The sequence below is a fragment of the Mycobacterium kyogaense genome (assembly GCF_003254575.1).
In the GTDB taxonomy this organism is placed as follows: Bacteria; Actinomycetota; Actinomycetes; order Mycobacteriales; family Mycobacteriaceae; genus Mycobacterium; species Mycobacterium kyogaense.
Window position 1 is genome coordinate 170,608 of sequence record NZ_QJUA01000001.1, and the last position, 57,463, is coordinate 228,070.

A 57,463-nucleotide genomic window follows, 5' to 3' on the forward strand; every position below is an offset into this window, starting at 1 on the left:
TTCAACAGAATCGCCGAGGAGTCGCTGGCCTGCATCTGCGATGGACATGACGGCCCCCGTGAGCAACGGTGACTCGCACGCAGGATTCCCGGGCAAGGTATTGATCGTTGACGATTGCGCGCTGTATCGCGAAGCGCTTGCTTCGGCGCTGATGTCGAATGGCATTGCGCGCGTCACCACCGCCTGGGACTTGCCCTCTCTGATGCATGCATTGGAATCCGCAGCCCCCCAGATGATTCTGCTCAACATGGCCACCGGCATGGGGCAGATGCTTCTGCGGGCAGTGTCACATGTGAACCCGGGCGTGCCCCTGGTCGCTGTCGCAACTCCCGAGGACGACGTGGAGGTGATCTCCGCGTGTGCCAAGGCAGGAGTGGCGGCCTACCACATGAAGATCGACTCGTTGGCCGACCTACTCGTGCTGATCCGGGTCGTCGCCCTGGGCAGGACCTGGTGTCCGCCACAAATCTCGGCAACGCTACTTCGACGGGTGTCCGCTGTCGCTGATTCGCGTCGAAGGACAACCAGGGATCCAGGACTCACTACACGCGAGATACAGGTCCTGCACATGCTGGAACTAGGCCGGTCGAACCAACAGATCGCTTTCGATCTGTCCATCGCGGTTCACACCGTGAAGAATCACGTGCACAGTCTGCTGACGAAGCTGGGGGTCAACACCCGCGCCGAGGCTGCTGCGGCATTCCACAAGCTGCGGGCGGACCACCGCGACTGACGGAGGTCTGGCTCCCGGTCTAGTCAAAGTTGGCTCCGATGACCCATGTACGGCGGTTCTGCCGACCCCGATAGTGATGGTGGCAGAGGAGTTAGCTCTGCATCGCGTCCTCAGTGAATTGGCGAACGAGTCACCATGTGCCTTCGACTTTCTCGCGGTCGCGGTGACAGTACAGGTTTCCGTGGGGGAGGACCTTTGAAGACACAACGGCGCTCGGACGTGACCGCGGGATGGCGCATCCATCTCGAGTCGGATCGCGGGATCCGACATGAATGAGCTCCCGCCCATCCGACCGCTGTTGTCGACCTGGCCGGGCGACGAGCTGGCGTCGTTCGACGGGGACCGTCGCAGAGCGGCCCATGATTGGGTTCCGGTCAATGGACGTCCATCGGACAGAGAAATGACACTGCAGCATTCGAACGTCGAGTTCCTCGATCGGATAGTGCGGACGGCCGACGGCGTCCAAGCTCGTCCCAACGTAGTGAGCGCACTCGGGTCACCTCATGACGTCCGGGTCCTGATCGTCGACGACTGCGCACTCCATCGCGAGTGTCTGGCCGGCGTTCTCGTCGCGCAGCCGGGCGTGGTGGCGGTCGGCGTGGCGTCCGATCTGAATTCGATGGTCGCGGAAGTGCAAGCGACACTCCCGCACGTCATTCTGTTGAACATGGCGACGCGCGATAGCGCGATGTTGCTGAGGCAGGCATCGACATCGAGCCCGAACGTGCGCGTAATTGTCGTCGGTGTGTCCGAGGAGGACGAATCGGGCATCGTCGCTTGCGCGGAGGCGGGTGCGGCGGGCTATCACCTGCGCGCAGAACCTCTCGACAACCTCCTTGTGTTGATACACCGAGTTGCTGCTGGCGAATCATTGTGTTCGCCAGCGGTATCGGGAATATTGCTCAGGCGGTTGTCAGCCCTGGCCTCACAGCGTCGGCATCCGACAACCAGGGAACTACCTCTGACTGCTCGGGAGATTCAGATCCTCAGGATGCTGGAGGCGGGACTTGCGAACCGTGACATCGCGGATCGGCTCTGTATAGCCGTCCATACTGTGAAGAATCACGTGCACAGCGTGCTGACCAAGCTCGGTGTCAGCAGTCGCGAAGAGGCTGCAGCGCTTGCGCGCAATATCGTTGCGGCCAGCAATGTCTCGCCGTACTAGATCCCGATTCAGTCCCGGATCCAGTCCGAAAATCGCTCTCATGGTCCATGTACGAACGGTATCGGGGTCGTCAATAGTGATGATGTGTTTGCGGGGGAATTCGAAAGTCGTTGCGACGCGGCGATGCAGATGGTGATTTGGCCGGCCCCGGGTGAGGCCATTGCGCTCCGGAACACAACACGTGGCGAAGTCAGTGACAGAAGTTCGGCTACCTCGATAGCGCTCGCGCAGAGGAACTTCGGATCTGTCTTCGATCACTGGGAGATCCATCGCGACGTGTCGACGCACGTTCGCCGGCTCAGGACGAGGAGATCGGTGATGCACGATATGGCCCGCAGTCTCGCCGATTCGGTGACAGTCAAATGAATCCACAGCTGCAACGAGCGATCGAGTCATCGGTCGAACGAAGCCTCGACATGTGGAAGGCGCTGTGTCACAGCGAGATGCCGACCGCACATGTCTCTGGGTGTGAAGCCGAGCACGTGGCAGACGTCATCGACGACTTCGTTGCCGCGGCGCGCGACTGGCCACACCGTCCAGCGCTGGTGCACAACGGGACATCCATCACCTACCGGGAGCTCGAAGATCGGGTTCGACTCGCGGCCCTACACGTTCACTCTGAGACGCCGCGGGTCACGAAAATGCCCGGACGCATCGGCGTGCTGGTATCACACGATCCCGCGGTGGCGCACCAGCTGTTGGGGGTGTTGCGGGCCCAAGCCACGTACTGCCCCATCGACGCCTCGCTACCGGCCGGGCGGGTGCAAGCGCTCACCACGGCCATGGGTGTCGACCGCCTGCTATCCGCACCGCAAGATCCCCGAGCAGACGTCGAGAACGGCCTCCCGGAGCTGCGCTGGCGTCCGAACGACGCCGCCTATGTTCTGTGCACCTCGGGCTCGACCGGCACGCCCAAACCCGTTGCGGTGTCGCGGTCTGCGCTGACCGTCACAGTGCGGGCACTGCGTTCGCTCTTCGCCCTCACTCCCGCGGACCGTGTGTTGCAGTTCGCCTCGCTCGGCTGGGACACCTGCCTGGAGGAGATCCTGCCCGCCCTGACTGCTGGGTCGGCACTGGTCTTCGACGACGCTGCTCACAGCGGTTCGTTCCCGGCCTTCGTGCGCATGCTCGCAGAGCAGGCGATCACCGTCGTGGATCTGCCCACGGCGTTCTGGCACGAACTCGTACTCTTCCTGCACGAGGAGCGGATCTCCTTCCCGGACAGCGTCCGGCTCGTGGTCATCGGCGGGGAGCGTGTCGATCCCACTCGTCTGGAGCAGTGGCGGGCTCTCGATCTCCACGACGTCTGCCTGCTCAACACCTACGGGTGCACTGAGACGACGATGATCACGCACGCCGCACAACTCAGCGGACCGGGAACTGGACCCCCGAACGGTGCGCACCAGGAGGCGCCGATCGGTCGGCCACTCCCTCACGTGCGCGACCATGTCACCCTTGACGGTGAGCTGCTGGTGTCCGGACCTGGCTTGGCCACCGGGTACCTCGACCTGCCCGAGTTGACTGCAACCTCGTTCACGGTCGCCGACCACGGGACGGGGCCGGCCCGCTGGTTCCACACCGGGGACCTCGTCCACCGAGCCGGCGGGACGCTGTATTCGCTTGGGCGAGTGGACGAACAGCTCAAAGTACTCGGTGTTCGGGTCCATCCAGCGGAGGTCGAGGCGCAGCTGAACGCCCATCCGGCGGTCACCGGCGCCGTCGTCGTCGGTGAGAGGCTCCTGGGACGAACGTCATTGACGGCGTACGTGGTCGCGAGCCGACCCACCACCACCGCCGAACTGAAGGCATTCCTGCGCGAGCGCCTACCCGGGCAGTTCGTGCCTACGCGCGTGAATTTCGTCGCGGCGCTGGCGTACACCGCCAACGGCAAGGTCGACCGTGCGGCAACACGCCAAGCCCACGTCAACGGAAACAACCAAGGAGCAAATCGGTGAGTCCCGAACATATCGTCGAGATCTTCCGGCGGGTCCTGAAAACCACCGAGGTGGACGAACACTCCGACTTCTTCGAGCTCGGGGGTGACTCGTTGCTGGCAACCAGGGTACTGAGCGCGATCGCTCGCGACTTCGGGATGGAACTCGTGTACGACGATCTCGTCGAGAACCCCACGGCTACTGATCTATTCGATCTCGTTGCGGTGGTGGCGCCATGATTGGGGCCAGCGCGCGTGTCGTCGTGGTCGGCGCCGGCCTCGCCGGCTTGATCGCGGCCCGCGACGTGGCCGCGTCAGGAGCCGAGGTCACCGTCCTGGAGGCCCGCGACCGGGTGGGTGGTCGCATGCGCGGTGTGCCGATGTCCTCGGGTGTCGTCGCCGACGGAGGCGCGGCCTACCTCGGACGACAGCACACCGAGCTGCTTCAGCTCGTCAACGATCACCGCCTCGACCTGGTGTCCACTGGCATGAGCGGTGAGAGCACCTTCCTGATCGACGATCAACGCACGACTACTGCGAGCAGGGTGCCGCCACTGGACGCCGTCGCGCTCGGTGACCTGTTCGACCGTCTCGAAGATCTGGTCGAGACAGTCCGGCCGAATGCGCCGTGGCTGACACCCGACGCCGAGCGCCTCGACTGGCTTTCTGCGCAACGGTGGCTCGAGGACGGGATCGCGCGTCCAGACGCACACACCTTCTTTCCACTTTTCCTCGGCGAGATGATGGCCGCCGATCCCGCGGCGATCTCCGTACTGCACATGGCTTTTTACCTTCGATCCGGCGGAGGGCTCCGATACCTCAACGCTTTCGAGGGTGGGGCGCAGCAGTGGCGGATCGACGGTGGTGCCCACCTTCTCGCAGAGGAGCTGGCGGAGCAACTCGGTGATCGGGTGCACATGGATCAACCTGTCGCGGCTATCGATCAGGACGATCACGGTGTGGTCGTGCGTTGCGTCACCGACACCGCCCACCGGCAGTCTGAGTTCCGGGCTGATCGCGTGATCGTCGCAGTACCGCCACTACTCGCTCAGCGCATCGACTTCCGTCCGGGTCTGGGCACACCCCGGGCTACCTCCGCCACGGGACGCGGCTGCGCGATCAAAGTTCACCTGGGCTACCGGTCGCCTATCTGGCGTGAGGGCGGGCTCTCCGGGTGGTCGATGAGCACCAGCGGGCCGCTGCTGTCGACGGTCGATGACTCGCCTTCCGATGAGTCCGCGGGTGTGCTGACGGGGTTTGTCACCGGAGCGGCAGCGTCTGCCTTCTCCGCGTTGTCGCCGGCCGGTCAGAAGGACGCGGTACTCGACCATGTCGCGCGACTCTTCCCGCAGCTTCCTCCACCGGACACCTGCTCGGTAACCGACTGGATCGCCGAAAAGTACAGCAAGGGCTGCTACGCCGCGTTGTTCGGGCCGGGCGACTGGCTTCGCCTGGGACCGACACTCACCGAGCCGCACGGACGGATCCATTGGGCAGGCACGGAGACCAGCCTGGAGTACTTCGGCTTGATGGAAGGCGCGATCAGGTCGGGTCGACGCGCCGCGGCCGAAGTGATCGATGCGGCAGATGCCACAACCGACTCATCGAAGGTGCTGGTCCGATGAGTACGGTCTTCGAGAGCGACGGGTCTGACTTCACCGCGGTCACCGAGCAGCCGTACATGTACGTGCGCAGGCTGCTGGTCGAGCCGGACTGGCGGCGATATCCAGGCTGGGCGAAGGTGTCCCCCTCCGATTGGCACGATCCGCAATGGCAGCGGGCGCACTCACTCAAGAACATCGGTCAACTTCGTGCCGTGATGGGCGATCTCCTCGATGAGGAGTTCTATGCCGACCTGGCTGCCGATCAGCAGCACCGAGCAACGATGTCGATGCTGTTGCCGCCGCAGATGCTCAACACCATGGCGCCGCAGTGGGATTCGGCACGTGACACGCTCACGAAGCTGTTCTATGCCGATCCGATTCGGCGCTACATGCTCCCTGTGCGCAGCGATCGTCACCCCGAATGGTGCTCGCACCCCTACGCCGAACGGGATTCGCTGCACGAGAGCGATATGTGGGTGGTGGAGGGCCTGACCCATCGGTACCCGACCAAGGTCCTTGCCGAATTGGTGTCGACGTGTCCGCAGTACTGCGGTCACTGCACACGGATGGATCTCATCGGCAACTCGACGCCGACTGTCACCAAGACGAGACTGACTCTCCAGCCGGCTGATCGGCAACGACAGATGCTCGATTATCTGCGCGCCACCCCGACGGTTCGCGACGTCGTGGTCTCCGGGGGTGACGTCGGCAATGTTCCCTGGCCGCGGTTGGAGTCGTTCATCTCGCAACTGCTGGAGATCGACACGATCCGCGACATCCGACTGGCCACCAAGGCGCTGGCTGCCTTGCCGCAGCACTGGCTGCAGACGAAGGTGCTCGACGGCGTCAACCGGGTGGCGCAACTCGCAGCCGGACGAGGTGTCAATCTGGCGTTGCACACGCACATCAACCATGTGCAATCGGTGACTCCACTCGTCGCCGCCGCGGCCCGCGCCCTACTCGACGCCGGGCTTCGAGATGTGCGAAACCAAGGTGTCCTGATGCGCGGCGTCAACGCCACAACTGAGGACCTTCTCGATCTGTGCTTTGCGCTGCAAGGTGAGGCGAACATCCTCCCTTACTACTTCTACATGTGCGACATGATCCCCAACGCCGAGCACTGGCGGACACCGCTGTGGCACGCACAGCAGCTGCAACTCTCGATCATGGGTTATCTACCCGGCTTCGCGACACCACGTGTGGTCTGCGATGTTCCCTTCGTCGGAAAACGCTGGGCACACCAGGTAGTTCGCTACGATCGCAACCTCGGAGTCTCCTACTGGAACAAGAACTACCGCACTGTTCTGGAGGGTGCGGACGACGACGCCCTGAACCGGTCGTACCCGTACTTCGATCCGATCGACACCCTGCCGGAACTCGGCAAAGCGTGGTGGCGCAAGAACGGCCACCGAACCTGCGAAACAACACTTCTCGCTGACGAGAGTGACTCTTCCGAGCCCGCCCCGATCGGCGGCACCGTATGTGAACCGTACGGTGCCGCCGTTGGGGTGAACAGGCAGCAAGCGTCGACTCTGCATCTGAACGTCCGCAGAGACGAGGAGGCGCTGGATATGCGAGACATGGCGACCACCCGAGGCGTCACAGAATGACTGCGCCGCCCCTCGTTCGCCGGTTCAGATCCACGATCCGTCTCCGGTCGGAGTCTGCCGACCGGGTGATGAAACAGGTCACTGAAGCCAAAGCGCGGGCGAGCCAATGGAAGAAGATGCGCCGACGGCACGTGATCGCGACGGACGCGGTTGCTGTGGTGGTGGCTGTGACGGTCGCTCAAGTCGCTCGGTTCGGTCTTCCGGAGTCGACCAGCCCCGGGACGGGTGATCACTGGCGATACGTGACCGCGTGCTCGATCATCCTGGCGGTCGTCTGGCTCGCCGCCCTGGGATTGCAGGAGTCATGGGATCTCTCGCTGACGGGAATCGGTTCGGAGGAGTATCGCCGGGTGGTCACCTCGACCGCGTGGGCTTTCGGCATCATCGCTGTCACGGATCTGCTCCTCCAGCTCGGATTGGTCCGCGGCTATCTGGCCATCGCACTACCGGTCGGTCTGGTGGGGCTACTTGCGGGAAGACACCTTCTGAGAAGGGATCTCGCCAGGAAGAGGTCGCGTGGTGCGTTCACGAGCCAGGTGGTCGTGCTGGGAAAGCCACGTTCGGTGATAGCACTGTGCAACACCTTCAATCGGTGCAGTCATGCCGGCTACCGTGTGGTCGGCGCCTGCTTGCCTGACTACCAGGGCAAGGTCGGTCTCGAGATCGACACCCGGACCGGGCCCGTGCCGGTGCTGGGTAATCAGCATTCCGTCGCGGAGGTGGTGAGCCTCACCAACGCGGATGCACTCGCCGTCACTTCTGCTGAGCACCTCGGCCACGAGCACATGCGAACCCTGACTTGGCAACTCGACTCGTTGGGAACTGACCTCATCGTCATGCCGGGCATGGTCGACATCGTCGGTCCCCGACTGAAGATCCGCCCGATTGACAACATGCCGCTCTTCCACGTGGCACGACCCCGCCACGACGGAGCGTTGCACTACCACAAGCGCTTCTTCGACCTGGTCGTGGGAACCATCGCGTTGGTCCTGCTCAGCCCCGTGATGTTGGTGGTTGCGGCGGCGATCAAGTGGCACGACGGCGGACCGGTGTTCTTCTGCCAAGATCGTGTCGGTTACAACGGAATTCAATTTCGTATCGTGAAGTTCAGAACGATGAAGCCGGAGTCCGAGGCTGAATTGGAGACGGAGCGGATCGTTTCTGGACAGTCGGATGGGATCTTCTTCAAGTCGGCCACGGACTCGCGCATCACACCGATCGGCCGGTGGCTCCGGAAGACCAGCATCGACGAGATCCCCCAGCTGTTCAACGTTCTCGCCGGTTCGATGAGCATCGTCGGTCCCCGACCGCTGGTTCCCGGCGAGGGGTCTTCTGTCGAGTACTTCATCGAGCGCAGGGGTCTCGTCAAACCAGGAATCACCGGTCTGTGGCAGGTGTCCGGGAGATCGGACGTATCCGCTGCCGAGCGCATTCGCTTGGACCACTTCTACGTCGACAATTGGTCCTACGTACAGGATTTGGTGATCGTCCTGCGGACGGTGCGGACAGTTCTCCAACGCCACGGAGCGTATTAGAGCCATGACACGGAACGGAACATTGATGAAGTCCTCGAGTGTGACGCACGCCGAGATGACCGACTCACATGCTGTCGGCGGAATGTCCGACTCGAGCGTGTCGGACTCTGTCGCACGATACGGTGCAGAATTCAGCGCGGACTCGTTGGCCGGCCTTCAGGTGTGCGTGGTCGCGTGCCATTTCCGCCCCGAATCGTCGGGTAGCGCACCCTACAACTCGTTGCTCGTCGACACCCTTGCCGATGCCGGCGCCGCTGTGAAGGTCGTCACCGGCGTTCCGCACTACCCCGAGTGGCGCGTGGTCGACCCCCAGTATCAGACCGGGCTGAGATGGCGTGAATCACCGGCCCGAGCGACGGGTGCCGGCTCGGTCGACATCGTGCGACTACGCCATGCGGTTCCGCGCAATCCCGGCCTCCTCGGGCGAATGCGCCTGGAACTGAGTTTCGCGGCGCTGAGCGCTCCTGCTGTCCTCGCGACACGTGCCGACATCGTGATCGCCGTGACGCCGTTGCTGGGCGCTGCGGTGGCCGGCATGGTGGGCCGGCGTCGACGTCCGTTCGGCGCCATCGTGCATGACCAGGTGGGCAAAGCCGCGGTTCAATCGGGAAGTACGGGTGGACGCGTCGCGAATCACATTGCAGCAGCTGAGTATTCCGTGCTGCGACGCGCCGACCGCGTCGGCGTCGTCACGGAGGGGTTCCGGCCGGCGCTGGTTGCGGGAGGAGTGGACGATCGACGGATCGTCGAGGTACCCCTGTTCTCTCATGTCACTCCTGCGAATCTCGCTCCAGCGGCGGCCAGACGCGCACTGGGCTGGCGCGACACCGGCCGTCTCACTGTTGTGCACACCGGGAACATGGGGATGAAACAAGGCCTGGATCATGCCTTGAAGGCTGCCCGAGTCGCTGCCGTGCGTTACCCGGGCGAATTCGAGTTCGTGTTCGTGGGGGACGGCAACACGAGGCAGGCGTTGGAACACCAGGCCCGCGGACTGGACGGGGTTCGGTTCGTCGATCCAGTCGCCGAGGCGATCTACCCACTCACCCTGGCTGCGGCAGACGTGCTACTCGTCCACGAACGCCCTGGGGTCAGGGAGATGTCGCTACCCAGCAAGCTCACCTCGTACACGACCGCATCGCGACCCATCCTTGCGGCGGTCGCCGAAAGCGGTATCACCGGATCGTTGTTGAGCTCACGCGACGCCGCATTGCTGGTGCCGAACGGCGATCCAGAAGCGCTCGTCAGCGGCCTGTGTGAAATCCGGTCCGACGATGCGCTGCGTGTCCGCCTCACCGAGAACGCAAGGCGGCTCGGGCAGGCGGAGTTCTCCGAACGTCGCGGCCGGCAGCACTTCGTGACGTTCGCCAAAGCGCTCGCCGACTCCTCGGGACGAAGGAAGGGACAAGAATGAAGAAGGCTGTCATCACCGGGATCACCGGCCAGGACGGGTCGTACCTCGCTGAGCTTCTCCTCGACAAGGGCTACGAGGTGCACGGCCTGATCCGTCGATCATCGACGTTCAACACCTCGCGCATCGACCATCTCTACGTGGATCCGCACGATCCGGATGCCCGGTTGCATCTGCACTACGGGGATCTCCGGGACGGAGCCCGTCTGGTGACGCTGCTGTCCCAGATCTCGCCCGACGAGGTGTACAACCTCGGCGCGCAATCGCATGTCCGGGTGAGCTTCGACGAGCCGGAACACACCGGCGACACGACAGGTATGGGGTCGATCCGGCTGTTGGAGGCGGTGCGGCTCTCAGGAGTGCAATGCCGGTTCTATCAGGCGTCGAGCTCGGAGATGTTCGGCGCGTCGCCGCCCCCTCAGAACGAAGAGACACTGTTCTATCCGCGGTCGCCCTACGGGGCCGCAAAGGTCTACTCCTACTGGGTCACCAAGAACTACCGCGAGGCCTACGGCATGTTCGCGGTGAACGGAATACTGTTCAACCACGAATCCCCGCGCCGCGGCGAAACGTTCGTGACCCGGAAGATCACCCGGGCGGTCGCGCGGATCAAAGCCGGGCTGCAGGACGACCTGTATCTGGGCAATCTCGACGCCGTCCGTGACTGGGGTTACGCACCCGAGTACGTGGACGGCATGTGGCGGATGTTGCAGGTCGACGAGCCGGATGACTACGTACTGGCGACAGGCCAGGGCCACACTGTCCGGGACTTCGTGAGCATCGCTTTCGAACGGGCGGGGCTCGATTGGCAGGACCACGTGAGGTTCGACTTGGGATATGTCCGTCCGACCGAGGTCGACGCGCTGATCGGTGATGCATCGAAGGCAGCGCGAGTGCTGGATTGGAAAGCCGAGGTACGAACTCCTGATCTTGCCGCGATCATGGTGGATGCCGATATCGAAGCTCTGCGCTGTGCGGGCACGCCATGGGTCGATACGCCCCAGTTGGCCGGCCGGGTATAGCGAACCGATCCCATGGCGACACGGACAGGTGACCCGGAGTGCATGCGAATACTCCACGCGGTCACATTGCTCACCCCGGACGGTGCGTACGGCGGACCCGTGCGGGTCTCGCTCAATCAGGCCTCGGCACTGCGCATCCGCGGTCACTCGGTGACACTCGCGGCGGCGGAGCGAGGGTTCGACGTGAGACCCACCTGGGCGGAGGGTAACCCACTTGTCGTCCGGCCCGCTGTGCGGTTGGTCCCTCGCGTCGGGTTCGCAGGTCTGTCTGCGCCCAGTCTCGTGACATGGTTCCTTCGGTCGCACAGCCAGTTCCACGCTGCACACGTCCATCTCGCGCGCGACCTCGTCCTGTTACCACTGGCAGTGGCCATGATGCGGATGCGATTGCCCTATGTGCTGCAGGCCCACGGCATGCTCCTGCCGGAAGCACATCCGCTCGCACCGATGATCGACCGCACGATCGTTCGGAAACTGTTGTGCCAGGCACACGAAGTCTTTTATCTGACGACGGATGAGCGTGACGCACTCGATGAGATCGCCGGCGGGAACGCTCGACTCACCCCGCTCCCGAACGGCGTACCGCTGTATCCGGCGGCGACACACTCGCGGCGGGTACCCGAGGTTCTCTACTTGGCACGGCTCCATCAGCGCAAGCGCCCCGTTGACTTCGTCGCGGCAGCAAAAGAGTTGAACGCGAGAGGGATAACCGCGGATTACACGCTCATCGGGCCGGACGAAGGCGAAGGCAGGAAGGTTCAGGAGCTTGCCGCCCAGGCGCCCAACATCAACTGGGCCGGCCCGGTAGAAAGTGGGGCGGGTCCGGCACGCATGCAGCAGGCATCCATATTCGTACTACCGTCGCTGAGCCCGGAGCCCTACCCGATGGCCGTGCTCGAAGCGATGTCTGTCGGCCTCCCCGTCGTCGTGACAGATCAGTGTGGGTTGGCGCCCATGGTCCGAAAATACGACTGCGGCATCGTCATCGAACCCGGACCGTCGAACATTGCCCGGGCCGTCGACCACCTACTCTCAGCGCCGGACATCGCACGGAGACTGGGTGAACGTGGGCGCAGCGCCGTCAAGCATGACCTCGGTATGTCGTATGTGGGCCAACGGTTGGAGATGAGCTACTCCGCCGCGGCACATTTCCGCAGGTGGCTGCCATGACATTGCGGCATTCCTCGTGGCGATCCGCGATCGTGACTGTGGCGCTGGCATTTCTACTCGTGGCGGCGACGGCCGGGGTAACCGTCGTTCTCACGAGCCGTGGTGGAGAGTCGCTATCCATCCCTGCTGATGGACCGCTGCGCATTTCGGTGATCGGTGATTCGTACAGCGCGGGCTCCGACAACGACGTGACATGGCCGTCGCTGGTTGCCGCCGCATCCCCGCTCAGCATCTCCAATGTTGCAGTGGCCAACTCCAGTTATGCCGGCCGTGCGGGGCAGAGCGGACACTTCGCCGACCAGGTCGACAAGGCCCTCGCCTCCAAGCCTGATGTGATCGTCGTCTTCGGTGGTGTCGGCGATGTGGCGCTTCCCGACCAACAGATCACTCAGTCGGCCGTCGATCTGTTCACCGAACTCAGCAGACGAGCCCCCGACGCCTCGCTCGTCGTGTTCGGTCCCATCTGGCATCAGCACCCGGTGCCTGGTGTCTTCATGACACTCGACTCGGATATCGCGAAAGCTGCCAACGGCACTCACACAACCTATGTGTCTCTGATCGAGGAGAAATGGCTTGCTGCCGACGGTTTGATGCGGCGGAATGTGGCACCGACCGACGAGGGTCAGTCCGTGCTGGCACAACGCTTGAGGCCACTTCTCCTGGCACAGATCCGCGGTGCCAGCAGGACGGTCGTCCCATGATCGCCGGATTCCACGGTTGCGTCGCGATGCCCCGTCGATCAACGATTCTTCTCGTCGTCCTCTCGATCGCGGCTGCCATAGCTGTCCCTCGTGTCATCCTGGACGGATCTGCAACGGGCTCAGACGGGCCACCACTGCAGACCATCGCTGCTCCACCCACCCTGCCGAGTCGGGTGGCACCCGCTGTCCTGTTCATCGGTGACTCGTACACCAAGGGTCCGACCACGCCGGATCTGAGCTACGGCTGCCTGACGGCGACGGCACTGGGGTGGGAATGCAACATCGCTGCGGAGGGCGGAACGGGCTACCTCAGCGGGGGCCCCGGACATCGTCTCGAGGTCACCCAACCCGACTTGCCGTCCACATCGTTCGTAGAGCGGTTACCGCGTCTGCGAGAGATGTATCGGGCGGACGTGGTGGTCCTCGACGGTGGCCGAAATGACATGCAGTTCGCGACCTCCGACGTCGATCCGATCTTCGCCTACACCGTGAAGCAGGTCGTCGAATCCTGGCCGAACAGCCACGTCATCGTGATCGGACCATGGTTCCTCAACGAGCCGGTGATCAGGCCGCCATCTCTGGCGGGGGAGACGATAGGCCACGAGTTCCGGTCGGTTCTTCGCTCCAACCCCGAGTTCGACGATGTCGAATTCATCGATCCTGGAGCGCTGGGCTGGTTCGTCGGTATCGACACATCGCCGTACGTGGGCGACGACGGGATTCACCCCACCTTCGCCGGAGTGAAGAAGATCGCTGAGCTGCTGACCAGAGCATTGAAGGCGCAGGGGGTCACGCATCCATCATGAACTCGACTCTGACTGATTACGTGTTCGTGCTCCGGTGCTGGTGGCGGATCCCCGTCGCGTTCACCCTGCTGTCGGTTCTCACAACAGCGTTGTTCTTCATCGCGAAGCCGCCCGAATATGCTGCCAAGGCAGTGCTTTTCGTGACGACCCCTCGGGACGACGAGCGGAGCTTCTACGAGGGGGACGACTATGCCAGGCAGCGAGCCGACACCTACTTCGCCCTGAGTAGGAGTCCGGAGATCGCCAAGAGGGTGATCGACGACCTCGGAATGGACATCGCCCCAGAGGAGATGATCGACCGCGCCAACCTCTCCCCGGTCCATGACACCGTGCTCTTGCAATTGACGACGACGGGTGACACCCCGCTGCAGGCCCAAGCGATAGGCAACGCTTACATCGAGGAGCTTCGCCGAAGTATCAACGCGCTGGAAACGGTGTCGGCGGGATTGGCTCCCCGGGTGGACTTGATTCCCGTGAGGGCGCCGTCCTCGGAGGGACGGGCCGGGATGTTGCCGCTCGGGCTGGTCCTCGGCATCGCAGCAGTCATCGGCCTGATCGCCGGTGCTTTCGTCGCCGTGGTCGTGGCCCTCCTCGACGGGCGGATTCGTCGCCCCGAGGATGCCGCGGAAGCCACAGAGACTCCTGTGCTGGCGACTGTCCGTTCGGTGCCGTGGCAGTCCCCGGAATCTCGACCGTGGGACGAAGAGTCCGGCCGGCAGCTTCGAGGCACCTTGGACCGGCTCGCGATCCTCGGATCAAAGGTCATCATGGTGGCCTCGGCCGAACGAGCCGCAGGAAAAACCGGCATCGCCCTGATCGCGGCACGAGCACTGGCCAGCAGAGGTTCCACCGTCGCCATCGTCGACTTCGATTCGCGAAGCTCTCAGTTGGCCCGGGCTCTCGGGCTGGACGACGCGCAGACCGTCAGCGGGCTCGTCCACGGCGGTGCGTCGCAGCACCAGTCGCGGATCGCTGTGCAGACGATGGCTTTCGCGCAGTGGCGCGGAATCACCGTCATCCCGTTCGGTCCGAACGAGGGAGACCCGGGAGCGACAGCTGATCACCCGGGCACGGCGCGAATGTTCGACGAACTCCGCAGCAGATACGACTGGGTCATCGTGGACACCCCCGCGGTGATCGAGTTCAGCGATGCAGTGCGATTAGTTCGACACGCCGATGCCGTCGTGCTTGTCGCCAGGGCGCGACAGACCACATTCGATGCGTTGCGTTCGGCATGCCAACAGTTGACGCTCGCGGCCGGACAGGTGCTCGGGGTGGTGTTCGTCGTCCAGAGCGCTCCCGCGCAGCGACGAGGTCGTCTGGGCCGCAGCGAAAGTCCCGTCGACGACGCCGCCGGATCGTCCGGCCGGCAGGCATTCCCAACTTCGATTCCAACGAGGAGACCGTGATGGACTTCCAGACCGTCGTCAGCGCGATACGGCGTAGGTGGTGGGTACTCGCGATCACCGCGCTCATCGGAATCTTCGTCGGGAACCTGTGGAGCAGTCACGAGGTTCGTGAATACACCGCGACGACAAGACTGTTCGTCGCGGCCACCGGCGGGGGCAACAGCTCATCTGAGGCCTACTCCGGCGGCCAGTTCTCAGAGCAGCGCGTTCAGTCATACGCACAGATGATCTCTGGTCAGCAATTGACCAGGCGCGTCATCGACAGATTGCATCTGCAGTTGTCGGCCGATGAGCTGTCGTCGAGGGTGAACGCTGCCATCGTGCCGCGAACGGTGCTCCTCGATCTGTCCGCAACCGATCCGTCTCCTGAACGCGCCACGGAAATCGCGAACGCGCTGGCGGAAGAGTTCATCCAGTACGCGGGTCCGCTGGAGACGCCGGTCGGAGAGAGCACGCCTCGCGCGACGATCACAGTGGTGAACCGCGCCCAGATACCGACGACACCGAGTTCTCCGAATGTCGTCACGAACGCCGTGTACGGGTGCATCGGCGGCCTGATGATCGGCCTGCTGTGCCTTTCGTTGATCCCTGTCATATCGCGACGCATCACTTCGGCCGAAGAACTCGGCCGGCTCACGGGTGCACCTACTTCAGGCCCTCTGCTGGTGCCTGATCCTGACGCCTCTCCCCAGCACAACCTGTTCGACACCTCGTGCTCTGAGGAGTCAGAGGGTCTTCGACGCCTCCGGGTGCAGCTGGATGCGCATGATCCAGCGCCGCAGGTCCTCCTCGTAGCACCGGCTACCGCTGGTCGAGCAGCCGTCGCGCTCGGAGGCGGTATCGCTGCGGCATTCGCCGAAACGGGACGCAGCACCGCACTCATCAGCGCAGATTCCTCACTGGACGCCACCTGGTTCGGCGTGGCAGGTGACAGCCCGGGACTGACAGATCTGCTCGGCGGCCGTGCAGGATTCGATGACGTGCTCCACAGCACCGTCCGTCCCCGGTTGTCCGTCGTCACTCACGGCGGGAGCCATGCCATCGAGGCGTTGCTCTCATCGGCGGCGATGAGCGCTTTCGTCGACGACCTTCGCAAGGAGTTCGATCGCGTGGTGATCGTGACCGGGTCCGTGAACGACAGCAGCGCTGCGTCGGTCTTGTCAGCGGTCGTCGATGCCGATCTGTTGGTTGTCGACACGTCGAGGTCACACCGCGGAGACGTGACCAGAGCCATCGGCGAACTCACCGCGGCGCGGGCTCATCTCCTGGCCGTGGTGATGGCCAAGGTAAAGGCCCCCGAGCATCTCCAGCAGACGTCGAAAGGCTTCCGATGAACGAGCTGGCCTGTGTCGACCGGATTCCCGGCACGATGTCGGAGCCGGGCCGCCGCTTCTCCCTCGATGGGTTCACCGGGCGGGGATACGAGCGCGGCCGCAGCATCGGCGTCCAGGTTCTGTGGCTGATTGCACGAGAAATTCTGATGAAGTGGTGGTGCCCCAACCGATTTCGAATCATGGTTCTTCGGATCTTCGGTGCCAGAATCGGTGCCGGAGTCCTGATTCGACACCAGGTCAAGATCCACTGGCCGTGGAAACTGGAGGTCGGAGCCAACTCGTGGATAGGCGAGGAGGTGTGGATACTGAACCTCGAGCGCGTGACGATAGGGTCCAACACCTGCATCTCCCAGGGAGTGCTCATCTGCACCGGAAGCCATGACCGACGCAGTCCCACATTCGAATTCGACAACGCTCCCATCGTCATCGGAGATTCTGTGTGGGTCGCGACGCGTGCGACCGTCCTGCGAGGGACATGCATCGGAGACGGTGTCACCATCGGAGCAACGGTGGTGGCGAGCGGCGATGTGCCCCCCGAGACGACCCTGCTTGCGAGCGAATCGCGCGTCCAGCGTTCCTGAACCGAACGAGAGGCAACTGTGTACAACGAACCCAAGATCTACGTGGCCGGACACCGCGGCATGGTCGGATCAGCCATCACGCGTCGCCTCCTCGAGGAGGGGTACGCCCATGTTGTCACCCGCTCTCACGATGAACTGTCCTTGGACGATGCGGCGGCGGTGGAGCAATTCTTCGCTGCAGAGCGCCCCGATGTCGTGGTGCTCGCTGCTGCGAAGGTCGGCGGCATCATCGCGAACGCGACGTTGGGCGCCGACTTCATTCGCGAGAATCTGATGATTCAGACGAATGTCATCGACTCCGCCTACCGCAACGGAACTCAGAAGTTCATGTTCCTCGGATCGAGTTGCATCTATCCCAAACACGCGGAACAACCGATCACGGAGGAGGCGCTCCTCACCGGTGCACTGGAGGAGACGAATCGGCCGTACGCAGTCGCGAAGATCGCGGGCATCACGATGTGTGAGGCCTATGCGGAGCAATACGGCTTCCACGCATTCGCGGTGATGCCGTCGAACGTGTACGGGATAGGGGACAACTTCCACCCGGAACACTCTCACGTCGTCGCAGGCTTGATGCGCCGTTTCCACGAGGCGAAGCTATCGGGCCAGCCGAAGGTCGTCGTGTGGGGGAGCGGATCACCCCTGCGAGAGCTCATCGACGCCGATGACCTGGCAGATGCCTGTGTCTTCCTCCTCCGCAACTATGACGGCCGCGGCATCATCAACGTGGGTTCAGGGCAGGAGATTTCGATTCGTGATCTAGCACTCCTGATGCGGATGGTCGTCGGATACGACGGCGAGGTCGAGTTCGACGCAACCCGGCCAGACGGCACGCCGCGCAAGCTCATGGACAACAGTAAGTTGAGGGCCCTCGGTTGGCAGCCGACTCTCTCGATCGAGTCCGGGCTGAAGAAAATGTATGCCTGGTTCGTCGAGTCGCACCCCGGCGTTCGTTGAGAAGGAGGCCGGTTCGTGAAGAAGAAGGTCGAGATGCTCGTCTGGCTTCTGCCGGGCAGCGGGCTGAAGAACAGGCTCTTGCGGATGTTCGGCCATGATGTTGCTGCGTCTGCGCACATCGCGCCGCTCCTGGCGGTGAATGTCGGCCGTGCTGTCATCGGTGAGAATGCAATGATCGCTCCGCTGAACATCTTTCGCCGTATTCGCCTGCTGAAGGTGGGCGACGGGGCATCGATCGGATCGCTCAACACGATCTCCGCGCATCCCGCCTATCAAGCGTTGCATCCAGATGTCGGGGTTCTCGTCATGGGTGACGGCGCGATCATCACGAGTCGACACAACATCGATTGCTCCGGAAATGTGGCGCTCGGCGACATGTCTGGTATCGCCGGCCAACGGACCACCATTCTCAGCCACGAGATCGACATCATGCTCGACGTGCAGTCCGCAGGATGGGTCAGCATCGGTGAACGTTCAGTAGTGCTGACCAACTGTCTGCTACTGAAGGGTGCAGTGCTGCCGCCTCATTCGCTGCTGGTCGCGAACTCTATGTTGAGCAGGCCGAGAAAGGCGCATCAAGCTCCCGGTGTCTACGCCGGGTCTCCCGCGGAGTTCATCAGATCGATTTCGTTGGAGGGCGGCAGTTGGTTCGAGCGAGAGGAGAGCGCAACGACGACGCTGAGGGTTGACCTTCCCCGGAGTATGCGGTCGAACGGCAACCGTCGAGGATTCGTCGTCTCACCGGCGCCACCATCAACCGAGGAGGGCTTGGACGGCTGCGAGCGCCGGCTTGGCTGTGAAATCTGATCGGACCAGACCGTAGTTGTATTGCACGTTGCGACTTCCCGTTTCGACATCGCGGAAGTCGAAGAGGAAGATGGGGCCCCCATTGTGAAGAGACCGCAGGTAACTTATCCCGTTGGTCAGGATTTCACTCTGACGCTGCGGGGACACGCCGACCTGCTGACCGGAGAGATCGGGAGCGACAGCTCCGGGGGTGGCGGTCGACGCGCCGAATTCGGTGAACCAGATCCGCTTCCCGCCCTGGCCCTCGTTGGCCATCAGATCGCTGACGTCTTTGATCGCTCGATTCGAGTTCGACGTATCCGACGTTCCTTCGGTGGTCAGGAGCTCCGGTGTGCTGTACGGGTGCATGGCGACCGCGTCGAAGAATTCGCCTGCGCCATTGTCGTACAACCCCCTGATGAAGGTGACAGGCGACATCTCCGTCGGATTGTCCACGGCCGGGGACGTACCGCCGGTGATCACCACGGATTGTGGATCGACACTCTTGATGGCCCGATAGGATTCCTTGAGCATCGACGAGTACAAGGCCAGATTGGGCCCCGGCGCAAAGCTGTCGTCGATGTTCGGCTCGTTCCAGATCTCCCAGCTGTGAATGACATTCGAGTAGCGCTTGGCGGCTTGGGCAACGAAATCGGCCCAGGGGCCCGCGTCGGCCGGTGCCGGGTGGACGAGGTCCCGGTATTGAGGGGGAACGGCCCAGGAGGGCGCATAGGAGAGCACGCCGAGGACAGTCAGGCCTCGGCTGGCTGCGCCATTGACGAGCGAATCCGTTTCAGCCCAGTCGAATCGGCCCGGGGATCGCTCGATGAGGTCCCACTCGATCTGAAGCCGAACGGCACTGAAACGATCGGCTGCAATCTGATCGTATTGTCTGTCTCTGGTAGCGGGGTCGGTCAGCGTGACGGCTGTCACCCCTACGAGGCCCGGCGGCAGTGCCGCAGTCGAGGGCAGGGGCCTCGCGAAAGAATCAGGCGGCCCGACCGTCTGGCATCCGACGATTGCGATGACCAGACCCACGATGACGCCTACGGCCAATCGTGGAACCGGAGCGGGGCGTTGGCCTCTCAGGACATTCACCGTCTGGCTCCCCTTCGATCGACAACCCGAGAGTGCGGCGTCACCGGTTCTCTCCGAGCAAGAATGCCCCGCGGTCGGCTGATCTGCAATGGGCGCGTCGCGCACGCACTGTTCGCCGGCGTCGGACTGCCCCGATGAACGGCGTGGTCACGCAGCCCAGGCTCATCAGCGGTCAGAACGCCGAGAACTCGCTCGTCTCACACGTCGTCGCTCCTTCGCGCGGGTCACTCGAGAGGCGGCGGGAGACCGCACGCCGAGCGCTCACCGTCGTTGTGCTGATCGCGCTGGGTGCGACGACAGCGATTCAGATCCAAGGGTTCACGTTGACGATGCTGGCCCCGATTTGCCTTCTGCTGGCGCCGGCGTTGCTCTTGACCCGCCCGACGCTCGGCCAGTGGCTACCGCTCGTCCTCGCCCTGACCGGATTCGCTGCGTTCTGCATTTCGGCCCAGATCAACCATCTGAGTCTCGTCGATCAGCGAGTGCAGCAGTGGGCGGCGTTCGCGGTCTACTTCGCGGGATTCCTGGTACTCGCCGGCAGGGACCTCCTCCGCATCTTCGCGATCTACTGCGGAATCGCGATCGGCGCAGCGGCGTACAGCGTCTTCCATGTCGGGGCATCCGCCGACACCTATGATTCGACCGCGGAGTTGTGGAAATATGGCTTCGGGCAATGGATTGTGCTCGTCCTGATCTTCTGCCTGGTTCTCATGAAGGTGCCTCTTCCGCTTCAAGCGTTGGCGCTATTGCTCGTCGCGGCCTACAGTCTGAGCGCTGGTTACCGTTCACTGGCGACCAATTGCGCGCTCGCGACCGTGATAGCGCTGGTGGGATGGGTCGCCGGCAACCGAGTTCCCCGATGGGTGCAAGTCGCACTCGTCGCGCTGTCGGGGACAGCAATGTATGCCATCGTGCCACGCCTGGCCGCCGACGGGCTCCTCGGCGATGCGATCGGGCGAAAGACGGAAACGCAACTCGCCGAGGGTGTTCCGCTGATACTAGCCGGGCGGACGGAGTCTCCGCTGTCGATGTCGGCCATCCTCGAGCGCCCGTGGTTCGGCTGGGCCAGTGCGAACAACATCAGCGCGGAGGCTTTCGACCGCGCCAAGTCGCTGGCAATCGCCCTCGGCTTCGATCCTGCCGTACCCATCGAGAGCGGCTGGTACTTCGCCAATGGAGACGTTTCGCTCCACTCCGTGTTACTCGGTGCATGGGCGGAAGGTGGACTCTTCGCCGCGCTGCTTCCGCTGGGACTGATGATCGCGGCGCTGGCCATGATCTGGAACGCGCCTCGATATGGGCGTTGGTCCGTTCTGGTGATTGCCGTGTCGCTGCAGGCGGTGTGGGATCTGCTCTTCTCGCCCTGGTCCTACGGATCCCTTTCGGGCTTCGCCATGCTCGCAGTTGTCTTCGCTGCGAGGCACATGCCCTCGTACTCGAACTTCGACGAGAAGGGTTTTCTCCGTTGACTACCGAACCCAGCGTGAGCGTCATCATTCCCACTGTCGGCAGAGCGAGTTTGCGCATCGCGGTCGAATCGGCGCTGAATCAGACCGTCCCACCCCTCGAGGTCATCGTCGTGGTCGATTCCGACAGCGAACCGGAATTGCCTAACTCCGAGGCTATCCGGGTACTGCGGACATCGGGTGGCGAGGGTCCCGGCCGCGCCAGACAGCTGGGGATCGATTCGGCGAGCGGCAGTATCATCGCCCTGCTCGACGATGACGATTCCTGGAGGAAGGCCAAACTCGAGAGACAACTCGCCGCGGTGCCGCGTCGTCTGGACCGTTGGATCGTTTCCTGTCGGTACGAGCGACGGGCAGACGGTCGCAAGCCGCTGACGATGCCGCGCAGGTTGATCGGTCCGCATGAACGGGTGGCTCCGTACCTGATGCAACTGGCCTCGATGAGACGAGCGCGACCGTCGATCGCGGTGCCGACACTCATGTTTCCCAGGGCGGTTGCAGATGCGGTGCCGCTGTCGGTATCGGCGGGCTCCATCCACGATGACCCTTCGTGGTTGATGAGGGTTCAGCGCGAACTACCCGATCTACCGATCCTTCAGCTTCCTGACTGCCTCGTCGAGGTCAACGTGACGGCCAACTCGGAGTCACGTCCGGGGGTGGATCGGAGTGCCGACTACATCGACTGGGGGAAAAGTGAGCTCGCTGACGAATCCAAGCGCGTGCGAGGTGACTACTTTCTCTACAGCCCCGTCAGTTCGGCGCTCGAAGCAGGCTCGTTCCGGAGCGTTCTTCGATCGATCGTCGCGAGTGTGCGATGGGGTCGCCCAGGGATCTGGGCATGGGTCTACGTCTCGACGGCGACTACACGTATCGCGCTGAGAAAGGTGCGAGGCTCGCTGAGAAGACTGTCGACGGAGAAGGATCAATGAGCTCTGCTCCGACCGTCTCGGTGATCACCATCACCTTGAACGACCTCGACGGTCTCAAGCGGACCGTCGACAGCGTTCGGGCCCAGCGGTACCCGGGACCCGTCGAACACATCGTGATCGACGGTGGATCGGGTGACGACGTCGTGGACTACCTGCGTCAGATCGAAACCGGCTTGGGGTACTGGCAGTCCGAGCCCGATGCCGGGAGGTACGACGCGATGAACCAGGGGATCGCTCGTGCATCGGGAGATCTGCTGTGGTTCCTCCATTCTCGTGACCGCTTCTCTGATCCCTACTCGCTGGCCCACGTAGTGCAGGAGATCGCGAATCGTGGTCCCGTGAGCGACCTGTGGGGATACGGCATGGAAAACCTGATCGGGCCCGACGGGGTCAGCGTCGGGTTGCAGGCACCCATGCCTTTTGACATGCGGAGGTTTCTGATGATCCAGGCGACCATCCCGCATCAAGCAGCCTTCTTTGGATCGTCCCTGGTCAGAAAAATCGGTGGATACGATCTCGAGTTCGACATCGCTGCCGATCAACTTTTCATGCTGCGCGCCGCGTTGGTGCTCGAACCCATCACCATCGAGCGCGTGGTCACCGATTTCGATATCACGGGTGCCGGCTCGGCACGCTCGGTGGATGACGTCTTCGACGACATGCGGAGGATCTGGGACTTGGTCGGCTGCTATCCGTTCGGCGGAAGGCTGACCTCGCGCGCTCTCCTGCGCTGCTGGGAACATGCGGTGAAAGCAAGGATCGCGGTGCATCCAGCAGTGACCGCCATCAGAGCGTGGTCGGTTCGCGCGCTCAGCACCAAGTTCCGACGGAGAATTCCGTGTAGCGAGGCGCCACTGTGACAGTGACCGGACATCGGGTGCTTCCCTGTCGTGCAGGACGACGAGGGATGATCGCCGGGTTCGTATCGCCGGGGGGCGAGGAGATCTGCGGGCCCAGCCGAAGGGCCACCAAAAGTTTGTCGTTCGAGGGTGTTTCTGGGGGAGTAATGAACGATCCGTTTGCCCGTAAGAGTGGCCTGCAGCGCGCCGCGCACAGTGCCGTTGATGCTGTCGTCGGTAACCGTTGGGGGTCGATCCGCAGTGTGCGGACGTATAAGCCACTCGTGGCGTTGACCTTCGATGACGGTCCGTGCAGTGAGTGGACCCCCAAGATACTGGACATTCTTGCCCACTATCGCTCACATGCAACGTTTTTCATGTTGGTGGAGAATGCGCGTCGGCTGCCGGGATTGGTGCATCGCGTCGTCGCGGAGGGACACGAGATCGGTCTGCACGGTTTCGACCACCGTCGGCTCGCCGGCGGTTCCCGGCGATCGACGCGACGGATGCTCGCCGCAGCGGCATCAGAGCTCGCAACGATCTCCGGTGAACCGGTGAAGTATTTCCGTCCCCCGTTCGGCGCTCAGACTGTGGGCTCGTTCCTGGGTGAGCGCGATGCCGGCCTCGAGACGGTGATGTGGGATCTGGACAGCTTCGACTGGAGCGGGCTGGGGGAGCGCGAGGTGGCATCCGAGGTGATCGACCGAACTGAGCCAGGGAGCATTGTGCTGTTGCATGACACCCTCGCAGATGATCCCGGTTGTTCGTTCGATCGGGCCGTTGCCGCAGAGTTGATCGTCGATGGGTTGAAGCGGCGCACTCTGCAGAGCACCACCGTCTCCGGGCTGCTGGAATCGGGCCAGGTGCGGCGCGCCGCCTACTTCTCCCTGTCGACATGGTGTGGCTCCGGTGAGCGAGCTCTGGACGAGGATCCAGACAGGACGCAGTGATGACGTCCGCTGACACCGTCCGGTATGACGCGTCGCTGCAGCCGATCGAGCGTAGGGCGATTGTCCTGGGCACGGCGTTTCGCATCGTCGGAACGCCGTTGGTGGCACTGATCGGACTGGTCAACACCGCAATGATCGTGCGCCAGACCGGAGAGGGCGTGTTCGGCGTCGTCTCACTCATCACGACCCTCAGTCTGCTCATCCCGTTTGCGGATCTCGGGATCGGCGCCGTGGTGACCAGTGCCTGCTCGCGGCCCGGTCGGTTGACTGACGACGGAGTGGCTCTGGCCACCGTGCAGCGCGGTGTGCGAATGCTCAGTGCCGTTGCAGCCGGGCTGATCCTGGTCAGCGTCGCGGTCATGGCCACGGATTCATGGCACCTGCTGATCGGGACGAACACGGGCTCGGCCGACCGCATCGCGATCACTGTGGCCGTGTGTCTGATCGCTCTGGGAATTCCCGCTGGTATCGGTATCCGGATCATCATCGGTTTGAACATGAACCCGGTGGCGGTGCTGATGACCATCGCCAATGCGGCATTCACCCTGTTGCTGACGCTGTTGCTGAAAACAACAGGTGCAGAGGGTATCTGGTACGCGATATCCGGCGCCGGCGGAGTTCTCGCTGGAAACTGTGTCGCCACGATCTTCGCTCTGCGGGTCAGTGGTCTCGGGTGGGCGGCGTTCGCGCGCCCCAGCGCGGAATTCTCGAGACGCAAGGTTCTGCACGGATCGTTGTGGATGTTCGTGTTGAGTATCGGACTGCCGCTCGGCCTTCACTCGCACCGACTGGTCCTCTCGCACGTATCGACACCACAGGAGCTCTCGCGCTATGCGTTGACCGCACAGATTTTCGGCGTGGTGTGGATGGTTTTCGACACGGCAGGGATGGCGCTGTGGCCGGTGTTCGTCAAGCGCCGAACAGCCACCATCGCTTCTACCCAGTTGTGGCTGCGGTCGGTCGCCGTGTTCGGGTTCTCGTCCGCAGTCGCCGGCGTCGGGATCGTGGCTTTTGCACCGTGGGCCACCTCCGTGTTGTCGGGCGGCCAGATTGTCGCGCCGCGGGCCTTGGCGGTTGCGTTCGCCATCATGCTGTTCGTCGAATGTGTCCACCTGCCCGGCGGGGTGATGCTGACGATGCCGCGTGAGGCCCGGTGGCAATCGTTGTGTATCACGGTCATGGGAGTGACGGCCGTGCTGCTGGGCATCTGGTGGGGTGCACGGTGGGGCGCCGCCGGAGTCGTAGCCGCAGCAGCGGTTGCCATGGTCCTGGCGCAGGTGATCCCAGACTTCGTCTGGATTCCGCGGATGCTCAGGGCTCGAGAGATGGACATTCGCGACGGCAGCACACAGAGATGACGACTGGCACACAACAGCTATCTGCGTGCATGGCGCGCAGCCAGGGCGCGGTATCCCGTCGCCCGCATCGCACTCAGTGTCGGCTTGAGCGGGGAGTTCCTCAGTCGTGCGATCGCGGTTCGCTCGGCAGTGATGCGAGCTGTCCGGAGCGTTCGCCGCCATGGCGTGGCCGTGACCTGACCCCGGGCCACTGACACCGCGCCGGTCATCGCCCGCCGCTTGTAGTCCTCCTCGCCGGGGCCTAGATCGATGCGAGCCAACCCGAGCTGCGGGGCGGCAGAGATGAGTTCGCGCAACAGAATCCACCCCGGTGCGAACTCGGCGAACGACCGGTCGAACACCGGGAACCACCAATGCAACACCGGACCGTCGCGAAGACCGAAGTGCGCCGCGAGCGGCGTATCGCCGGCGTAGACCGCTGACAGTACGCCGGCGAAGCCATCGATTCTGGTCTGAGCCAGATGGTGGATCAAGTCCCGACGACGACTCATGGCGAAGAAGTCGTAAGCTCCGGTCGCTGCGTACTGTTCGCGTTTGGTGTCGATCAACCAGTCCAGCAGCCGGGGGTCCTGGACATCCCACACGAGACGTACGTCGCCGAGTTGACGTGTTGCCTTGTTGGTCATCCTGCGCACTCGCGACAACTTGTCCCGACTTGCTTTGCTGATTCGACCCACGTAGCCGTCGAGACCACCAGTGACGTCGATGAAGGGCGCTTCCACACGGCCGTCGGACCACGGTGCGAACTCGCTGCGTGATTCTGAGATGTGGTCGAACGTCAGCGCGTGCAGCCCTGTGGTGCGCACCAATTCAAGGGGATCCACCGCCACACCCGGCGCAGTCACCGGTCCTTGGAAGTCGGCACCTGGCCAGCCGACCGGCCGGGCTCGCCGCTTGTGCACCTGGATCGGGAACCAGGTATGACCGTCGTTCACCGCCACCTGTACGTCGCCGAACATGTCGTGCACCGCCCCGGCGAAGGCCGGATGAAAGTACGGGCTGTCGAGCGCCGGGTTGCTGTCGCGGACCTCCGACCACGCCTTGCGTTGATTCGCATCGAGCGCAGTGAAATCCGTCAGTGTCCACCCCACAGAGGTCAACTTACAGGGGAGAGCAGAGACCGTGCTGCTCTTTCCGCATATGGGCGCCGGCCGGGTGAGTTGCGTTCCTGCGCAATCTACTTCACTGGCGCGGCATCGGCGGATTGCTGGGATCCGACGATGCGCGCCACCGCTGGATCTCCACACGCGTATCAGTGCTGGCATCGCCGTAGAACTGCTCGATCGTCACGTACGGAGCAGTCACATCCTTGATCTGTGGATGCGTGTACGGACCGTAGACGACGCCGGTCGGTCCCAACACCCACGCCTTGCCCGCCGCGTTGTCGACATAGACGGCGACGTGCTGAGTTTCGGTGCCGAAACGGCGCCCGTATGGCACATTCGCGATGACCGTCAGAACATGGTTCTGCCACACGCCGTACTCGAAGTGATCGTCGAGAAACACGACGTGCGCCGGACTATCCGGTGTGAGCGTGTCGCCCAGGTAGCCCGACGGAATCCCGGTTGCGTACAAGCCCAAAGCCATCGCGCCGCTGGCAGTTCCACCGGATCCGAAGTTCCAGTCAGCCTCGACGTAGGAAGCCGTGGCGTCCAACTGCGCGGTGGCGTACCCCGCTCCGCGGCCGGGACCGTTGTAGTTGATGATCGACCTCCCCCCGTAGATGGTGGGACGGGCCGAGTCGTTCGGCGTGTAGGTGAGAATCGCGGTCTGCCCGGAGTCGAACACAGCAGGATGGCTACCGTTCGGCTCGGTGCTGTAATCCTGGTAGAGGTCAGAGTGCGCCGTCGGTGATGCGCACGTGCACAACAGGAAACACAGAAATGCTCCGCAGGCGATACGAATCGACGCCGCGGCGAGCATGTCCCGGTGATTCACCGACGAGGTGGGTGGTGTCGTCATCAACGCCCTTCGGTAGGGAACCACCATGACCGTGAGTGGATGATCGCAGACACAGGGGTGGTGCCGCGAGGCTATCGCCAGGTCGGCGTGCGAGTGACCGGTTCGATGGAGGACACGAATGGAATCGGCGCCAATGGTCTGCCTCAGCAACGCAGACGGCGGCCGGGAGCAGTCATTTCTTCCGAGAGTTCGTCGGGCAGATCGGCGCTGGTCCGCGCACCGAGATTCATGCTCATCAGGCAAGGATCTAGTTCTTTCCCAGGCATCGAGGCGCACGAGACGTATGCGGAACTGAATCCATGAGTAGTTCTCGCAGACAGCGAGATTCGGTCGAGTCTGATATTGATCTGCGGGTGTGTGGCGCAAGATCGCGCCAGTCACTGGCCTAGCGTTCGGTATCCGAATTCCGTGATCGAAGAATGTCTGTTCAAATTCTCACCTGATCCGAACCGCCGCGTTGTTGACACCTTGTCTGGCAAAGTCTTACGCTATGTGCGCAGCGGTCCTGTTGGCGGCACGCCATTGGTGACGCGTCACTGTTCCACTGCCTATTAGGACTCCGGACACTCCGCGAACGCGGTTTGGCCTACCGACCCAAGATCGAGGAGGGTGGCCTGTGAGTGCGACTTCGCGTGATGGCAAATCGGCTCCGTGGGTGGCTGTTCGAAAGGTCGTCGACCATCCGGAGCTGATCGGCGATCGCATGTCGACAGGAGCTCGTCGCGGTTTCCTGCTGTTCCTCGTCTCGGGTATTGCTGTTCAGACGTGGGCTCTCATTCCGTCGACGGTGCCGTCCGGGATCTACGTTGTGCTTCCTGATATGACCAAAGTCGCTGTCGCGGAGTCGGGTTCAGCGAAGCGAGGTGTCGACACCGCCGGACCGATCGACGTCCGCAGCGTGGTGAGCACCGAGTCCGTGGCATTCAAGATGTTCGAGGGAGCGAGGGTTGGGGTGGCGCCGGGTCCGCAAATGGCCGCCAACCCAGAACTTTTCGGCACTCTCGGTGGAGTGCCGGTGAAAGCCAAGTTGCAGGCGTTGCTGATCCTCTTGACGTCCAGGTTCGGTGACAGAGACGTGTCGGCACTCATCGACAAACTGCGCGCGTTACTGGCGTTGCCCGATTCCGCACTCGCTGCTGTGCTCGGTCTCCCCGAGATGAGGGACTTGAGCCGGCTGCTCGATGCCGCTTCCCTGGGAACGGTGGATCTCCCCAGAATCACAACGGAGATGGGCAAGATCGCACTGACGTCCGCTCCCGCAACGCCCTACCAGGTGCAGATCGCGGTCAACGGTCGGCCGACCGCCAGTGTGGACATGCGCTACGTCCGCAGCGACCCGTCGGCGCCACTTGCTCCGGCCGCGCCTGCGACGGCGCCTGCGCCTGCGCCTGTCGGATTCGTCAACGTCGAGCCTGGTGTCTCAATTGTCGCTGACGCCATCACAGCCAGTGTCATGCGTGCGGTGGATCCCGTGGCTGCCACGCCGATGCTGGCGGCCGTCGCAGCGCCTGAGGTGTTCGCAGCGACATCGGAGGCAGCTCCGCCGACAGAGCCGGCTCCGGCGCCACTGCCGGCACCGATGACCGTTGCGCCCGTGACGTTCGCGCCGACAATCGAGACAGCCGCTCCTGAGACGTACTCCCCACCGACGATGACAGCTGCGCCAGAACCTGTTGCATCATCGGAGATGTCGACACCGGAGCCGAGTGAACCGACTCGGATCACCGTCGAAGGTGACGTGTCGGCAACGGCGCCAAACTCTGATGATCTGAGTCCGGGCGAGGACACCGAGTCCCACAGCGACGAACCGCAGGGTGGACAAGACAGTTCACCTTCGGGCGGCGCCACGGAGTCGACGGGAACCACGGGACCTGGAGAAGACACTGGCGGGGGTGGTGGCGACGGTCCGGCGGGGGGACGAGATGCGAGCGGCGGCAATGATTCTGCGAGTCACGGTGATGGGGGCGACGGGGGTTCGCCTAGCTCGTGACTCGAGGGGGCACGGTCATCTGCGCGAGAGCTTGACACGATCGGGGTCGGGCACGCACTAGCCTGGACAGCATGAGTCCTCAGGAACCACAACCCGATGACGAGGACACCGGGCCGCTGACCGCGCATGAGCCGCGGCGGTCTTCGGCCGTGCCGTCGGGTCAGGCGGATCGGCGCTTCGATGCGCCGCTGTCGGTGACTCCGCGGCCGGTGCGCCGTGACAACCGGCCGGTCGTGCTCATCGCCGTCGCGACCGTCGCCGTGGTGGTGCTGGGAGTGATTGCGTGGCTGTTCTGGCCGGCGTCCGATGGCTCCGACACCGCCGGAGGCGACGATGCGCCCACGTCGACGAGGGAGAGCTCGGAACAGGCACAGGCCCGGTTGCTGCAGATGCTGCCGCCCGGCTACGCCCCTGATTCCTGCGAAACCGTCGTCCCCGCACAGGGCGCGCTGGCCCAGGTGAGTTGCGGAGCGAACACCGATCCTGGCGGCCCACTCACAGCCACCTACACGCTCGCCGCGGACAAGGCAGCTGCCAAAGACCTGTTCGACAACGTCGTGAGCACCTCATCGGTGGTCGATTGCCCAGGCAACATCCAGTCGCCCGGTCCGTGGCGCCGCAACGCAACTCCGCAACAAACCGCGGGGACGCTGGTGTGTGGATTTCAGCAGAGCAAGCCGACGGTCGGCTGGAGCACCGACGCCGATCTGCTGGTCAGTCAGGTGCAGTCCGGACCGACGGGCCCGAACATGGTGCAGCTGTACACCTGGTGGGCGTCTCACTCCTGAGAGTGCTGCCGGCCCACCAGGTGCGCGAGCCGGCTACGACGGTGGCGGGACCACGACGGTGGTCGTGGCCGGGCTCTGCATCGGAGCGGGGGTACCGCTGCTGCCCGCCGGAAGCGGCGTGCCCGAGCTGCCCTGCGGCGCAGGGGTGACCGCCGCGGGCACCGGTGCCGGGCTGGCCGGCGCGGGGCTGGCCGGAGCCATGTCGGCGGGCATCTGTGTCCCCGCGCTGCCGGCCGGCAGCGGGGTTCCGGAGCTTCCCTCGGGCAGCGGGGTACCGGCGCTGCCCGCAGGTACGGGAGTGGGCGTCTGTGTGGCCGAGGCCGGTGCTGCGCCGGGGGTCGGCGGCGTCGACGTCGTCGCGGTATCAGGAGTGGCGGTCTCGGCGGTGCCCGCCGACGACGAGCCCGACGATGCGGGGGCGCTGTATCCGCCCGTCGCGGGCGCAGGAGGCGGTGGTGGCGGCTCCACCCACAGCAACACCTGCTCGGGGTCGCCGTCGGAATAGAAGACGCTGTCGGGCTTTTCGCCCGTCACATCGAAGTAGATCTTGCCGGTGGTCTTCTCGCCCTGCGCCAGCGTCGACGGGTTCACACCCTGCGGAGTGGCCACGGTGAACAGCACCCGATAGGTGTCGCCGTTGCGGGCGCGCGCATTCAGGTTGGACACGATGGGCGTGACCGAGCCGGCGATCGCCTCGTCGGTGGCGGTGGCTTCCCACAGCGTGCCCGCGGGCTGATAGGGAATTATGTCGCTGCTCGGCTTGAGACCGGTGACCGTCCAGTGCTGAACGACGCTGCCGTTGACGAGTTCGCCGGGCTGGCCGAGATACTGGACCTCCGCGTCGGCCGACGCGATCGGTGCCCCGGAGACGCCGAGCGCAGCCGCTGCGGCGGCAGCGATCACTGCGGGCTTGAATTTCACTGGATTGTCCTCCCGATTTTCCTTGAGCGAGCAGCGAGATACACCTCACGAGCAACCTAACAGCTCCCCATACGGGTCCAGTGCACCAATTTGTTCGATGAGACGGCTCCGGCCTTAGCAGACAGCGGAACTGGGCTATCGTCACCGTGCGTGTCCGGCATGCCGACACGACCATGAGCAGCAAATCGCGAGTTTGGTGTCTGCGCAGGCTTTGGAAGGACTAGTGTCCCCGGCTGACGGGGATTCGATCACGAACAGGGGATCAGTTTTCATGGGCAAGCACTCCAAGAGCGGCGCACGGTCGATGTCGGTGCGCACCTACCTCGCGGCCGGGGTCACCGCGGGTGTCACCAGCGCCGCGATGGCCGGCATCGGCACGCTGATGCTGGACTACGATGCCGCGCCGGCGCCGGTGACGCATCAGATCCAACTCGTCAACGACGAGGACGTGCTGTGGTGGCAGCAGGCCGGCTCCCACAACGACAAGAGGGTCGCCGCGGCCGACACGTCTGCCGATCCGGCGCGGCCTGCGCTGCGGCCGATGATCGGTACGGGCGGCTGGCTCTACGGCGACGGCGTCGACGCAGCTGCCGACTGCACCGGCACTGCGTGCAACGGCGGTGACGCCGGTCTCCTGGGCGGCAACGGTGGCGACGGCGCCAACGGCGGCAGCGGCGGCAATGCCGGCAAGTGGTTCGGCAACGGCGGCAACGGCGGCAACGGCGTCGACGCGAAAGAAGGCTGCACTGGCGCCGCGTGCAACGGCGGCGCGGGTGGCGCAGGCGGCGAAGGCGGCAAGTTCGGCGGCAACGGCGGTAACGGCGGTAACGGCGGCAAGGGGATCAACAACACCGCGAACGTCGTCGATGACCCGGCCACCAAGGACAAGGACGAATCCGCGGTCAACAACGCCTTCGGCGGTAACGGCGGCGCCGGTGGCAGCGGCGGCCGGTGGGGCGGCAAGGGTGGTAACGGCGGCAACGGCGGCACTGCCTCCTCGGCGAACGGTTCCGCGCAGGGTGGCAAGGGCGGCGCCGGTGGCGACAGCGGTGAGGTGGGCAGTGTGACCGCTGGTAACGGCGGCGATGGCGGCGGCGCGACCACCTCGGGGACCGGCGAGATTGCCGTCGGCGGCGCCGGCGGTTCCGGCGGTAAATCGGAGCTGGGCACCGGCGGCACCGGTGGCAAGGGTGGCGACGCGACCGGCAACAACGACAACGACACCTTCGGCGGCAAGGGTGGCGCCGGCGGCGGCACCAAGAACGGCCAGGCCGGTGGCGGCGGTGCGGGCGGAAACGCCACTGCCGGCGCAGGAGACGCGACCGGCGGCAACGGCGGCGCCGGCGGTGGCGCGACCGGCATCGTCGGCAATGGCGGCGACGGCGGCAAGGGCGGCAACGGTACCTCGTCGACCGGTAAGGGCACCGGCGGCAACGGTGGTGGCGCCGGTTCGGGTGGTTTCTTCGGCAAGTCCGGTAAGGACGGCGCCAAGGGCACCGGCAGCACTCCTGCCTCCACCCCCTAGAAGTACGCACGACCGCGCAGGCACGGGCGTCGACACGTAGTCGACGCCCGTGTTCTCGCGCGATACTTGAAAGTGTCTGCGAATCAACGCGATTCGCATGAGCTATCATCGCTGGCATGTCTGACACCAAACCGGCGTGGATGGCCCCGGCCGCGCTCGTCGTCGCCGTGATCGCTCTTGCCCTCGCCGCGTGGGGCCTGTTGCGCTCGTCGCCGACGGATGGCGCGAACGCCACAGGCGCCCCGTCGAGCGGCGACGCCAAGACCGAGATCTGTCAGGCGTTCACGACCGTGCGCAACGCGGTGTCGTTGCAGACGAACGCGAATCTGGGCACCGACAAGGTCGCCCGTCAGGCAGTGGCCGCGAATGCCCGGCTCGCCACGCTCGGTGGTGGGGAGTTCCTGCTGTCACGGCTGAACTCCGCTGTGCCCGGCGATCTGGCCGACGCGGTCAGGTCGTTCGCCAACGACCTGACCTACATCGGGATGGGTCAGCTCGCCGGTGCTCCCGGCAACGATCCGGCCCAGACCCAACGGCAGACCAGCGCGCAGGACACTGCCACCAAGATCGACGAGCTGTGCCGGTAGAGGATCAGGCCGGCACGAACTCCACGCCGGCCAGCGCCACGGCGTCATCGCGCTCCGGCGCCGTGACCACCGCGCGGTAGGCACCGGCGTCCTTCCAGACGCTGACCTTCAGCGTTTCGCCGGGGAACACGACACCGGCCATCCGCGCGCCGTATGACTTCAGGGCTGCGACATCACCGTCGAGCAGATTGTCGACCAACGCCTTGCAGGTCATGCCGTAGGTGCACAGCCCGTGCAGGATCGGCCGCGGAAAGCCCGCTGCCGCAGCGAAATCCGGGTCCGAATGCAGCGGATTGCGATCACCGCACATCCGATAGAGCAGCGCCTGCTGCGGCGATGTGGGAAGCGTCAGTTCGATGTCCGGCGCTCCCTCAGGCGCTGCGGACGATCCGGACGGGCCGCGGTCGCCCCCGAAGCCGCCTTCACCGCGGGCGAAGATCGATCGCTTCTGCGTCCACAACAGCGTGCCCGCAGTGTCGGTGACCTCGGTCTCCGACCAGATCACCGCGGCCTTGCCCTTGTCCCAGATCTCGGTGAACCGGGTGACCGCGGTGGCCGTCCCCGACGGCGGGATCGGACCGGGCACGGTCACCGCCTCGCTGGCATGCAGCACCTTGGACAGCTCGATGTCGATGCCGGGGAACTTCACCGCCGGCGGTTCGGTCATGTGGAAACTCTGCGCGACATTGCCGAAGGTCGGCAGTACCTGCGGCGTGCCGTCGGTCAGATAGCGCAGCTCGCGCGGGTCCATCGGATCGGCGCCCGCGCCGAGACCGAGATGATAGAGCTGCACATCGCTGCTGCTCCACGAGAATTCGACCGCAGGGAGTTCCGCGCCGATCGCTTCGTCGAGATTGATGGGCATGCTTACTCCTTGCCGGCCAGGTGCCGCGCGGCGAGGTATCCGAACGTCATCGCGGGACCGATGGTGCCGCCAGGGCCGGGGTAGGTGTGGCCCATCACGGGGGCACTGACGTTACCCGCCGCGTAGAGCCCGTCGATGACCGAGCCGTCGTCGCGCAGGGCACGCCCATTGGTGTCGGTGACGATGCCGCCCTTGGTGCCCAGATCCCCGGGCACCATCTTGGCGGCGTAGAACGGCGCGTGGCTGATCTCGCCCAGGTTCGGATTGGGCTTGTTGGTGGGATCGCCGTAGTAGCGGTCATAGGCGCTCTCGCCGCGCTTGAAGTCCTCGTCCACGCCGCTGCGGGCGAACCCGTTGAAGCGCGCGACGGTTGCGGTCAGGGCGTTGACGGGCAGGCCGGTCTTGGCTGCCAGCTCGTCGAGCGTGTCCGCTTTCACGATCACGCCGGACTCCATCCATTTGTTCGGAATCCGTTGTCCGGGTTGCAAACCGGCGAAGATGTAGCGGTCGCGGTACTGCTGGTCGAAGACGAGCCAGGCCGGGATGTTCTCGCCGGGGCCCTGGCCTTGTCCGTACTGGCCGCCGTACATGTGGTGGCACGCTTCGACGTAGGGCATCGACTCGTTCATGAAGCGCTTGCCGTTCATGTTGACGATGATCGAGCCGGGCGAGTTGCGCTCCGACAGCGCGAACCACGGCGCGCCGACCAGCGGAATGGTCGGACCCCACCAGGCATCTTCCATGACGTCCAGCGCGGCGCCGAGCTTCTCGGCGGCCACTATGCCGTCGCCGGTGTTGGCTGCCGCGCCGACCGTCCACTCGGTGGTGATGGGCGCGCGCTGGTACTTCACCCGCATCTGCTCGTTGTGCTCGAACCCGCCGCTGCCCAGGATGACTCCTCGGCGGGCCCGGATCAGCGTCGGCTCGGCGCTCTCGGGTTCGGCGGTGTTGCGGACGTAGATGCCGCGGACGACGCCGTCTTCGACATAGAGGTCGGTCATCGCGGTGTTGAGCTGCACCGGCACCCCGGCTTTCTGCAGGCCGACGCGCAGCGGCGCGATGAGCGCGCGGCCCATCCCGACGAGGTTCTTGCCGGTCGCCTGCGCCCACATCGTGCGCGCGCCGACCTTGAGGCTGCGCAGCACCCCGCGGGGATGGCGCTTGAGCTGGTTGAGCCGCATGTAATCCTGCTGCATGACGACGACGTTGAGCGGCACCTTGCCGTACGGCGGCTCCAGGCCGTCCATGTCCGGACCGAGCTTCTTGGCGTCGAAGGGCTTGGGCTCCACCGACCGGCCGGTCGGCTTCCCGCCCGGTGACTCGGGGTAGTAGTCGGGATATTTCGGCACCCAGCACAGCTTGAGCGGCGATTGTGCGAGCACGAACGACAGCATCTCCGGACCGCGGTCGAGGTACGTGTCGATCTTCTCGGTCGGCACCACGTCGCCGATGATTGTGTGCAGGTAGGTGCGCGCGGCGTCGCGGGTGTCGCTGACGCCGTCCCGTTCCAGGATTTCGTTGTTCGGAATCCACACCCCGCCACCCGAGCGTGCGGTCGAACCACCGTAGTGCGGAGCCTTTTCGACGACTATCGTCGAGAGACCCTGATGAGCGGCCGTGAGGGCGGCGACCATACCCGCGGCGCCACTGCCGACCACGACGACGTCATACTCCTGCTCGGTCATGTAGAACACGTTATAGAATTGCCCGGCCGACTAACAACTGTGCCGGTGGAAGAAACGAGGGGAATTCACATGTTGCCCGCGCAGGTGCGCGAAAAGCTCGCCGCCGACCTGGCCGAAGCCGAGCGCACGCGTCAGCCCATCTCACCTCTCACCGACGCCCATCCCGACATCGACGTCGTCGACGCCTACGAGATCCAGTTGATCAACATCCGGTCCAAGGTGGCCGACGGTGCGCGGGTGATCGGCCACAAGGTGGGGCTGTCCTCGGAGGCCATGCAGAAGATGATGAACGTCGACGAGCCCGACTACGGGCATCTGCTCGACGGCATGGAGGTCTTCGAGGATCGGCCCGTCGAATCGGCTCGATTCCTGTACCCCCGGGTCGAGGTCGAGGTCGGCTTCATTCTCTCCGACGACCTGCCCGGGGCCGGCTGCACCGAGGACGACGTGCTGGCTGCAACCGCCGCGTTCGCGCCGGCGATCGAGCTGATCGACACGCGGATCACGAACTGGCAGATCAAGCTGTGCGACACCATCGCCGACAACGCGTCATCGGCGGGGTGGGTACTGGGGGAGGCGCGGGTCTCGCCCAAGGACATCGACATCCGGGCCATCGATGCGGTGCTGACGAACAACGGCGAGGTGGTCGCCGAAGGACGCAGTGATGCGGTGCTGGGCAACCCCGTCACCGCGGTGGCGTGGCTTGCTCGCAAGGTCGAGAGCTTCGGCGTCCGACTGAAGGCCGGCGACATCGTGTTGCCGGGGTCGTGCACCCGGGCGATCGACGCACCCCCGGGCAGTCACTTCGTCGCAGATTTTTCCGGATTGGGTTCGGTACGACTGGATTTCGAATAGGAGCCTGCTCATGGCAGACAAGGCAACCGTGGCGATCGTGGGCTCGGGCAACATCAGTACTGATTTGTTGTACAAGTTGTTGCGGTCGGAGTGGTTGGAGCCGCGGTGGATGATCGGGATCGATCCGGCCAGTGAGGGTTTGGCGCGGGCCCGCACGCTCGGTTTGGAAACCTCGCACGAGGGTGTGGACTGGTTGTTGGGTCGTGATGAGTTGCCCGACATGGTGTTCGAGGCGACCAGTGCCTATGTGCACCGCGATGCCGCGCCGCGGTATGCCGAGGCCGGTATCCGGGCGATCGATCTGACGCCTGCGGCGGTGGGGCCGGGGGTGATTCCGCCGGCGAATCTGCGCGAGCACCTGGATGCTCCGAATGTGAACATGGTGACCTGCGGAGGGCAGGCGACCATCCCGATCGTCTACGCCGTGTCGCGCGTGGTGGGGGTGCCCTATGCCGAGATCGTGGCGTCGGTGTCCTCGGCGTCGGCGGGTCCGGGCACCCGGGCCAACATCGACGAGTTCACCAAGACCACCAGCGCGGGGGTGTCGAACATCGGGGGTGCGGCGCGGGGTAAGGCGATCATCATCCTGAATCCAGCGGATCCGCCGATGATCATGCGCGACACCATCTTCTGCGCAATCCCCGAGGACGCCGACCACGACGCGATCACCGCGTCGATCAACGAGGTCGTGGCCGAGGTGCAAACCTATGTGCCCGGTTACCGGTTGCTCAACGAACCGCAGTTCGACGAGCCGTCGGTGGTCAACGGCGGCACCCATGTGGTCACCACGTTCATCGAGGTCGAGGGTGCCGGGGACTACCTGCCGCCGTATGCGGGGAATCTGGACATCATGACCGCTGCGGCGACAAAGGTCGGCGAGGAGATCGCGAAGGAAGTCCTGGCGGCAACCACGGGAGGTCACGCATGAGCGGCATCTATTTCGACCCGATGTGGGACGTGCGGATGACCGACACGTCGCTGCGCGACGGTAGCCATCACAAGCGCCACCAGTTCACCAAGGATGAAGTGGGGTCGATCGTCGCGGCCCTGGATGCGGCGGGGGTGCCGGTCATCGAAGTCACCCATGGTGACGGGTTGGGCGGGTCGAGCTTTAACTACGGCTTCTCCAAAACCCCGGAGCAGGAACTGATCAAACTGGCCGCCGAGACGGCCAAGGAATCGAAGATCGCGTTCCTGATGCTGCCCGGGGTGGGCACCAAGGAAGACATCAAAGAGGCGCAGAACAACGGGGGGTCGATCTGCCGGATCGCCACGCACTGCACCGAGGCTGACGTCTCGATCCAGCATTTCGGGCTGGCCCGTGAACTCGGCTTGGAGACCGTCGGGTTCTTGATGATGAGCCACACCATCAGTCCTGAGAAGCTGGCCAAGCAGGCCCGCATCATGGCCGACGCCGGTTGCCAGTGCGTCTACGTCGTCGATTCCGCGGGTGCGCTGGTGTTGGAGGGCGTGGCCGACCGGGTGGCGGCGCTGGTCGCCGAACTCGGTGATGACGCCCAGGTCGGTTTTCACGGGCACGAGAACCTCGGGCTGGGTGTGGCCAACTCGATCGAGGCGGTGCGGGCCGGGGCCAAGCAGATCGACGGGTCCTGCCGCCGCTTCGGTGCCGGAGCCGGTAACGCGCCGGTGGAGGCGCTGATCGGGGTGTTCGACAAGATCGGGGTCAAGACCGGCATCGATTTCTTCGACATCGCCGACGCCGCCGAAGAGGTCGTCGCGCCCGCGATGCCTGCCGAATGCCTGCTGGACCGCAACGCGCTGATCATGGGCTACTCCGGGGTGTATTCGAGCTTCCTCAAACACGCCATCCGCCAGTCCGAACGCTACGGGGTGCCGGCCCACAAGCTCCTGCACCGGGCCGGACAACGCAAACTCATCGGCGGCCAAGAAGACCAACTCATCGACATCGCCCTGGAGATCAAACGCGAAATGGACGCGGCGCCCACCCAGTAGCCCCACCGAACGCACGCTTTGTGACACGGAACGCGAGGCGGCTCGTCAGAAACCGTGCACTCGCGATTTTTTTGACCGCCCACACCTTGAGTGTGACCTGCGCAGACGACGGGGATCGTGAGCTGGGTCCCTAGCCGCCGGTGTTTGGCATGTGGGGCTGCCGGCTAGCCATTGGGCTGCGACCGTTTGATCGCAAACCCAAAGGAGTGATTCTTCGTGACTTCCGCTAACACCGTTCGCCGTGGACTGTTCGGCACGTTCGCCGGCGGCCTGCTCGCCTTCGGATCGGCGGCGATCATCGCCCCAGTGGCCAGTGCGCAGCCTGCGCCCGGGCCGGCGCAGGACTGCACCGCCAGCACCGTGGCCGGCACCGTCAGCACAGCGGCCGCCTCCGAGGGCGCCTTCTTGACGGCCAACCCGCAAGCCGACGAAGCGCTGACTCAGATCGCGGCGGAGCCGCAGCCGCAGGCCAACCAGGCGTACATGGCCTACTTCGCCGAGAACCCGCAGGTCCAGGATCAGCTCAGGGCGATCCACGAGCCAGTGAGTGCACTGTCGGACCGTTGCGGTGTGAAGCTGGCGCCGACACCAGTGGCGCAGGCCGTCTGGAGTGCGTCAGAGCAGGCTCCCGAGGTGCCGGTGACACCGGCTCCGGAGGCCGAGGCTGGTATGCCGGCCGCTCCCGAGATGCCGACCACCTGATCGACCTCCAGACCCCGTTACTCACCGTGCCCACACCCAGTGGGCACGGTGAGTGCATTTCGGGCTTGTCGCACGCATTCGGCACGATGGGGCCATGGTGACCCGGGACCCGAGCCGAGCAGATGCGCAGAAGATCCTCGAGCAGTTGGCCGGGCCGGATGCCCGCCTGCGTGATGACCAATGGACGGCGATCGAGGCGCTCGTGGTGCATCGGCGCCGCGCGTTGGTGGTGCAGCGCACCGGGTGGGGGAAATCGGCGGTCTACTTCATCGCAGCCACTCTGCTCCGTCGCAACGGTCACGGGGCCACCGTGATCGTGTCGCCGCTGCTCGCGCTGATGCGCAACCAGGTCGCGTCGGCGGAGAAGGCCGGCGTGCGCGCCGCGACCATCAACTCGAGCAACATGACCGACTGGGGCGGCGTTCATGCCCGAGTCCGCGAGGGCGACCTCGACGTCCTGCTCGTCAGCCCCGAGCGACTGAACAATCCCGACTTCCGCGACTCCGTGCTGCCGGAGCTCGCGCGCGACGCCGGTCTCGTCGTCGTGGACGAGGCGCACTGCGTCTCGGACTGGGGCCACGACTTCCGGCCCGACTATCGCCGCATCCGCACCCTTCTCGCCGACCTCGGCGCTGACGTCCCCGTGCTCGCGACCACTGCCACCGCCAACGACCGAGTGGTCGCCGACGTCGCCGCTCAGCTCGGAGTCGGCGGTCGCGACACGCTGGTGCTGCGAGGTGGTCTGGACCGCGAGTCTCTACGCCTGTCGGTCGTCACTGCCGGCAATCCCGCGCAGCGCGCCGCCTGGCTGGCCGCCCACCTCGGCGAACTGCCCGGCTCGGGCATCGTCTACACGCTGACCGTGGCCCAGGCTCACGACGTCGCCGCGCTGCTGCGCGAGCGCGGCTATCCGGTGGCGGCCTACACCGGCTCCACCGAAGCCGCCGAACGCGAGCAACTCGAGGCCGACCTCCTCGGCAACCGCGTCAAGGCGCTGATCGCCACGTCCGCGTTGGGCATGGGGTTCGACAAACCAGACCTCGGTTTCGTGGTCCACCTGGGGGCGCCATCCTCGCCGATCGCCTACTACCAGCAGGTCGGCCGCGCCGGGCGTGCGACCGAGCGAGCCGAGGTGATCCTGCTGCCCGGCCACGAGGACGCCGACATCTGGCGCTACTTCGGATCGCTGGCGTTTCCGCCGGAACAGTTGGTGCGCAAGGTGATTCGCGAGCTGGACGGGGACCGTCCGCTGTCGACCGCGGCGCTGGAGCCGCTGGTCGACCTGAACCGCTCCCGGCTGGAGATGGTGCTCAAGGTTCTCGACGTCGACGGCGCCGTTCGCAGGGTCAAAGGCGGCTGGATCGGCACCGGGGAGCCGTGGGAGTACGACGAACAGCGGTACCGAACGTTGGATGAGGCGCGCCGCCGCGAACAGCAGGCCATGCTCGACTACCAGAAGACCCCACGCTGCCGGATGGCGTTCCTCCGCGCCCAACTCGACGATCCGACGCTCAACCCCGACGAACGCTGCGGCCGGTGTGACAACTGTCCCGGCGAGCGCGTCAGCGGCGACGTCGCGGCCTCAGATGCCGAGCAGACCCGCGCCGCACTGATGCGACCCGGGGTGGAGCTGGCGCCGCGCAAGCAGTGGCCGACCGGTCTCGCCAAGCTGGGCATCGAACTGTCGGGCCGGATCACCGACGGACCGTCGCCCGGCCGCGTAGTCGGACGGCTCACCGATCTCGGCTGGGGCGCACGCCTGCGTGCGCTGCTCGACGGGCCCGACGCCAAGGTTCCCGACGACGTGGTGAACGCTGCCGTGAAGGTGCTCGCGGCATGGGACTGGCAGGTCCGTCCGACGGCGGTAATGGCGCTCGACTCGGCCACCCACCCGCAGCTGATCGGCTCCCTGCGGGTGCGGCTGGCGGAGCTGGGCCGGCTCACCGATCTCGGCACCCTGACCTACGCCCCCGGTCACCGACCCACGGGCGCCGCGAACTCGGCCTACCGGGTCGCGGCCCTGCACGGCGCATGGACGCCGCCCGACACGGTGCCCGACGGTCCGGTGTTGCTGGTCGACGATCGCACCGACAGCGGCTGGACCATGACGATGGCCGCGCGCGTAGTCCGGGCGGCAGGCGCAACGGACGTGCTGCCGTTCGCGCTCGCCGCGACGTCCTAGGCCCGGGGACGCACCCCGCCGAGCTGGGCGGTGACCGCGTCCGCGGCGGCGACCACCGCGCGGGCCCGCTCGTCGATGTCACGTTCGCTCAGCGCCGTGCCGATGTGCATCGAGGCCACCATGGCCTGGCGCTGATGCTGGTCGAACACCGGGGCGGAGATCACGCTGATGTCGTGCCGCATGCCGGCCGGGCGGTCCTCGCGCAAAGACACCCGCTCGCCGATGTCGGACACCAGCTCGCCGAGCAGTGCACGCAGTTCGTCGGGCAGCGTGGCCGACATACCGGCCATCAGCGCGTACAGGCGGCGACCGGCCGGGGTCTGGCGTTCCACGAGATAGCCGTCGGCCCGGCAGGCGGTGATCACTCGGTGTAGCCGCTGGGTGTCGGTGCGCAGCGGGATCGTCGGCTCCTTGGCCAGCCACGCCTGTGCAGCGTGGTCGTCCCACAACACGAACATCAGACCGACCGGTGGCGCGAACGGGTAACTCTGGCCCACCTCGACGCCCGGATGCGCACCGGGCGAGCTGACGAGATCCAGCACGGTGATGCGGTCGTCGACAACTGCCGACAGAGCGGCGGTCACACCGAATCTGGTGGAGAGCCGGCGCAGCTCGTCGCGCGCGGCGGGGCTGATGCGCATCGCCTCTTGGGCCCGGTGGCCGAGCGTGATCAGAGAAGGGCCCAGCCGGTAGGTCTTGTCGGCGTGATCGCGTATGAGATAGCCCGCTTCGGCAAGTGAGGTGACGATGCCCAGGCAGGTGGGCTTGCTGAGGCCGACCCGGCGCGCCAATTCGGAAACGCCGAAGCGTTCCGTCGGCCGCCCACCCAGGAAGTCGAGGATCGCGACGACCCGGTCGGTCGGCGGCGAAACGCGACGAGCGGTCGGCGGCACCTCGCTACGGTACACACGCCGGTACACATATGGAACGTTGCGGTCGACATATTGACTCCCGCTAGAACGCGTTCTAGTTTCGATGTCGTGCATGCACAGCCGTTGATCGACGCCATTGCCGAGGCCGAGGCGCTCGTCGTCGCAGCCCCGTTCATCGAATCCGAGGCCGACCTGCTCGAAGGTCTCCAGTACTTCGCCGGGTGCGTGGCGGCCTGCACGCACGTGGCCTTCGACTACGACCGTGACCACCCGTTCCTGCACAGCGGGACCGGTCCGTTCACCAAAATGGGGCTCGACAACCCGGACACGCTCTACTTCGGCACGCGCGTCGTGCCGGGGCGGGAATACGTGGTGACCGGTCGGCGTGGCACGACGACCGATCTCAGCTTTCAGATGCTCGGCGGCGAGTACACCGACGACAACGTCCCCGACAGCGAGACCGCCTTCGACGACCGCGAACTCGACATCGCGCCCGATGGCACCTTCGAATGGCGGGTGGTCCCGAAGTCGCCGGCGCAGTTGGTGATTCGCGAGGTGTACAACGACTGGTCGGCGCAGCGCGGCACGCTGGCGATCGCGCGCACCGACACTGCGGGCACCGCGCCGCCACCGCTGACCCCCGAACTGATCGAGAAGCGGTTCACGGTCGCGGGCAAGCAGCTGGTTCAGCGGGTGAAGACCTGGCTGCAGTTCCCGCAATGGTTCTACGACACGCTGCCGGTGAACACGATGGTCGCGCCGCGGCTGACCCCGGGCGGGCTGGCGACTCAGTACTCGTCGGTGGGACATTTCGATCTGGCCCCCGATCAGGCCATGGTGATCACGGTGCCGGTCTCCGATGCGCCCTACATGGGCTTCCAGCTGGGCAGCCTCTGGTACATCTCGCTGGACTACATCAATCACCAGACCTCGTTGAACGGCACTCAGGCGCAGGCGGATCCGGACGGCTTCATCCGCATCGTGGTCTCTGATGTGAACCCTGGCGTGACGAACTGGGTCGAGACGCTGGGGCATCGCAAGGGTTATCTGCAGTTCCGGTGGCAGCGGGTGTCTCGGCACCTGACCGAGGCCGACGGCCCCACGGTGGCGGTGATGGGCGTCGACGATGTCGCCGACGCGCTGCCCTACCACCGGGACAACGTGATCTCCTCTGAGGACTGGCGCGCACGAATAGCTCTGCGCCAGCAGCAGATCGGCTACAGGATGGTGGGATAGCGATGGGCATGCTCGAGAACAAGGTCGTGCTGATCAGCGGCGTCGGTCCGGCGCTGGGGACCACACTGGCGCGTCGGTGTGCGCAGGAGGGTGCCGACCTGGTGCTGGCCGCGCGCACCGTCGAGCGGCTCGAAGGCGTTGCGGGGGAGATCGAGGGCCTCGGGCGGCGCGCGGTGTCGGTGGGCACCGACATCACCGACGAGGCCCAGGTCGCCAACCTCGTCGAGAAGTCACTAGAGGCGTACGGCAAAGTCGATGTGCTGATCAACAACGCGTTCAAGGTGCCCTCGATGAAGCCGCTGGCCAAGACCAGCTTCGATCACATCCGGGAGACCTTCGAACTCACGGTGCTCGGTGCGCTCCGGCTGATCCAGGGACTCACGCCGGCGCTGACCGAGGCGAAGGGCTCGGTGGTGAACGTGAACTCGATGGTGGTGCGGCACTCCGACCCCAAGCAGGGCGCTTACAAGATGGCGAAGTCGGCTCTGCTGGCCATGTCCCAGTCCCTGGCCAGCGAGCTGGGTGCACAGGGCATCCGTGTCAATTCCGTTCTACCGGGCTACATCTGGGGTGGCACGCTGCAGGGTTACTTCGAACACCAGGCCGGCAAGTACGGCACGACCGTCGACGAGATCTATAAGGCCGCCGCCGTCAACAGTGATCTGAAGAGGCTGCCCACCGAAGACGAGGTGGCATCGGCGATCCTGTTCATGGCCAGCGATCTGTCGAGCGGGATCACCGGGCAGGCGCTGGACGTCAACTGCGGGGAGTACAAGGCATGAGCTCATCCCGCACGGATGTCGGCACCGTCGAAGACCTGCACGCCTCGGCCGTGAAAGCGTGCGGACTCGAGGATTTCGGTAGCGACGACGACAATTACCGCGAAGCGCTGGCCGTCCTGCTCGAGTCCTATCAGCGGGATGCCGACCTGACCGAGTTCGGCAGCAAGATGCAGCGGTTCTTCGTGCGCAACGCGCTCGTGGCCAGGCTGGTGTCGGAAGCGGCGTTCCAGCAGTACCCCGAACATGTCGACGTCGCCATCGAGCGGCCGATCTTCGTCACCGGCCTACCGCGCACCGGCACCACGGTCGTGCACCGACTGCTGGCCGGTGATCCGCGCCATCAGGGTCTGGAGCTGTGGCTCGCGGAGTTCCCGCAGCCACGGCCTCCTCGCGAAACCTGGTCGCAGAACCCGGTTTTCCAGCAGTTGGATGCGCAGTTCGCCAAGGCGCACGCCGAGAATCCCGACTACACCGGTCTGCACTACATGACCGCCGACGAGGTGGAGGAATGCTGGCAGCTCCTGCGGCAGTCCCTGCATTCGGTGAGTTACGAGACGTTGGCTCACCTGCCGACCTACTCGCAGTGGCTGGCGCGGCAGGATTGGACGAAGTCGTATCAGAGGCACCGCAAGAACCTCCAGCTGATCGGGCTCAACGATGCCGGCAAGCGGTGGGTCCTGAAGAACCCCAGCCATCTGTTCGCCCTCGATGCGCTGTTCGCGACCTACCCCGACGCGCTGGTGATCCAGTGCCACCGGCCGGCCGAGACGATCATGGCGTCGATGTGCTCGCTGGCGCAGCACACCACCGAAGGATGGTCGAACAGCTTCCACGGCAACGTCATCGGGGAGGATTCGCTCGAGACGTGGTCTCGGGGATTGCGGTTGTTCAGCGCCGAACGGGCCAAGCACGATCCAGCGCAGTTCTACGATCTGGACTACTTTGCGCTCATCAAGGATCCGGTGGCGGTCGTCGAGGACATCTACCGGGCCTTCGACATCGAATTCACCGACGAGGCACGCGCGGCCGTCGTGCAGACCCACGAGAAGAGCCAGCAGGGTCCGCGCGCCCCGAAGCACACGTATTCACTGGCCGACTACGGGTTGACCGAAGAGCAGGTCAAAGAACAATTCGCCGGGCTGTAAATGCGCCCAAACGTCGGTTTGGGCGAGAAGAGGGGAACCGCGTCAGCCGTCGCCGGGGGACGGCGCGCTCGAGTACTCCTCGAGACACCCCTCGGCCACGGCGTGGCGGATGCTGTCAGCCAGTCGCGGGCACGCTCGCTCGCGGGCGGGATCGCCCCCGGAAGAGCGGATCTCGGCGAAATGTGCGCAGCGCTGCGTCGCCTCTGACGTCCACTGCACCGAGGTGTGTGCCGGCCCGAGCTTCTTGACGCGCACCGCGACATGGCAGAAGCGGCAGTCCACCGAGGCCAGGCCCGAATTCAGATAGCGTTCGCGATCGGCCTGACTGCTCGCCCGCACCGCCGCTGCCCGGTCCGGGTCCGAGGCGAAATCCGGTGCCTTACCCCAGTTCTTCGAGCCGGTACCCGATACGTCGCCGTGCCCGTGCTCCTCGTCGTCGTGCCCGTGCAACAGCAGCATCGACCTCGCGAGGCGGTCCACATCGGGTGCTTCATCCATGCGCGATCCGCTCCGCTTCTCGCTGGGCGCTCACGTCGACTGCTTCTCAGAGTCCCTTGCCTTCAGGTTCTCCTCGACCTCGACGTTCCACTTCTGCACCGCAGCCGTGGTGTCGACCTCCATCTCGAAGCGGTCGGTCATCTCGGGCGTCACATCGGCGGCGTCGACGTAGAACTGCTGGTACCACCGGCGCATCTGGTACACCGCGCCGTCTTCTTCGACCAGCAGCGGGTTGTCGATGCGGGTCTTGTGCTTCCAGATCTCGACGTCCTGCAGGAAGCCCTTGCTGACCCCGTCGGTGAACGCGTCGGCCAACTTCTCAGTGGTCTTGTCGTCCAAGCCTTTCGGCTTCTCGACGATCACGCCCCACTGCAGCATGAAGGAATCCTGGGTGACCGGATAGTGGCAGTTGATCAGGATCGACTCGGCTTTGAAGTCGCCGTAGGTGTTGTGCAGCCAGTTGATCATGAACGACGGGCCGAAATAGCTCGCCTCGGAGTCGAGCTTCGCGTCCCCGTACGCGGTGCCCATGTCGTTGATGTCGGGCCGGCCCACGTTGTGGAGGTACTGCGACGCGATGTGGCCCTCGAACACGTTCTTGAAGTACGTCGGCAGGCCGAAGTGGATGTAGAAGAAGTGCGCCATGTCGGTGACGTTGTCGATGATCTCCCGGCAGTTGCTGCCTTCGATGAGCATCGAGTTCCATTTCCAGTCGGTCCACTCACCGCTGGCCCACTCGGGGATCTCGGGGATGCGGACTTCTTCCTGGGGTGGATTGCCCTCGTGGTCGTGCCATACGAAGAGCAGACCGCCGCGGACGTCGGTGTGCCAGGCGCGGGTGCGGGCCAGCCGCGGCGTGCGCTTGGCGTAGGGCACGAGCTTGCACTTGCCGTCGCCACCCCACCGCCAATCGTGGAACGGGCAGGCCACCTCGTCGCCTTTGACCGTGCCTTGCGACAGGTTCCCACCCATGTGACGGCAGTAGCCGTCGAGGATCTTCACCTCGCCGGCCGAATCCGCGAACACCACCAGCATGGTGCCGAAGATCTCGATGCCGTGCGGCTTGCCGTCGAGGTAGTCCTTCACCGGGCCCAGGCAGTGCCAGCCGCGCGCGAAGCGATCGGGCAGCGTGCCGGTGTCGATCTCGCGAATGCTCGCGGTTCCCGCCGTGTCCGTGCTCACCTGGGGCCTCCCACTCTTACTCGAATTAGAACACGTTACAGTTTTCGGCCGCTGCCGCGCAATCGCCCGGGCTTCACCAGCGCACAACGTTGCGCATCTCACGCGCGAACCCGTGCTCACGCGGGGTACCCGGCTGGCTCCGAACGCACCGAGTCGATATAGTGCACACTGTGTCCACTATTGCTCGCCCAGTCGAACCACTCGTGGGAACGCGCCGGTGGCTGGCCGTCGCTGCCGCGACATTCGCGATCGCCTGGGGCGGCAACGAGTTCACCCCGCTGCTGGTCATGTACCGCGCCGGGGAGGGCTTCTCGGGGCTGACGGTCGACCTGCTGCTGTTCGCCTACGTGCTCGGCATCGTGCCGGCGCTGCTGGTCGGGGGGCCGCTGTCCGATCGTTTCGGCCGCCGCCCGCTGATGATCCCCGCCCCGCTGCTCGCCGCGGCGGGGTCGTTGATCCTGGCGGTCGGCGCCGACTCGGCCGCGGTACTCGCCGTCGGACGCGTGTTCAGCGGGCTGGCGCTCGGCTTGGCCATGGCGGTGGGCGGCAGCTGGCTCAAGGAACTGTCTGCACCCCCCTATGGCGACGGCACCTCCGGCGCACGCCGCGCGGCGATGAGCCTGACCGCCGGGTTCGGCCTGGGAGCGGCCGCGGCGGGAGTGCTCGCGCAGTGGGGTCCCGCGCCGACGATGCTCTCCTACGCCTGCAACGCCGCCCTGGCGCTGGCCGCGGCGGCGGTGCTGACGGTCGCGCCTGAGACGCGCGGACGCCACGACAGCGCGAACTCGTGGCGGGCCGACCTGGCCATCCCGGCGGCAGCCCGGCGACGCTTCCTGTTCGTCGTGGTCCCCGTCGCGCCATGGGTCTTCGGGGCGGCCGGTTCGGCGTATGCGGTCCTACCCGCTCTGCTGACCGAGCGGGTGGCGCACGCGCCCATCGCGTTCTCTGCCCTGCTGTGCGTCGTGACGCTCGGCGTCGGTTTCGGCGTTCAGCAGGCGGGTCGGTCACTCGGCGCCGACGGCCCGCGCGGGGTGGCGACGGCGATGGTGCTGTTGCTGGCGGGGATGGGCTGCGCGGCATGGGCTGCCGCTGTCCTGACCGTGACGGCAGCGCTGATCGCGGCAGCCGTCCTGGGCGCCGGATACGGCATGGCGCTGCTCGCGGGTCTGACGGAGATCCAACGGCTCGCGGGCCCCGACGATCTGGCCGGCCTGACGGCGGTCTTCTACAGCCTGAGCTACCTGGGCTTCGGAGTTCCCGCCGCGTTGTCACTGCTGGCCGGGGCGGGCGTGACCTACCCTGCGATGTTCGCCGTGGGTGCGCTGCTCGCCGTGGTCTGCCTCGTCGTCGTCATGGTGGGTATCCGACGGTCCTAAGGTTGGTCCATGGTCACCCGCCGCGGACGTCCGCGCAGTGAGGCCGCACGCGGCGCCATTCTCAGCGCGGCGACCGAGTTGGCCACCGAGGGCGGCCCGGGGGCTGCGACCATCGACGCCATCGCCCGCCGCGCGGAGGTCAGCCGCACCACGATCTACAAGTGGTGGCCGTCGGCCGCGGCGATCGTGTTGGAGGGCCTCCTGGAATCGGTGCGGGAGTCGATCGTGCGGCCGCCCGGAAGCAGCACGGTCGAGGCCCTTGTCCATCACGTCAGTGCCCTCAACGCGATCCTGGCCGATCCCGGCGTCGGTGCCCTGCTGCGCAACGTGATCGCCGCCGCCGCCGGTGATCCGGCGATCCAGACCGCTCTGCTGACCCGATGGATCGAACCGCGTCGTGGCGCCGTCGTGGACGCGCTGACCGACGCCGTCGCGGACGGAGAGCTTCCCGGGGACACCGAGATCGAGGTGGTGGTCGACGCGTTGGTGTCACCGCCGTACTACCGGCTCGTCTTCGGCATGCCGCCGCTGTCCGAGCGCGGCGTCCGTGCGCTGGTCGACGCGGTGTGGGCGGGGTGCTCCTAGCGGTCCTGCCACCCCGAATGGATGTAGGTGTCGGCGAAGCGCTTCAGCGAATCCTTCTTCTGCTCGATCGGCGCATCGAAGCTCAACCCGTCGAACACCCACGGGATCACGATGTTGTCGGTCACCCCGACTTCGGCCAGTTCCCGGTGCCCGTCGACACCGAACTTATCGATGCAGACGGCCTGGTACTCGAACGGTCCGTCGGCGCGGTCGTATTCGGCCCGCAGCGCCTCGATCTTGCCGATCGTCTCGCCGAGCTCCGCGCCGGTCATCATCGCGCTGGTCCAGCCGTCCCCGACGCGTGCCGCGCGTTTGAGCGCGACGTCGGTGTGGCCGCCGACGTAGAACGGCACCGGCTCACTGGGTGCGGGGCTCATCTGGAGCCGGTCGAAGTCGTAGAAGTCGCCGTGGAACTCGACCATGCCGCCGCCGAGCACCAGCTTGATCACCTCGATCATCTCGTCGACTCGTTTGCCGCGTTTGGCGTAGGGCACGCCACACCACTCGAACTCCTCTGGCGCCCAGCCGATTCCGACGCCGAAGCCGAACCGGTTGCCGGTCAGGTTCGCCACCGACCCCACCTGCCGGGCCAGTAGCTGTGGATTGCGCGAACCCAACTTCATCACGTTGGTGTAGAACCGCAGCGTGGAGGTGACCGCACCCATCGAGCCGGCCGCGATCAGCGGATCCACCCACGGGGTGTTCTCGTCCCACATCCGCGAACCGTCGGGGGTGTACGGGTAGTCCGCCGACTGCTTCTCCATGTAGAACAGCGAATCCGGCAGCGCGATCGCGTCGAAGCCGACCTCTTCTGCGGTGCGGGCGATCTCGAGCAGCTGGTCGATGGGGCCCATCGCCACGCTGCACGTGTACTTCATCATGAGGCCGGCTTGTCGCCGGGTTTGTCACTGGAGACCACCCACATCGAGTAGTACTGTGCCCCACCGCCATACGCGTGACCGAGAGCTTTGCGGGCGCCGGGGACCTGGTGGTCGGCGCCTTTGCCCATCACCTGGATGGCGGACTCGGCGAAGCGGATCATGCCGGATGCGCCGATCGGATTCGACGACAGCACGCCGCCGGAGGGGTTGAACGGAATGCGCCCACCGATGGCGGTCTCCCCGGCTTCGGTCAACTTCCAGCCCTCACCCTCGGCGGCGAAGCCGAGGCTCTCCAGCCACATCGGCTCATACCAGGAGAACGGCACGTACACCTCGGCCACGTCGATCTCGTCGATCGGGCTGCTGATCCCGGCGGACTTCCACAACGCCGCAGCAGCGTCACGGCTGGCCTGCGGGTTCACCTGGTCGCGCCCGGCATACGCCAGCGGCTCGGTGCGCAGCGCAGTGGCGTGCACCCATGCGACCGGATGTCCCTCGGCGACACGGGCATCTGCGCTCGCCTCGTCGCCGATCACCATCGCGGCCGCCCCGTCCGACGACGGGCATGTCTCGTCGTAACGGATCGGATCCCACAGCATCGGGGAGGACATCACCTTCTCCAGCGTGATGTCGGGCTGGTGCAGATGGGCCAACGGGTTCTTGACGGCGTTGAGCCGGTCTTTGACCGCGACCATCGCGCCGATGTGCGTGGGTGCACCGGAACGACGGATGTAGGCGCGCACGTGCGGCGCGAAGTATCCGCCCGCTCCGGCGCCGACAGGTTTGGTGAACGGCACCGGGATGCTCAACGCCCACATGGCATTCGATTCCGACTGCTTCTCCCACGCCATCGTCAACACCCGGCGGTACTTACCCGACTGCACGAGGCTCGCGGCCACGATCGCGGTCGACCCGCCCACCGAACCGGCCGTGTGTACGCGGATCAGCGGCTTGTTCGTCGCGCCGGTCGCGTCGACCATGAACAGTTCGGGCATCATGACGCCCTCGAAGAAGTCGGGCGCCTTGCCCACCACGACCGCGTCGATGTCGGCGAACGCGACGCCCGCATCCGCCAACGCACGGTCGATGGCCTCGCGCACGAGGCCGTTCATCGACACGTCGGTGCGCTTGGCGACGTACTTGGTCTGACCAGTGCCCAGAACTGCTGCCAGCTTTTTCGCCATGACTACTTCCCTTCCAGGACAGCGACCAGATTCTGTTGCAGCGCAGGCCCACTCGTCGCATGTGCCAGTACGCGGGATGCCTCACCCGAGAAGATGTGGCGCGCGGCCTCACCGATGCGCTCCAGGCCCGCGGAGAACATCGGGTTGGCGGCCAACGTGCCGCCGCTCGGGTTGATCGTCGTCGAATCACCGAGTCCGATCGCCTCTGTGAGGATCAGGTGCTGATGGCTGAACGGCGCGTAGATTTCTGCGATCTCGATCGAGGACGTGTCCCCGCCGGTGGCCGCCTGCGCAGACGCCGCCGTGGACGGCGAGGTGGTCAGATCGCGGGCGCCGAGCACGGGTGTCTCGATGCGATGCTCGATGCCGGTGATCCAGGCGGGTCGCTCGCGCAGCTCACGAGCCCGATCGCCGGCCGCCAGCACGATCGCCGACGCGCCGTCGGTGATCGGCGCGATGTCGTGGCGGCGCAGAGGTTCTGCGAAGTAGGGCTGGGAGAGCAACTCTTCGACGCTGCTTCCGGACTGCAGCCGATCCACCCGGCCCGCCGCTTGTGCCTCGAGTGCGACCTCGGCCATCTGCTCAGCGGTCCATGCGCCCGAGTCGAGCCCCAGGCGGGCCTGCAGGCCGGCGATGCTGACCGAGTCCGGCCACAGCGGTGCCACCGTGTACGGGTCGGTCTGCAGTGCCAACACCCGGCGCAGGGTGCCCGCGCTGGACTTGCCGAAGCCGTACACCAACGCCGTCTCGACCTCGCCGGTGAGGATCTTGATGTAGGCCTCGTACAGCGCCCAGGCCGCGTCCATCTCGACGTGGGATTCGTTGATCGGTGGCACGGCGCCGATCGAATCGATAGCCGAGATGAACGAGAAGGCGCGGCCGGCAAGATAATCCGACGAACCAGAGCACCAGAAGCCGATGTCGGACTTGGTGATGCCGAGCTCGTCGTAGATTTCGGCGAAGCACGGCATCAGCATCTCGACACCGTTGGTGGTGCCGTCGGTGCGGCGCACGTGCGGGGCGTGCGCGAACCCGACCACTGCTACGTCAGTCATGGAATATGCCCCTTAGAGGTGATGCTTGTAGGAGTCGTACTCGGCGTCGGGTTCGCCGGTCGGTCGGAAGTACTCGATGTTGTCGATGCCGAGGCCCCACTGATCTTGCGGCTTCCACACCGCCTCGACGCGCATGCCCATCCGCACCTTGTCTGCGTCGATGTCCGACACCAGGTGCAGTACCGGGATGTCGGCTCCGTCGAGCAGCACGTAGGCCGCGACGTAGGGAGGCTTGATGCGCTGGCCGGCGAACGGGATGTTGATGATCGCGAAGGTCGTGACGGTGCCTGTGTCGGATACTTCGACGAACTGGTCGAGCGGCCGACCGGTGGCCGGATTGGCTTCCTTCGGCGGGAAGTACACCTTGCCGTCATCGCCTGAGCGCGCGCCGAGCAGCGTGCCCTTCTCCAGCGCGCGCAGGAACGTGCTCTCGGGAAACGATGCGGTGTGCTGGATTTCGATGGATGCCGGCGAGATCACCATCGTCACCGGATCGAGGCCCTCAGCCGGCTCCGGCGTCTCCTCCGCCTCCTCACCCAGGTCGAAGTACGCGATATCGGTGATCGCGCCGACGGTTTCGTCGGCCCAGTGCACGTGGACGCGGGCGCCGGTGCTGACCGCGTCAGGTCCGTCGGCGGCCACGGCGTGCAGCAGGGGGGTGTCGGCACCGTCGAGGCGGATCAGCGCCCAGGCGAACGGCCGGTCGAGTGGTTGGCCCTCCAGCGGGTGGGACTGCCACGTCCAGGTCAGCACCGTGCCCACGCTGGACACAGCGACGACCTCGGTCAGAGCCTCGGAGGTCACGGGGTCATACTCAGCGGGCGGAACGTGGACTCGCCCGTCGGAGCCACGCACCCCGACAACGCGTCGCTCGCGCAGAGCGGTGAAGAACTCACCGAGGAGTGGTCCCACTGAACGGGTGTAGTCGAATGAGAGCCTCAGCGGCGCTGAGAGCGGCGGCTCATGGGGATCGATCTGCACCGGACTGCTTTGGCTGGTGGTCACGGCATCGAGTAGAACAGGTTCTAAGAATGGTTTCAAGAAGGGGTCTGGAGGCGACCGCATGAAGTTGGGATTGCAGCTCGGATACTGGGGCGCGCAGCCGCCGGAGAACCACGCCGAACTCGTCGCGGCCGCCGAGGACGCGGGCTTCGACACGGTGTTCACCGCCGAGGCGTGGGGCTCGGACGCCTACACACCGCTGGCGTGGTGGGGCCGCGAAACGAGCCGGTTGCGGCTCGGCACGTCAGTGATCCAGCTGTCCGCCCGCACCCCGACCGCGTGCGCGATGGCCGCGCTGACCCTCGATCACCTCTCGGGCGGCAGGCACATCCTGGGGCTCGGCGTTTCCGGACCGCAGGTCGTCGAGGGCTGGTACGGCGCGAAGTTCCCCAAGCCGTTGGCCCGCACCCGCGAGTACGTCGACATCCTGCGCCAGGTCTGGGCACGCGAGGCCCCGGTGCACAGCGACGGCCCGCACTATCCGCTACCGCTGACCGGTGAAGGCACCACCGGCCTGGGCAAGAACCTGAAACCGATCACTCACCCGCTGCGCGCGGACATCCCCGTCATGCTCGGCGCCGAGGGACCCAAGAACGTCGCACTGGCCGCCGAGATCTGCGACGGCTGGCTGCCGATCTTCTATTCGCCGCGCATCGCCTCGATGTACAACGAGTGGCTCGACGAGGGTTTCGCGCGACCCGGTGCCCGCCGCACCCGGGAGACCTTCGAGATCTGCGCGACCGCGCAGGTCGTCGTCACCGACGAACGGCCCGCGATCATGGAGTTGATGAAGCCGCACCTGGCGCTCTACATGGGCGGCATGGGTGCCGAGGACACCAACTTCCACGCCGACGTGTACCGCCGGATGGGCTACGCCGAAGTCGTCGACGACGTCACGAAGCTGTTCCGCAGTGACCGCAAAGACGAAGCGGCGAAGATCATCCCGGACGAGTTGGTCGACGACTCCGCGATCGTCGGTGATCTGGCCTACGTGCAGCAGCAGATCAAGGCCTGGGAGGCCGCCGGGGTGACGATGATGGTGGTCGGCGCCCGATCGACCGACCAGATCCGGGATCTCGCCGCGCTGGTGTAGACAGATCTTGCTGACTGTCTAGAACACGTTCTAGATTGGCGGTGTGACTCAACACACCGTCCAGGGCACCGTGCTGAACATGCCGGTGCGCGTGCGCACCGCGCATCAACACACAGCCATGTTCGTCGTCGACGCCGATGCCGCGCAGCGGATGATCGACTACAGCGGGCTGCGGGTGTGCCGCTTCCTGGGCAACCGCGCGATGGTCGTGCTGATGTTGATGCGCTACGAGGACACCGATCTCGGGCAGTACTGGGAGTACGGCACCAACGTGATGGTGAACCCGCCGGGATCGAACGCGAGCGGGCTGGCTGCGCTGCAGTCGGCCGGCGCGTTCGTCCATCATCTCCCCGTCGACCAGTCGTTCACGCTGGAGGCCGGTCGCACGATCTGGGGCTATCCAAAGGTGATGGCGGACTTCACCATTCGCGAGGGCCGGCGATACGGATTCGATGTCACCATTGACGGCGCACACGTCGTCTCGATGGACTTCGCGCCGGGACTGCCGATGCCGGACCGGTTCACCGCTCGCCCCCAGGTGCATTCCACGTACTCCTACGCCGACGGCGTGATCCGCGAGACGCCGGGGGAGATGCGGATGACGGGGGTGCGGTATCGACCAGGAGGTGTCAGCGTGCGCTTGGGCACCCATCCCTATGCCGCCGAACTCGCCGCGCTGGGATTGCCGAAACGCGCCCTCGTGTCCAGTTCGGCTGCCAACGTGGACATGACTTTCGCCGACGCCAAGGAGATCGCGTGACTGCTATTGCCCCCGCCAAGCCCGATGTCGACCTCGCCGACGGCAACTTCTACGCCGACGGACGTGGTGCGCGCGACGCTTATGCGTGGATGCGCGCGAACCAGCCGGTGTTCCGCGATCGCAACGGGCTGGCCGCGGCGACGACCTACCAGGCCGTGCTGGACGCCGAGCGCAACCCCGAATTGTTCTCCAGCACAGGCGGAATCCGCCCCGACCAGCCCGGCATGCCGTACATGATCGACATGGACGACCCGGCCCACATCCTGCGCCGGAAGCTGGTCAACTCAGGCTTCACCCGCAAGCGGGTGATGGACAAGGTGCCCTCGATCGAGCGGCTGTGCGACTCGCTGATCGACGCGGTGTGCGAGCGTGGCGAGGCCGACTTCGTCCGTGACATCGCCGCGCCGCTGCCGATGGCCGTCATCGGCGACATGCTGGGGGTGCTGCCGTCCGAGCGCGACAAGCTCCTCGAATGGTCCGACGACCTCGTGTGCGGGCTCTCGTCCACAGTCGACGAGCAGACGATCCAGAAGCTGATGGAGACGTTCGCCGCATACACCGCGTTCACGATGGAGACGATCGCCGACCGCCGAGCCAACCCGACCGACGACCTGTTCTCGGTGTTGGTCAACGCCGAGGTCGAGGGCCAGCGGATGAGCGACGACGAGATCGTCTTCGAGACGCTGCTGATCCTCATCGGTGGGGACGAGACCACGCGACACACGCTCTCTGGGGGCACCGAACAGCTGCTGCGGCACCAGGATCAGTGGCAGCGGCTCTGTGCCGATCTGGAACTGCTGCCCGGTGCCATCGAGGAGACGCTGCGCTGGACGTCGCCGGTGAAGAACATGTGCCGGACGCTGACCGCGGACACCGAGTTCCACGGAACGGCGTTGAGCGCCGGCGAGAAGATCATGCTGATGTTCGAGTCGGCCAACTTCGACGAGTCCGTGTTCGACGATCCGCACACCTTCCGGATCGATCGAAATCCGAACAGCCACCTGGCCTTCGGCTTCGGCACACACTTCTGCCTGGGCAATCAGCTGGCGCGCCTCGAGCTCAAGATCATGATGAGCAAGGTGCTCACGCGGCTGCCCGATCTGCGACTCGCCGACGAGGGCATGCTGCCGCTACGGCCCGCCAACTTCGTCAGCGGGCTGGAGTCGATGCCCGTGGTGTTCACGCCGTCGGCGAAGGTGGTCGACTAGCCCTGTCGCGCCGCGGCGACTGTGCGTCCTGGTACGCCCGCCGCCGCGTGTTGGGGATGACACCGCACACTCGCGGCTGGGTTACTTCATCTTCCAGACGGGAGCGCGCTTCTCCTTGAACGCCCGCGGGCCTTCCTTGGAGTCTTCGCTCAAGAAGACCGGGATGCCGTTGGCGGTGTCGGGCTTGAAGGCCTCTTCTTCGTGCATGCCCTCGGTCTCGCGGATGGTCTTGAGAATCGCCTGCACTGCCAGCGGCCCGTTGTTGTTGATCACCTCGGCGAGCTCGAGTGCCTTGTCCAGCGCGCTGCCGTCGGGCACCACGTGACCGATCAGTCCGTAGGACAGGGCTTCGGCCGCGGTGATGTGACGGCCGGTCACCAGCAGATCGCACGCGATCGTGTACGGGATCTGCCGCACCAGGCGCACGGCCGAGCCACCCATCGGGTACAGGCTCCACTTCGCCTCGGAGATACCGAACTTGGCGCTCTCCCCGGCGACGCGGATGTCGGTGCCCTGCAGGATCTCGGTGCCGCCCGCGATCGCCGGACCTTCGACGGCGGCGATCAGCGGCTTCGTCAGCCGGCGGCCCTTCAGCAGCGCCGGGATCGTCGAGGGGTCGTAGCTGCCGTCCTTGAACGAGTCGCCCGGCGGCTTCTTCGAAGCACCCTTGAGGTCCATACCGGCGCAGAAGTAGCCGCCCGCGCCGGTCAGGATGCAGGTGCGGATCTCCGGGTCGCTGTCGACGCGATCCCACGCCTCGACCATGATCGCCATCATCTCGCCGGAGAGGGCATTGCGGGCCTCGGGCCGGTTCATCGTGACGATCAGGGTGTGTCCGCGCTGCTCAACTAGGCAGTCGGGCTGCTTCTCGGAATTCTGCGCGTCACTCACAGATCAGGCCGCCTTCCAGCGTCGTTGCCACAGACTTGTCTGGAAATGTAACACGTTCTAGTTTAGAGCTGTGGCCCTCAACATAGCCGATCTCGCCGAGCACGCCATCGACGCCGTGCCTGACCGCGTCGCCCTCATCTCGGGTGACGAGACGCTGACCTATGCCGAGCTCGAGGAGAAAGCGAACCGGCTCGCGCACTACCTGCTCGACCAGGGCGTCAAGAAGGACGACAAGGTCGGGCTGTACTGCCGCAACCGCATCGAGATCGTGATCGCGATG

Annotated in this window: 54 protein-coding genes (1 of these 54 cut by a window edge); 40 read left to right on the plus strand and 14 right to left on the minus strand. The window is 65.2% G+C overall.

What is annotated here, in order from left to right; all coding sequences use genetic code 11:
* Window positions 1–58: 58 nt before the first annotated feature.
* From DMB80_RS00860 to DMB80_RS00945, 17 genes are all read left to right on the plus strand, one after another.
* Complete coding sequence (locus tag DMB80_RS00860; RefSeq protein WP_162938353.1) at window positions 59–733, plus strand: LuxR C-terminal-related transcriptional regulator; 675 nt, start codon at window positions 59–61, stop codon at window positions 731–733.
* 268 nt (window positions 734–1,001) lie between these two features.
* Entirely contained in the window at window positions 1,002–1,898 is an 897-nt protein-coding gene (locus DMB80_RS00865; RefSeq protein WP_111508140.1) for a LuxR C-terminal-related transcriptional regulator, read from the plus strand.
* A 482-nt stretch (window positions 1,899–2,380) separates the two neighbouring features.
* Window positions 2,381–3,853 (plus strand): AMP-binding protein, encoded by a 1,473-nt coding sequence (locus tag DMB80_RS00875; protein ID WP_240430946.1) that lies wholly within the window; start codon window positions 2,381–2,383, stop codon window positions 3,851–3,853.
* Window positions 3,850–4,071, plus strand: a complete 222-nt coding sequence (locus tag DMB80_RS00880) for an acyl carrier protein (protein WP_111508142.1) — start codon at window positions 3,850–3,852, stop codon at window positions 4,069–4,071. The genes DMB80_RS00875 and DMB80_RS00880 overlap by 4 nt, the downstream gene beginning before the upstream one ends.
* Window positions 4,068–5,456: a flavin monoamine oxidase family protein gene (locus DMB80_RS00885; protein WP_111508143.1), complete on the plus strand. Its 1,389-nt coding sequence runs from the start codon at window positions 4,068–4,070 to the stop codon at window positions 5,454–5,456. Before DMB80_RS00880 ends, DMB80_RS00885 begins: the two co-directional genes overlap by 4 nt.
* Window positions 5,453–7,045 (plus strand): KamA family radical SAM protein, encoded by a 1,593-nt coding sequence (locus tag DMB80_RS00890; RefSeq protein ID WP_240430947.1) that lies wholly within the window; start codon window positions 5,453–5,455, stop codon window positions 7,043–7,045. The genes DMB80_RS00885 and DMB80_RS00890 overlap by 4 nt, the downstream gene beginning before the upstream one ends.
* Before the next feature lie 68 nt (window positions 7,046–7,113).
* Window positions 7,114–8,580: a sugar transferase gene (locus DMB80_RS00895; protein WP_162938354.1), complete on the plus strand. Its 1,467-nt coding sequence runs from the start codon at window positions 7,114–7,116 to the stop codon at window positions 8,578–8,580.
* A 25-nt stretch (window positions 8,581–8,605) separates the two neighbouring features.
* A complete protein-coding gene (locus tag DMB80_RS00900) occupies window positions 8,606–9,994 on the plus strand; it encodes a glycosyltransferase family 4 protein (RefSeq protein ID WP_162938355.1) in 1,389 nt (462 codons plus the stop codon).
* A complete protein-coding gene (gene gmd / locus DMB80_RS00905) occupies window positions 9,991–11,013 on the plus strand; it encodes a GDP-mannose 4,6-dehydratase (protein ID WP_048421829.1) in 1,023 nt (340 codons plus the stop codon). Before DMB80_RS00900 ends, gmd begins: the two co-directional genes overlap by 4 nt.
* A gap of 42 nt (window positions 11,014–11,055) precedes the next feature.
* Window positions 11,056–12,183 carry a glycosyltransferase gene (locus tag DMB80_RS00910; RefSeq protein ID WP_111508146.1) on the plus strand — a complete coding sequence of 376 codons (1,128 nt, stop codon included), beginning with the start codon at window positions 11,056–11,058 and terminating at the stop codon, window positions 12,181–12,183.
* Between the two features lie 59 nt (window positions 12,184–12,242).
* The gene (locus tag DMB80_RS00915; protein WP_162938356.1) at window positions 12,243–12,884 is read left to right on the plus strand and encodes an SGNH/GDSL hydrolase family protein; all 642 of its coding nucleotides are present in this window, start codon (window positions 12,243–12,245) and stop codon (window positions 12,882–12,884) included.
* A gap of 173 nt (window positions 12,885–13,057) precedes the next feature.
* Entirely contained in the window at window positions 13,058–13,690 is a 633-nt protein-coding gene (locus DMB80_RS00920) for an SGNH/GDSL hydrolase family protein (protein ID WP_162938357.1), read from the plus strand.
* Window positions 13,687–15,099, plus strand: a complete 1,413-nt coding sequence (locus DMB80_RS00925; RefSeq protein WP_111508149.1) for a cellulose synthase operon protein YhjQ/BcsQ — start codon at window positions 13,687–13,689, stop codon at window positions 15,097–15,099. Before DMB80_RS00920 ends, DMB80_RS00925 begins: the two co-directional genes overlap by 4 nt.
* Window positions 15,099–16,433 (plus strand): Wzz/FepE/Etk N-terminal domain-containing protein, encoded by a 1,335-nt coding sequence (locus tag DMB80_RS00930; RefSeq protein ID WP_162938358.1) that lies wholly within the window; start codon window positions 15,099–15,101, stop codon window positions 16,431–16,433. Before DMB80_RS00925 ends, DMB80_RS00930 begins: the two co-directional genes overlap by 1 nt.
* A complete protein-coding gene (locus tag DMB80_RS00935; protein ID WP_420812089.1) occupies window positions 16,430–17,014 on the plus strand; it encodes an LbetaH domain-containing protein in 585 nt (194 codons plus the stop codon). Before DMB80_RS00930 ends, DMB80_RS00935 begins: the two co-directional genes overlap by 4 nt.
* A gap of 42 nt (window positions 17,015–17,056) precedes the next feature.
* Entirely contained in the window at window positions 17,057–17,971 is a 915-nt protein-coding gene (locus tag DMB80_RS00940; protein WP_476703723.1) for a GDP-L-fucose synthase family protein, read from the plus strand.
* 15 nt (window positions 17,972–17,986) lie between these two features.
* On the plus strand, window positions 17,987–18,778 hold the full coding sequence (locus DMB80_RS00945; protein WP_111508152.1) for an LbetaH domain-containing protein: 792 nt from the start codon (window positions 17,987–17,989) through the stop codon (window positions 18,776–18,778).
* On the opposite strand, the gene DMB80_RS00950 is transcribed toward DMB80_RS00945, so the two are convergent.
* Window positions 18,725–19,795, minus strand: a complete 1,071-nt coding sequence (locus DMB80_RS00950; RefSeq protein WP_162938359.1) for a cellulase family glycosylhydrolase — start codon at window positions 19,793–19,795, stop codon at window positions 18,725–18,727. The genes DMB80_RS00945 and DMB80_RS00950 overlap by 54 nt on opposite strands.
* A gap of 332 nt (window positions 19,796–20,127) precedes the next feature.
* On the opposite strand from DMB80_RS00950, the gene DMB80_RS27940 reads away from it, so the two are divergent.
* Genes DMB80_RS27940 through DMB80_RS00970 form a run of 5 tightly spaced genes read left to right on the plus strand, consistent with a single transcriptional unit; the run spans window position 20,128 to window position 25,397 of the window.
* Window positions 20,128–21,324 (plus strand): hypothetical protein, encoded by a 1,197-nt coding sequence (locus tag DMB80_RS27940; RefSeq protein WP_162938360.1) that lies wholly within the window; start codon window positions 20,128–20,130, stop codon window positions 21,322–21,324.
* Window positions 21,325–21,338: 14 nt separating this feature from the next.
* Window positions 21,339–22,250, plus strand: coding sequence for a glycosyltransferase family 2 protein (locus tag DMB80_RS27945; protein ID WP_162938361.1), 912 nt, complete (start codon window positions 21,339–21,341; stop codon window positions 22,248–22,250).
* Window positions 22,247–23,110, plus strand: a complete 864-nt coding sequence (locus tag DMB80_RS00960) for a glycosyltransferase family 2 protein (protein ID WP_111508154.1) — start codon at window positions 22,247–22,249, stop codon at window positions 23,108–23,110. The genes DMB80_RS27945 and DMB80_RS00960 overlap by 4 nt, the downstream gene beginning before the upstream one ends.
* 47 nt (window positions 23,111–23,157) lie before the next feature.
* Entirely contained in the window at window positions 23,158–24,039 is an 882-nt protein-coding gene (locus DMB80_RS00965; protein WP_111508155.1) for a polysaccharide deacetylase family protein, read from the plus strand.
* Window positions 24,039–25,397: a lipopolysaccharide biosynthesis protein gene (locus DMB80_RS00970; protein ID WP_111508156.1), complete on the plus strand. Its 1,359-nt coding sequence runs from the start codon at window positions 24,039–24,041 to the stop codon at window positions 25,395–25,397. The genes DMB80_RS00965 and DMB80_RS00970 overlap by 1 nt, the downstream gene beginning before the upstream one ends.
* A gap of 17 nt (window positions 25,398–25,414) precedes the next feature.
* On the opposite strand, the gene DMB80_RS00975 is transcribed toward DMB80_RS00970, so the two are convergent.
* The gene (locus DMB80_RS00975) at window positions 25,415–26,488 is read right to left on the minus strand and encodes a GNAT family N-acetyltransferase (RefSeq protein ID WP_205538420.1); all 1,074 of its coding nucleotides are present in this window, start codon (window positions 26,486–26,488) and stop codon (window positions 25,415–25,417) included.
* 91 nt (window positions 26,489–26,579) lie between these two features.
* Window positions 26,580–27,386: a hypothetical protein gene (locus tag DMB80_RS00980; protein ID WP_162938362.1), complete on the minus strand. Its 807-nt coding sequence runs from the start codon at window positions 27,384–27,386 to the stop codon at window positions 26,580–26,582.
* A gap of 628 nt (window positions 27,387–28,014) precedes the next feature.
* Here DMB80_RS00980 and DMB80_RS00985 point away from each other — a divergent pair.
* Window positions 28,015–29,349 carry a hypothetical protein gene (locus DMB80_RS00985; RefSeq protein WP_111508158.1) on the plus strand — a complete coding sequence of 445 codons (1,335 nt, stop codon included), beginning with the start codon at window positions 28,015–28,017 and terminating at the stop codon, window positions 29,347–29,349.
* Between the two features lie 71 nt (window positions 29,350–29,420).
* Window positions 29,421–30,137, plus strand: a complete 717-nt coding sequence (locus tag DMB80_RS00990; protein ID WP_111508159.1) for a hypothetical protein — start codon at window positions 29,421–29,423, stop codon at window positions 30,135–30,137.
* Window positions 30,138–30,170: 33 nt separating this feature from the next.
* Here the strand turns inward: DMB80_RS00990 and DMB80_RS00995 are convergent, their stop codons facing one another.
* Window positions 30,171–31,058: an MPT63 family protein gene (locus tag DMB80_RS00995; protein WP_111508160.1), complete on the minus strand. Its 888-nt coding sequence runs from the start codon at window positions 31,056–31,058 to the stop codon at window positions 30,171–30,173.
* A 271-nt stretch (window positions 31,059–31,329) separates the two neighbouring features.
* Here DMB80_RS00995 and DMB80_RS01000 point away from each other — a divergent pair, with 271 nt between their 5' ends.
* Window positions 31,330–32,583 carry a hypothetical protein gene (locus DMB80_RS01000; protein WP_111508161.1) on the plus strand — a complete coding sequence of 418 codons (1,254 nt, stop codon included), beginning with the start codon at window positions 31,330–31,332 and terminating at the stop codon, window positions 32,581–32,583.
* 116 nt (window positions 32,584–32,699) lie between these two features.
* Window positions 32,700–33,170: a hypothetical protein gene (locus DMB80_RS01005; protein WP_111508162.1), complete on the plus strand. Its 471-nt coding sequence runs from the start codon at window positions 32,700–32,702 to the stop codon at window positions 33,168–33,170.
* A gap of 4 nt (window positions 33,171–33,174) precedes the next feature.
* Here DMB80_RS01005 and DMB80_RS01010 read toward each other — a convergent pair whose 3' ends face one another.
* Together DMB80_RS01010 and kstD are read right to left on the minus strand one after the other, a co-directional pair.
* Entirely contained in the window at window positions 33,175–34,035 is an 861-nt protein-coding gene (locus tag DMB80_RS01010; protein WP_111508163.1) for a MaoC/PaaZ C-terminal domain-containing protein, read from the minus strand.
* A 2-nt stretch (window positions 34,036–34,037) separates the two neighbouring features.
* Complete coding sequence (gene kstD / locus DMB80_RS01015) at window positions 34,038–35,720, minus strand: 3-oxosteroid 1-dehydrogenase (RefSeq protein ID WP_111508326.1); 1,683 nt, start codon at window positions 35,718–35,720, stop codon at window positions 34,038–34,040.
* A gap of 69 nt (window positions 35,721–35,789) precedes the next feature.
* Here kstD and DMB80_RS01020 point away from each other — a divergent pair, with 69 nt between their 5' ends.
* The 5 genes from DMB80_RS01020 to DMB80_RS01040 all read left to right on the plus strand — a co-directional run bounded on the left by DMB80_RS01020 (window position 35,790) and on the right by DMB80_RS01040 (window position 41,433).
* Window positions 35,790–36,575: a 2-keto-4-pentenoate hydratase gene (locus DMB80_RS01020; protein WP_111508164.1), complete on the plus strand. Its 786-nt coding sequence runs from the start codon at window positions 35,790–35,792 to the stop codon at window positions 36,573–36,575.
* Window positions 36,576–36,585: 10 nt separating this feature from the next.
* Complete coding sequence (locus tag DMB80_RS01025) at window positions 36,586–37,503, plus strand: acetaldehyde dehydrogenase (acetylating) (protein ID WP_111508165.1); 918 nt, start codon at window positions 36,586–36,588, stop codon at window positions 37,501–37,503.
* Window positions 37,500–38,549 (plus strand): 4-hydroxy-2-oxovalerate aldolase, encoded by a 1,050-nt coding sequence (gene dmpG, locus DMB80_RS01030; RefSeq protein ID WP_111508166.1) that lies wholly within the window; start codon window positions 37,500–37,502, stop codon window positions 38,547–38,549. The genes DMB80_RS01025 and dmpG overlap by 4 nt, the downstream gene beginning before the upstream one ends.
* Before the next feature lie 216 nt (window positions 38,550–38,765).
* The gene (locus DMB80_RS01035) at window positions 38,766–39,251 is read left to right on the plus strand and encodes a hemophore-related protein (RefSeq protein ID WP_111508167.1); all 486 of its coding nucleotides are present in this window, start codon (window positions 38,766–38,768) and stop codon (window positions 39,249–39,251) included.
* Between the two features lie 94 nt (window positions 39,252–39,345).
* A complete protein-coding gene (locus DMB80_RS01040) occupies window positions 39,346–41,433 on the plus strand; it encodes a RecQ family ATP-dependent DNA helicase (protein WP_111508168.1) in 2,088 nt (695 codons plus the stop codon).
* Here DMB80_RS01040 and DMB80_RS01045 read toward each other — a convergent pair.
* Window positions 41,430–42,326: an IclR family transcriptional regulator gene (locus DMB80_RS01045; protein WP_240430948.1), complete on the minus strand. Its 897-nt coding sequence runs from the start codon at window positions 42,324–42,326 to the stop codon at window positions 41,430–41,432. The genes DMB80_RS01040 and DMB80_RS01045 overlap by 4 nt on opposite strands.
* Before the next feature lie 87 nt (window positions 42,327–42,413).
* Between DMB80_RS01045 and DMB80_RS01050 the strand changes: the two genes are divergently transcribed.
* From DMB80_RS01050 to DMB80_RS01060, 3 genes are read left to right on the plus strand one after another with little or no spacing between them, the layout of a single operon-like run.
* Window positions 42,414–43,541, plus strand: coding sequence for a hypothetical protein (locus DMB80_RS01050; RefSeq protein WP_111508170.1), 1,128 nt, complete (start codon window positions 42,414–42,416; stop codon window positions 43,539–43,541).
* 8 nt (window positions 43,542–43,549) lie between these two features.
* The gene (locus DMB80_RS01055; RefSeq protein WP_420812106.1) at window positions 43,550–44,323 is read left to right on the plus strand and encodes an SDR family oxidoreductase; all 774 of its coding nucleotides are present in this window, start codon (window positions 43,550–43,552) and stop codon (window positions 44,321–44,323) included.
* The gene (locus DMB80_RS01060) at window positions 44,320–45,468 is read left to right on the plus strand and encodes a sulfotransferase family protein (protein ID WP_111508172.1); all 1,149 of its coding nucleotides are present in this window, start codon (window positions 44,320–44,322) and stop codon (window positions 45,466–45,468) included. Before DMB80_RS01055 ends, DMB80_RS01060 begins: the two co-directional genes overlap by 4 nt.
* A gap of 42 nt (window positions 45,469–45,510) precedes the next feature.
* On the opposite strand, the gene DMB80_RS01065 is transcribed toward DMB80_RS01060, so the two are convergent.
* Both DMB80_RS01065 and DMB80_RS01070 read right to left on the minus strand, forming a co-directional pair.
* Window positions 45,511–45,966 carry a hypothetical protein gene (locus tag DMB80_RS01065; protein ID WP_111508173.1) on the minus strand — a complete coding sequence of 152 codons (456 nt, stop codon included), beginning with the start codon at window positions 45,964–45,966 and terminating at the stop codon, window positions 45,511–45,513.
* 30 nt (window positions 45,967–45,996) lie between these two features.
* The gene (locus DMB80_RS01070; RefSeq protein ID WP_073683511.1) at window positions 45,997–47,148 is read right to left on the minus strand and encodes a 3-ketosteroid-9-alpha-monooxygenase, oxygenase component; all 1,152 of its coding nucleotides are present in this window, start codon (window positions 47,146–47,148) and stop codon (window positions 45,997–45,999) included.
* Window positions 47,149–47,318: 170 nt separating this feature from the next.
* Between DMB80_RS01070 and DMB80_RS01075 the strand changes: the two genes are divergently transcribed.
* Both DMB80_RS01075 and DMB80_RS01080 read left to right on the plus strand, forming a co-directional pair.
* Window positions 47,319–48,524, plus strand: a complete 1,206-nt coding sequence (locus DMB80_RS01075) for an MFS transporter (protein ID WP_240430949.1) — start codon at window positions 47,319–47,321, stop codon at window positions 48,522–48,524.
* A 9-nt stretch (window positions 48,525–48,533) separates the two neighbouring features.
* The gene (locus tag DMB80_RS01080; RefSeq protein ID WP_111508174.1) at window positions 48,534–49,109 is read left to right on the plus strand and encodes a TetR/AcrR family transcriptional regulator; all 576 of its coding nucleotides are present in this window, start codon (window positions 48,534–48,536) and stop codon (window positions 49,107–49,109) included.
* On the opposite strand, the gene DMB80_RS01085 is transcribed toward DMB80_RS01080, so the two are convergent.
* Genes DMB80_RS01085 through DMB80_RS01100 form a run of 4 tightly spaced genes read right to left on the minus strand, consistent with a single transcriptional unit; the run spans window position 49,106 to window position 53,234 of the window.
* Window positions 49,106–49,987: a TIGR03619 family F420-dependent LLM class oxidoreductase gene (locus tag DMB80_RS01085; protein WP_111508175.1), complete on the minus strand. Its 882-nt coding sequence runs from the start codon at window positions 49,985–49,987 to the stop codon at window positions 49,106–49,108. The two genes, DMB80_RS01080 and DMB80_RS01085, sit on opposite strands and share 4 nt — an antisense overlap.
* Complete coding sequence (locus DMB80_RS01090) at window positions 49,987–51,174, minus strand: thiolase domain-containing protein (RefSeq protein WP_111508176.1); 1,188 nt, start codon at window positions 51,172–51,174, stop codon at window positions 49,987–49,989. Before DMB80_RS01090 ends, DMB80_RS01085 begins: the two co-directional genes overlap by 1 nt.
* A 2-nt stretch (window positions 51,175–51,176) precedes the next feature.
* Complete coding sequence (locus tag DMB80_RS01095; protein ID WP_048421800.1) at window positions 51,177–52,229, minus strand: thiolase domain-containing protein; 1,053 nt, start codon at window positions 52,227–52,229, stop codon at window positions 51,177–51,179.
* A gap of 12 nt (window positions 52,230–52,241) precedes the next feature.
* Window positions 52,242–53,234, minus strand: a complete 993-nt coding sequence (locus DMB80_RS01100) for a Zn-ribbon domain-containing OB-fold protein (protein WP_205538442.1) — start codon at window positions 53,232–53,234, stop codon at window positions 52,242–52,244.
* A gap of 58 nt (window positions 53,235–53,292) precedes the next feature.
* Here DMB80_RS01100 and DMB80_RS01105 point away from each other — a divergent pair, with 58 nt between their 5' ends.
* Genes DMB80_RS01105 through DMB80_RS01115 form a run of 3 tightly spaced genes read left to right on the plus strand, consistent with a single transcriptional unit; the run spans window position 53,293 to window position 56,292 of the window.
* On the plus strand, window positions 53,293–54,324 hold the full coding sequence (locus DMB80_RS01105; protein ID WP_111508178.1) for an LLM class F420-dependent oxidoreductase: 1,032 nt from the start codon (window positions 53,293–53,295) through the stop codon (window positions 54,322–54,324).
* 43 nt (window positions 54,325–54,367) lie between these two features.
* Window positions 54,368–55,084 carry an acetoacetate decarboxylase family protein gene (locus DMB80_RS01110; RefSeq protein ID WP_111508179.1) on the plus strand — a complete coding sequence of 239 codons (717 nt, stop codon included), beginning with the start codon at window positions 54,368–54,370 and terminating at the stop codon, window positions 55,082–55,084.
* A 5-nt stretch (window positions 55,085–55,089) separates the two neighbouring features.
* Window positions 55,090–56,292, plus strand: coding sequence for a cytochrome P450 (locus DMB80_RS01115; RefSeq protein WP_240430961.1), 1,203 nt, complete (start codon window positions 55,090–55,092; stop codon window positions 56,290–56,292).
* An 81-nt stretch (window positions 56,293–56,373) separates the two neighbouring features.
* On the opposite strand, the gene DMB80_RS01120 is transcribed toward DMB80_RS01115, so the two are convergent.
* Complete coding sequence (locus DMB80_RS01120; protein WP_111508181.1) at window positions 56,374–57,183, minus strand: crotonase/enoyl-CoA hydratase family protein; 810 nt, start codon at window positions 57,181–57,183, stop codon at window positions 56,374–56,376.
* 70 nt (window positions 57,184–57,253) lie between these two features.
* Here DMB80_RS01120 and DMB80_RS01125 point away from each other — a divergent pair, with 70 nt between their 5' ends.
* Window positions 57,254–57,463 carry the 5' end (the start) of an acyl-CoA synthetase gene (locus tag DMB80_RS01125; RefSeq protein WP_111508182.1) on the plus strand. It continues 1,440 nt past the right edge of the window, so the window shows 210 of its 1,650 coding nt (coding positions 1–210); the start codon lies at window positions 57,254–57,256; its stop codon lies off the right edge, out of view.

What these genes read in the sequence shown, in the direction of transcription:
- DMB80_RS00865 (WP_111508140.1), top strand. Translation starts at nt 1,002, where the DNA reads ATGAATGAGCTCCCGCCCATCCGACCGCTGTTGTCGACCTGGCCGGGC.
- DMB80_RS00885 (WP_111508143.1), top strand. Translation starts at nt 4,068, where the DNA reads ATGATTGGGGCCAGCGCGCGTGTCGTCGTGGTCGGCGCCGGCCTCGCC.
- DMB80_RS00890 (WP_240430947.1), top strand. Translation starts at nt 5,453, where the DNA reads ATGAGTACGGTCTTCGAGAGCGACGGGTCTGACTTCACCGCGGTCACC.
- DMB80_RS00895 (WP_162938354.1), top strand. Translation starts at nt 7,114, where the DNA reads ATGAAACAGGTCACTGAAGCCAAAGCGCGGGCGAGCCAATGGAAGAAG.
- DMB80_RS00900 (WP_162938355.1), top strand. Translation starts at nt 8,606, where the DNA reads ATGAAGTCCTCGAGTGTGACGCACGCCGAGATGACCGACTCACATGCT.
- gmd (WP_048421829.1), top strand. Translation starts at nt 9,991, where the DNA reads ATGAAGAAGGCTGTCATCACCGGGATCACCGGCCAGGACGGGTCGTAC.
- DMB80_RS00910 (WP_111508146.1), top strand. Translation starts at nt 11,056, where the DNA reads ATGCGAATACTCCACGCGGTCACATTGCTCACCCCGGACGGTGCGTAC.
- DMB80_RS00925 (WP_111508149.1), top strand. Translation starts at nt 13,687, where the DNA reads ATGAACTCGACTCTGACTGATTACGTGTTCGTGCTCCGGTGCTGGTGG.
- DMB80_RS00930 (WP_162938358.1), top strand. Translation starts at nt 15,099, where the DNA reads ATGGACTTCCAGACCGTCGTCAGCGCGATACGGCGTAGGTGGTGGGTA.
- DMB80_RS00935 (WP_420812089.1), top strand. Translation starts at nt 16,430, where the DNA reads ATGAACGAGCTGGCCTGTGTCGACCGGATTCCCGGCACGATGTCGGAG.
- DMB80_RS00960 (WP_111508154.1), top strand. Translation starts at nt 22,247, where the DNA reads ATGAGCTCTGCTCCGACCGTCTCGGTGATCACCATCACCTTGAACGAC.
- DMB80_RS00965 (WP_111508155.1), top strand. Translation starts at nt 23,158, where the DNA reads ATGATCGCCGGGTTCGTATCGCCGGGGGGCGAGGAGATCTGCGGGCCC.
- DMB80_RS00970 (WP_111508156.1), top strand. Translation starts at nt 24,039, where the DNA reads ATGACGTCCGCTGACACCGTCCGGTATGACGCGTCGCTGCAGCCGATC.
- DMB80_RS00980 (WP_162938362.1), bottom strand. Translation starts at nt 27,386, where the DNA reads ATGGTGGTTCCCTACCGAAGGGCGTTGATGACGACACCACCCACCTCG.
- DMB80_RS00990 (WP_111508159.1), top strand. Translation starts at nt 29,421, where the DNA reads ATGAGTCCTCAGGAACCACAACCCGATGACGAGGACACCGGGCCGCTG.
- DMB80_RS01000 (WP_111508161.1), top strand. Translation starts at nt 31,330, where the DNA reads ATGGGCAAGCACTCCAAGAGCGGCGCACGGTCGATGTCGGTGCGCACC.
- DMB80_RS01005 (WP_111508162.1), top strand. Translation starts at nt 32,700, where the DNA reads ATGTCTGACACCAAACCGGCGTGGATGGCCCCGGCCGCGCTCGTCGTC.
- DMB80_RS01010 (WP_111508163.1), bottom strand. Translation starts at nt 34,035, where the DNA reads ATGCCCATCAATCTCGACGAAGCGATCGGCGCGGAACTCCCTGCGGTC.
- kstD (WP_111508326.1), bottom strand. Translation starts at nt 35,720, where the DNA reads ATGACCGAGCAGGAGTATGACGTCGTCGTGGTCGGCAGTGGCGCCGCG.
- DMB80_RS01020 (WP_111508164.1), top strand. Translation starts at nt 35,790, where the DNA reads ATGTTGCCCGCGCAGGTGCGCGAAAAGCTCGCCGCCGACCTGGCCGAA.
- DMB80_RS01025 (WP_111508165.1), top strand. Translation starts at nt 36,586, where the DNA reads ATGGCAGACAAGGCAACCGTGGCGATCGTGGGCTCGGGCAACATCAGT.
- dmpG (WP_111508166.1), top strand. Translation starts at nt 37,500, where the DNA reads ATGAGCGGCATCTATTTCGACCCGATGTGGGACGTGCGGATGACCGAC.
- DMB80_RS01040 (WP_111508168.1), top strand. Translation starts at nt 39,346, where the DNA reads ATGGTGACCCGGGACCCGAGCCGAGCAGATGCGCAGAAGATCCTCGAG.
- DMB80_RS01055 (WP_420812106.1), top strand. Translation starts at nt 43,550, where the DNA reads ATGCTCGAGAACAAGGTCGTGCTGATCAGCGGCGTCGGTCCGGCGCTG.
- DMB80_RS01060 (WP_111508172.1), top strand. Translation starts at nt 44,320, where the DNA reads ATGAGCTCATCCCGCACGGATGTCGGCACCGTCGAAGACCTGCACGCC.
- DMB80_RS01065 (WP_111508173.1), bottom strand. Translation starts at nt 45,966, where the DNA reads ATGGATGAAGCACCCGATGTGGACCGCCTCGCGAGGTCGATGCTGCTG.
- DMB80_RS01080 (WP_111508174.1), top strand. Translation starts at nt 48,534, where the DNA reads ATGGTCACCCGCCGCGGACGTCCGCGCAGTGAGGCCGCACGCGGCGCC.
- DMB80_RS01085 (WP_111508175.1), bottom strand. Translation starts at nt 49,987, where the DNA reads ATGAAGTACACGTGCAGCGTGGCGATGGGCCCCATCGACCAGCTGCTC.
- DMB80_RS01090 (WP_111508176.1), bottom strand. Translation starts at nt 51,174, where the DNA reads ATGGCGAAAAAGCTGGCAGCAGTTCTGGGCACTGGTCAGACCAAGTAC.
- DMB80_RS01095 (WP_048421800.1), bottom strand. Translation starts at nt 52,229, where the DNA reads ATGACTGACGTAGCAGTGGTCGGGTTCGCGCACGCCCCGCACGTGCGC.
- DMB80_RS01105 (WP_111508178.1), top strand. Translation starts at nt 53,293, where the DNA reads ATGAAGTTGGGATTGCAGCTCGGATACTGGGGCGCGCAGCCGCCGGAG.